The 56509-nt window shown below is 64.1% G+C and carries 55 protein-coding genes and 1 tRNA gene (1 of these 56 cut by a window edge); 31 read left to right on the top strand and 25 right to left on the bottom strand.

From position 1 onward, the window contains the following. Positions 1-179: 179 nt before the first annotated feature. The 9 genes from rpmH to EBBID32_RS13850 all read left to right on the top strand — a co-directional run bounded on the left by rpmH (position 180) and on the right by EBBID32_RS13850 (position 6615). The gene (gene rpmH / locus EBBID32_RS13810; RefSeq protein ID WP_006959075.1) at positions 180-314 is read left to right on the top strand and encodes a 50S ribosomal protein L34; all 135 of its coding nucleotides are present in this window, start codon (positions 180-182) and stop codon (positions 312-314) included. 32 nt (positions 315-346) lie between these two features. After that, positions 347-742, top strand: coding sequence for a ribonuclease P protein component (gene rnpA, locus EBBID32_RS13815; RefSeq protein ID WP_006959077.1), 396 nt, complete (start codon positions 347-349; stop codon positions 740-742). Further along, positions 739-951, top strand: coding sequence for a membrane protein insertion efficiency factor YidD (gene yidD / locus EBBID32_RS13820; RefSeq protein ID WP_006959078.1), 213 nt, complete (start codon positions 739-741; stop codon positions 949-951). The genes rnpA and yidD overlap by 4 nt, the downstream gene beginning before the upstream one ends. A gap of 30 nt (positions 952-981) precedes the next feature. Next, a complete protein-coding gene (yidC, locus tag EBBID32_RS13825) occupies positions 982-2685 on the top strand; it encodes a membrane protein insertase YidC (RefSeq protein WP_006959080.1) in 1704 nt (567 codons plus the stop codon). Between the two features lie 137 nt (positions 2686-2822). Next, positions 2823-3461, top strand: coding sequence for a ribosome biogenesis GTP-binding protein YihA/YsxC (gene yihA, locus EBBID32_RS13830; protein ID WP_081628095.1), 639 nt, complete (start codon positions 2823-2825; stop codon positions 3459-3461). A gap of 149 nt (positions 3462-3610) precedes the next feature. Then, a complete protein-coding gene (locus tag EBBID32_RS13835) occupies positions 3611-3913 on the top strand; it encodes an alkylphosphonate utilization protein (RefSeq protein ID WP_006959083.1) in 303 nt (100 codons plus the stop codon). Continuing rightward, entirely contained in the window at positions 3910-4314 is a 405-nt protein-coding gene (locus EBBID32_RS13840) for a DoxX family protein (protein ID WP_156022577.1), read from the top strand. The genes EBBID32_RS13835 and EBBID32_RS13840 overlap by 4 nt, the downstream gene beginning before the upstream one ends. A gap of 70 nt (positions 4315-4384) precedes the next feature. Beyond that, entirely contained in the window at positions 4385-6433 is a 2049-nt protein-coding gene (locus tag EBBID32_RS13845) for a carbon starvation CstA family protein (protein ID WP_037490829.1), read from the top strand. Beyond that, on the top strand, positions 6430-6615 hold the full coding sequence (locus tag EBBID32_RS13850) for a YbdD/YjiX family protein (protein WP_006959089.1): 186 nt from the start codon (positions 6430-6432) through the stop codon (positions 6613-6615). Before EBBID32_RS13845 ends, EBBID32_RS13850 begins: the two co-directional genes overlap by 4 nt. 171 nt (positions 6616-6786) lie before the next feature. On the opposite strand, the gene EBBID32_RS13855 is transcribed toward EBBID32_RS13850, so the two are convergent. Continuing rightward, positions 6787-7704, bottom strand: coding sequence for an XdhC family protein (locus EBBID32_RS13855; RefSeq protein ID WP_006959091.1), 918 nt, complete (start codon positions 7702-7704; stop codon positions 6787-6789). 112 nt (positions 7705-7816) lie between these two features. Continuing rightward, positions 7817-8485, bottom strand: a complete 669-nt coding sequence (locus tag EBBID32_RS13860) for a S24 family peptidase (RefSeq protein ID WP_006959093.1) — start codon at positions 8483-8485, stop codon at positions 7817-7819. Positions 8486-8782: 297 nt separating this feature from the next. Here EBBID32_RS13860 and EBBID32_RS13865 point away from each other — a divergent pair, with 297 nt between their 5' ends. Then, entirely contained in the window at positions 8783-9154 is a 372-nt protein-coding gene (locus EBBID32_RS13865) for a hypothetical protein (protein ID WP_037490816.1), read from the top strand. Between the two features lie 4 nt (positions 9155-9158). Here EBBID32_RS13865 and EBBID32_RS13870 read toward each other — a convergent pair whose 3' ends face one another. Both EBBID32_RS13870 and EBBID32_RS13875 read right to left on the bottom strand, forming a co-directional pair. Then, on the bottom strand, positions 9159-10007 hold the full coding sequence (locus tag EBBID32_RS13870) for a hypothetical protein (RefSeq protein WP_006959099.1): 849 nt from the start codon (positions 10005-10007) through the stop codon (positions 9159-9161). A 58-nt stretch (positions 10008-10065) separates the two neighbouring features. Continuing rightward, positions 10066-11292, bottom strand: a complete 1227-nt coding sequence (locus EBBID32_RS13875; protein ID WP_006959101.1) for a TIGR04063 family PEP-CTERM/XrtA system glycosyltransferase — start codon at positions 11290-11292, stop codon at positions 10066-10068. Positions 11293-11382: 90 nt separating this feature from the next. Between EBBID32_RS13875 and EBBID32_RS25125 the strand changes: the two genes are divergently transcribed. The 3 genes from EBBID32_RS25125 to EBBID32_RS13885 are packed head-to-tail and all read left to right on the top strand — an operon-like array spanning position 11383 to position 13542. After that, on the top strand, positions 11383-11505 hold the full coding sequence (locus EBBID32_RS25125) for a hypothetical protein (RefSeq protein ID WP_006959104.1): 123 nt from the start codon (positions 11383-11385) through the stop codon (positions 11503-11505). Further along, on the top strand, positions 11498-12865 hold the full coding sequence (locus tag EBBID32_RS13880) for a putative O-glycosylation ligase, exosortase A system-associated (protein WP_006959106.1): 1368 nt from the start codon (positions 11498-11500) through the stop codon (positions 12863-12865). The genes EBBID32_RS25125 and EBBID32_RS13880 overlap by 8 nt, the downstream gene beginning before the upstream one ends. Beyond that, positions 12862-13542 (top strand): hypothetical protein, encoded by a 681-nt coding sequence (locus EBBID32_RS13885; RefSeq protein WP_006959107.1) that lies wholly within the window; start codon positions 12862-12864, stop codon positions 13540-13542. Before EBBID32_RS13880 ends, EBBID32_RS13885 begins: the two co-directional genes overlap by 4 nt. Here the strand turns inward: EBBID32_RS13885 and EBBID32_RS13890 are convergent. Further along, positions 13532-14086 (bottom strand): type 1 glutamine amidotransferase domain-containing protein, encoded by a 555-nt coding sequence (locus EBBID32_RS13890; protein WP_006959109.1) that lies wholly within the window; start codon positions 14084-14086, stop codon positions 13532-13534. The two genes, EBBID32_RS13885 and EBBID32_RS13890, sit on opposite strands and share 11 nt — an antisense overlap. A gap of 105 nt (positions 14087-14191) precedes the next feature. Here EBBID32_RS13890 and EBBID32_RS13895 point away from each other — a divergent pair, with 105 nt between their 5' ends. Further along, complete coding sequence (locus tag EBBID32_RS13895; protein WP_006959111.1) at positions 14192-15172, top strand: DNA topoisomerase IB; 981 nt, start codon at positions 14192-14194, stop codon at positions 15170-15172. 20 nt (positions 15173-15192) lie between these two features. Further along, complete coding sequence (locus tag EBBID32_RS13900) at positions 15193-16347, top strand: mechanosensitive ion channel family protein (protein WP_006959113.1); 1155 nt, start codon at positions 15193-15195, stop codon at positions 16345-16347. 6 nt (positions 16348-16353) lie between these two features. On the opposite strand, the gene dgcA is transcribed toward EBBID32_RS13900, so the two are convergent. Next, positions 16354-17331, bottom strand: a complete 978-nt coding sequence (dgcA, locus tag EBBID32_RS13905) for an N-acetyl-D-Glu racemase DgcA (protein ID WP_006959115.1) — start codon at positions 17329-17331, stop codon at positions 16354-16356. A 108-nt stretch (positions 17332-17439) separates the two neighbouring features. On the opposite strand from dgcA, the gene EBBID32_RS13910 reads away from it, so the two are divergent. Continuing rightward, the gene (locus tag EBBID32_RS13910) at positions 17440-19227 is read left to right on the top strand and encodes an ABC transporter transmembrane domain-containing protein (RefSeq protein ID WP_006959118.1); all 1788 of its coding nucleotides are present in this window, start codon (positions 17440-17442) and stop codon (positions 19225-19227) included. Between the two features lie 17 nt (positions 19228-19244). Here EBBID32_RS13910 and EBBID32_RS13915 read toward each other — a convergent pair whose 3' ends face one another. The 5 genes from EBBID32_RS13915 to EBBID32_RS13935 all read right to left on the bottom strand — a co-directional run bounded on the left by EBBID32_RS13915 (position 19245) and on the right by EBBID32_RS13935 (position 22355). Next, on the bottom strand, positions 19245-19574 hold the full coding sequence (locus tag EBBID32_RS13915; protein WP_006959120.1) for a PilZ domain-containing protein: 330 nt from the start codon (positions 19572-19574) through the stop codon (positions 19245-19247). Positions 19575-19816: 242 nt separating this feature from the next. Then, a complete protein-coding gene (locus EBBID32_RS13920; RefSeq protein ID WP_006959125.1) occupies positions 19817-20239 on the bottom strand; it encodes an ExbD/TolR family protein in 423 nt (140 codons plus the stop codon). 24 nt (positions 20240-20263) lie between these two features. After that, on the bottom strand, positions 20264-20752 hold the full coding sequence (locus EBBID32_RS13925; RefSeq protein WP_006959126.1) for an ExbD/TolR family protein: 489 nt from the start codon (positions 20750-20752) through the stop codon (positions 20264-20266). Between the two features lie 115 nt (positions 20753-20867). Further along, complete coding sequence (locus tag EBBID32_RS13930) at positions 20868-21623, bottom strand: MotA/TolQ/ExbB proton channel family protein (protein ID WP_006959129.1); 756 nt, start codon at positions 21621-21623, stop codon at positions 20868-20870. 72 nt (positions 21624-21695) lie between these two features. Then, positions 21696-22355, bottom strand: a complete 660-nt coding sequence (locus EBBID32_RS13935) for an energy transducer TonB (RefSeq protein WP_006959131.1) — start codon at positions 22353-22355, stop codon at positions 21696-21698. Between the two features lie 253 nt (positions 22356-22608). Between EBBID32_RS13935 and EBBID32_RS13940 the strand changes: the two genes are divergently transcribed. After that, entirely contained in the window at positions 22609-23481 is an 873-nt protein-coding gene (locus tag EBBID32_RS13940; RefSeq protein WP_006959134.1) for a hypothetical protein, read from the top strand. An 84-nt stretch (positions 23482-23565) separates the two neighbouring features. Beyond that, the gene (locus EBBID32_RS13945) at positions 23566-24870 is read left to right on the top strand and encodes a homoserine dehydrogenase (RefSeq protein ID WP_006959136.1); all 1305 of its coding nucleotides are present in this window, start codon (positions 23566-23568) and stop codon (positions 24868-24870) included. Positions 24871-24876: 6 nt separating this feature from the next. On the opposite strand, the gene EBBID32_RS13950 is transcribed toward EBBID32_RS13945, so the two are convergent. Further along, complete coding sequence (locus EBBID32_RS13950; RefSeq protein WP_231382202.1) at positions 24877-25236, bottom strand: hypothetical protein; 360 nt, start codon at positions 25234-25236, stop codon at positions 24877-24879. Positions 25237-25420: 184 nt separating this feature from the next. On the opposite strand from EBBID32_RS13950, the gene glpX reads away from it, so the two are divergent. Beyond that, positions 25421-26404 (top strand): class II fructose-bisphosphatase, encoded by a 984-nt coding sequence (gene glpX, locus EBBID32_RS13955; protein WP_037490835.1) that lies wholly within the window; start codon positions 25421-25423, stop codon positions 26402-26404. Positions 26405-26461: 57 nt separating this feature from the next. Here glpX and EBBID32_RS13960 read toward each other — a convergent pair whose 3' ends face one another. From EBBID32_RS13960 to EBBID32_RS13985, 6 genes are all read right to left on the bottom strand, one after another. After that, positions 26462-26839, bottom strand: coding sequence for a MerC domain-containing protein (locus EBBID32_RS13960; protein WP_006959143.1), 378 nt, complete (start codon positions 26837-26839; stop codon positions 26462-26464). A gap of 89 nt (positions 26840-26928) precedes the next feature. Then, a complete protein-coding gene (locus EBBID32_RS13965; protein WP_006959146.1) occupies positions 26929-28716 on the bottom strand; it encodes a sensor domain-containing diguanylate cyclase in 1788 nt (595 codons plus the stop codon). Between the two features lie 128 nt (positions 28717-28844). Further along, positions 28845-30344, bottom strand: a complete 1500-nt coding sequence (locus EBBID32_RS13970) for a catalase (protein WP_006959148.1) — start codon at positions 30342-30344, stop codon at positions 28845-28847. 115 nt (positions 30345-30459) lie between these two features. Further along, positions 30460-30867 (bottom strand): ATP-dependent Clp protease adapter ClpS, encoded by a 408-nt coding sequence (clpS, locus tag EBBID32_RS13975; protein ID WP_006959150.1) that lies wholly within the window; start codon positions 30865-30867, stop codon positions 30460-30462. A gap of 111 nt (positions 30868-30978) precedes the next feature. Further along, complete coding sequence (locus EBBID32_RS13980; protein WP_006959151.1) at positions 30979-31860, bottom strand: phasin family protein; 882 nt, start codon at positions 31858-31860, stop codon at positions 30979-30981. A gap of 128 nt (positions 31861-31988) precedes the next feature. After that, the gene (locus EBBID32_RS13985) at positions 31989-33728 is read right to left on the bottom strand and encodes a PHA/PHB synthase family protein (protein WP_006959153.1); all 1740 of its coding nucleotides are present in this window, start codon (positions 33726-33728) and stop codon (positions 31989-31991) included. Between the two features lie 143 nt (positions 33729-33871). Between EBBID32_RS13985 and EBBID32_RS13990 the strand changes: the two genes are divergently transcribed. The 4 genes from EBBID32_RS13990 (at position 33872) to EBBID32_RS14000 (ending at position 36361) form a co-directional block, all read left to right on the top strand. After that, positions 33872-35080: an LL-diaminopimelate aminotransferase gene (locus tag EBBID32_RS13990; protein ID WP_006959154.1), complete on the top strand. Its 1209-nt coding sequence runs from the start codon at positions 33872-33874 to the stop codon at positions 35078-35080. A gap of 65 nt (positions 35081-35145) precedes the next feature. Continuing rightward, on the top strand, positions 35146-35313 hold the full coding sequence (locus tag EBBID32_RS24170; RefSeq protein ID WP_156022578.1) for a hypothetical protein: 168 nt from the start codon (positions 35146-35148) through the stop codon (positions 35311-35313). A gap of 2 nt (positions 35314-35315) precedes the next feature. After that, positions 35316-35795 carry a DUF2721 domain-containing protein gene (locus EBBID32_RS13995; RefSeq protein WP_006959156.1) on the top strand — a complete coding sequence of 160 codons (480 nt, stop codon included), beginning with the start codon at positions 35316-35318 and terminating at the stop codon, positions 35793-35795. Further along, on the top strand, positions 35792-36361 hold the full coding sequence (locus EBBID32_RS14000) for a (2Fe-2S)-binding protein (RefSeq protein WP_006959158.1): 570 nt from the start codon (positions 35792-35794) through the stop codon (positions 36359-36361). Before EBBID32_RS13995 ends, EBBID32_RS14000 begins: the two co-directional genes overlap by 4 nt. On the opposite strand, the gene EBBID32_RS14005 is transcribed toward EBBID32_RS14000, so the two are convergent. From EBBID32_RS14005 to EBBID32_RS14015, 3 genes are all read right to left on the bottom strand, one after another. Then, positions 36346-37155 carry a DODA-type extradiol aromatic ring-opening family dioxygenase gene (locus tag EBBID32_RS14005; protein WP_006959160.1) on the bottom strand — a complete coding sequence of 270 codons (810 nt, stop codon included), beginning with the start codon at positions 37153-37155 and terminating at the stop codon, positions 36346-36348. The genes EBBID32_RS14000 and EBBID32_RS14005 overlap by 16 nt on opposite strands. Before the next feature lie 162 nt (positions 37156-37317). After that, the gene (locus EBBID32_RS14010) at positions 37318-39879 is read right to left on the bottom strand and encodes an HWE histidine kinase domain-containing protein (RefSeq protein ID WP_006959163.1); all 2562 of its coding nucleotides are present in this window, start codon (positions 39877-39879) and stop codon (positions 37318-37320) included. Then, on the bottom strand, positions 39872-40411 hold the full coding sequence (locus EBBID32_RS14015) for a biliverdin-producing heme oxygenase (protein ID WP_006959165.1): 540 nt from the start codon (positions 40409-40411) through the stop codon (positions 39872-39874). The genes EBBID32_RS14010 and EBBID32_RS14015 overlap by 8 nt, the downstream gene beginning before the upstream one ends. A gap of 243 nt (positions 40412-40654) precedes the next feature. Here EBBID32_RS14015 and EBBID32_RS14020 point away from each other — a divergent pair, with 243 nt between their 5' ends. From EBBID32_RS14020 to EBBID32_RS14030, 3 genes are all read left to right on the top strand, one after another. Next, positions 40655-41515: an RcnB family protein gene (locus EBBID32_RS14020; protein ID WP_037490822.1), complete on the top strand. Its 861-nt coding sequence runs from the start codon at positions 40655-40657 to the stop codon at positions 41513-41515. Between the two features lie 96 nt (positions 41516-41611). After that, complete coding sequence (locus tag EBBID32_RS14025; protein WP_006959170.1) at positions 41612-42295, top strand: prolyl hydroxylase family protein; 684 nt, start codon at positions 41612-41614, stop codon at positions 42293-42295. A 154-nt stretch (positions 42296-42449) separates the two neighbouring features. Further along, positions 42450-42920, top strand: coding sequence for an RcnB family protein (locus EBBID32_RS14030; protein WP_006959172.1), 471 nt, complete (start codon positions 42450-42452; stop codon positions 42918-42920). Positions 42921-43130: 210 nt separating this feature from the next. On the opposite strand, the gene EBBID32_RS14035 is transcribed toward EBBID32_RS14030, so the two are convergent. Further along, the gene (locus EBBID32_RS14035; protein ID WP_006959174.1) at positions 43131-44711 is read right to left on the bottom strand and encodes a lysine--tRNA ligase; all 1581 of its coding nucleotides are present in this window, start codon (positions 44709-44711) and stop codon (positions 43131-43133) included. 128 nt (positions 44712-44839) lie between these two features. Between EBBID32_RS14035 and EBBID32_RS14040 the strand changes: the two genes are divergently transcribed. The 3 genes from EBBID32_RS14040 to EBBID32_RS14050 are packed head-to-tail and all read left to right on the top strand — an operon-like array spanning position 44840 to position 48536. Beyond that, the gene (locus EBBID32_RS14040) at positions 44840-45202 is read left to right on the top strand and encodes a PilZ domain-containing protein (RefSeq protein WP_006959176.1); all 363 of its coding nucleotides are present in this window, start codon (positions 44840-44842) and stop codon (positions 45200-45202) included. A gap of 41 nt (positions 45203-45243) precedes the next feature. Beyond that, positions 45244-47997: an ATP-dependent DNA helicase gene (locus EBBID32_RS14045; RefSeq protein ID WP_006959178.1), complete on the top strand. Its 2754-nt coding sequence runs from the start codon at positions 45244-45246 to the stop codon at positions 47995-47997. After that, complete coding sequence (locus tag EBBID32_RS14050; protein ID WP_006959179.1) at positions 47994-48536, top strand: SixA phosphatase family protein; 543 nt, start codon at positions 47994-47996, stop codon at positions 48534-48536. The genes EBBID32_RS14045 and EBBID32_RS14050 overlap by 4 nt, the downstream gene beginning before the upstream one ends. 6 nt (positions 48537-48542) lie before the next feature. Here EBBID32_RS14050 and EBBID32_RS14055 read toward each other — a convergent pair whose 3' ends face one another. From EBBID32_RS14055 to recJ, 3 genes are all read right to left on the bottom strand, one after another. Continuing rightward, complete coding sequence (locus tag EBBID32_RS14055) at positions 48543-48881, bottom strand: MerR family transcriptional regulator (RefSeq protein WP_006959182.1); 339 nt, start codon at positions 48879-48881, stop codon at positions 48543-48545. 117 nt (positions 48882-48998) lie between these two features. Beyond that, positions 48999-49073 (bottom strand) — tRNA-Glu (locus EBBID32_RS14060). Between the two features lie 100 nt (positions 49074-49173). Continuing rightward, positions 49174-50940 carry a single-stranded-DNA-specific exonuclease RecJ gene (gene recJ, locus EBBID32_RS14065; RefSeq protein WP_006959183.1) on the bottom strand — a complete coding sequence of 589 codons (1767 nt, stop codon included), beginning with the start codon at positions 50938-50940 and terminating at the stop codon, positions 49174-49176. Positions 50941-51089: 149 nt separating this feature from the next. Here recJ and EBBID32_RS14070 point away from each other — a divergent pair, with 149 nt between their 5' ends. Together EBBID32_RS14070 and EBBID32_RS14075 are read left to right on the top strand one after the other, a co-directional pair. Next, complete coding sequence (locus EBBID32_RS14070; RefSeq protein WP_006959185.1) at positions 51090-53177, top strand: autotransporter assembly complex protein TamA; 2088 nt, start codon at positions 51090-51092, stop codon at positions 53175-53177. Then, positions 53177-56509, top strand: the 5' portion of a protein-coding gene (locus EBBID32_RS14075) for a translocation/assembly module TamB domain-containing protein (RefSeq protein ID WP_006959186.1). The gene runs 870 nt beyond the window's last position; only the first 3333 of its 4203 coding nucleotides appear in the window; its start codon is at positions 53177-53179; the stop codon falls past the right edge of the window. The genes EBBID32_RS14070 and EBBID32_RS14075 overlap by 1 nt, the downstream gene beginning before the upstream one ends.

Raw genomic sequence — 56509 nt, forward strand, 5'->3', positions numbered from 1 at the left:
CGCGAACGGTCCCCCTCCCCCGCTGGGGGAGGAACCCATTTAGGCAATATCTCACCACCCTCCGCCATTGACTTCCCCCCCCCATTTGCCTATCGGACGCCCCCTGAACATGCGGCCGCTGCTTTGGCGGCCCTTTTTTGTCACGCCCGATTCTCTAGTTGTTTTTTGAGGAATGAACGATGAAGCGCACTTTTCAGCCGAGCAATCTGGTTCGGAAGCGCCGTCACGGTTATCGCGCCCGCATGGCGACCCCCGGCGGCCGCAACATCATCCGCGCCCGTCGTGCGCGCGGCCGCAAGAGCCTGAGCGCCTGATCGAAGGGCCGCCTTCGGCCGCGCCTGCCATTATGGGCAAGCGGGCCGATTTCCTGGCGGCCAATCGCGGCAAGCGCGCACCCATGCCGGGATTCGTCCTGCTGGTGCGTGACCGCGAAGATGGCGATCCGGCGATGCGATTCGGCATCACGGTCACGAAAAAGATTGGCGGCGCCGTCATCCGTAACCGGATGAAGCGCCGCTTTCGCGTTCTCGCGCGCGAATTGCTGCCGCTGCATGGCTATGCCGGTGCCGATCATGTGCTGATCGGCCGTGACGGCGGCAAGGAACGCGACTTCGCCCTGCTGCGGACCGAGCTGGAAAAGGCGCTACGCAAGATTGCGCGCGCCCCCCAACCCGGCGACGCGCCGCCGCGCAACCACGCGCGGGCCGGTCATGGCCGGGGCAAAGGGACTGGCGGCACATGATCGCCCGCATCCTCATCCTCATCGCGCGCTTCTGGCAGATCGGCCCTTCGCGCATCCTGCCCCCTTCCTGCCGCTATGCCCCGTCCTGTTCGGAATATGCGATCCAGGCGGTGCGCAAATATGGCGCGATCAAGGGTAGCTGGTTGGCAGGGAAGCGGCTAATGCGATGCCATCCATGGGGCGGTTCGGGCTATGACCCGGTTCCCTGACACAGATATAAGACGGCGGAGCCGAACAAAGTGGACGACAAGAAGAATATCATTCTGGCGGTGCTGCTGACCGCAGCGATCCTGTTCGGCTGGCCCTATGTTTCGACCTATTTCTTCCCGGCGGCCAATCCGCCCGCGACGAAGATAGAGGGTGGCAAGACCACGCCGGTCGCCAACCCCGCAGCGGACCCTGCCGCCGACAGCGTGACCGCGATTCGCGACCGCGCGCTGGTGCTGAAGGAAAGCCCGCGCATCCCGATCCGCACGCCCAAGCTGGACGGGTCGATCAACCTGAAGGGCGCGCGCATCGATGACATCGTGCTGCCGACCTATAGCGAGACGATCGCCAAGGATTCGCCCGCCGTGCGGCTCTATAGCCCCGCTGGCACGCAGGACGCCTATTTTGCCGGTTTCGGCTGGCAGGGCGAAGGGCTGAAAACGCCGGGCAAGGATACGGTCTGGACCGCGCAGGGCAGCGCACTGACCCCGACCAGCCCCGTTACGCTGACATGGAATAATGGCGCGGGCCAGACGTTCGAGATCCGCCTGTCGGTCGATGAAAATTACATGATTTCCGCCGCGCAGAAGGTGTCGAACAGCGGCACCGGCACGGTCGGCGTAAAGCCCTATGGCTATATCAGCCGCAGCAGCGTGCCCAAGGACCCCGATACCTGGACCATCCATATCGGCCCGATGGGCGTGTTCAACAACGCGGCCAATTATGACGTGAATTATGCGGATCTGGATGAAGGTCCGTCCACCCGCGATTTCCAGTCCAAGGGCGGCTGGATCGGCTTCACCGACAAATATTGGCTGTCGGCGCTGGTGCCGGGCAAGGATGCCGATGTCGCGGCGCAGTTCCGCAAAGGCGCTGGCACGCAATATCAGGCCGATGTCGCGCTGGCGTCCACCATGTTGGCACCGGGCAAGGCCGTCACGCAGACGCAGCGGCTGTTCGTCGGGGCCAAGGAGGTCAAGACGCTTCAGGCCTATGAACGCGATGGTGTGAAGCTGTTCGACCGCGCGATCGACTGGGGCTGGTTCTACTGGTTCGAGCAGCCGATCTTTGCGCTGCTGCACTGGCTGTTCGAGACGCTGGGCAATTTCGGCGTGGCGATCATCTGCCTGACCTTCGTGGTGCGCGGCCTGATGTTCCCGGTCGCCCAGCGCCAGTTCGCCAGCATGGCGGCGATGCGCGCGGTGCAGCCCAAGATGAAGGCGCTGCAGGAGAAATATAAGGACGACAAGCCCAAGCTCCAGCAGGAGATGATGGCGCTGTACAAGACGGAGAAGGTCAATCCGCTGGCCGGATGCCTGCCGATCTTCATCCAGATCCCGATCTTCTTCGCGCTCTACAAGGTGCTGATGCTGACGATCGAAATGCGGCATCAGCCGTTCGTGCTGTGGATCAAGGATCTGTCCGCGCCCGATCCGCTGCATATCCTGAACCTGTTTGGCCTGCTGCCCTTCACCCCGCCCGCCTTCCTGGCGATCGGCGTGCTGGCGGTGCTGCTGGGCATTTCGATGTGGTTGCAGTTCAAGCTGAACCCCGCGCAGATGGACCCGATGCAGCAGCAGATTTTCGCGATCATGCCGTGGATGATGATGTTCATCATGGCGCCGTTCGCGGCGGGCCTGCTGGTTTACTGGATCACCAACAACTGCCTGTCGATGGCGCAGCAATGGTGGCTGTACCGGCGCCACCCCGTGCTGAGCACGGCGGTCGCGAAGTAGGTATCATCCCCCCCTGCAAGGGGAGTTGAAGGCCAGACGGAGGGGTATCGCGCTATCTAGAGGGCGAGACCCCTCCACCACGCCCTTCGGGCGCGGTCCCCCTCCCCCGGTGGGGGAGGATTTGAAAGGTGAACGACATGGACTCCCCTGACCTGACCGAAGAAGCGCGCAAGGTTTTTTCCGGGCCGATCACCTTCCTCAAATCCGCGCCGACGCTGGAATATCTGCCCGACATGGCGGTCAATGAAGTCGCCTTTGCGGGACGCTCCAATGTCGGCAAATCATCGCTGCTCAATGCGCTGACCAACCGCAACAATCTGGCGCGCACGTCCAACACGCCGGGGCGGACGCAGGAGCTGAACTTCTTTGAAGTGGGGGAACCGCTCCGCTTCCGCCTCGTCGACATGCCCGGCTATGGCTATGCCAAGGCACCCAAGGATGTGGTGCGCAAATGGAAATTCCTGGTGAACGACTATCTGCGCGGGCGCGCGGCATTGAAGCGCGCACTGGTGCTGATCGACAGCCGCCATGGCATCAAGGAGGTCGACACCGACATGCTGGACATGCTGGACGGCGCGGCGGTCAGCTATCGCATCATCCTGACCAAGGCGGACAAGATCAAGGCAAGCGAACTGGCAGCCGTGACCGAACAGACCGCGCTGGCGATCCGCAAGCGTCCCGCAGCCCACCCCGACATCATCGCCACGTCGAGCGAGAAGGGCATGGGCCTGCCCGAACTGCGGACGGCAGTGCTGGAAGCGGTGACGATCGGTTGAAAATCCTCCCCTTTAAGGGAAGGTGGATGGCCCCAGGCCAGACGGAGGGGTGTCGTGCTATCGAGAGGGTGATACCCCTCCGTCAGGGCTACGCCCTGCCACCTCCCCCCACAGGGGGAGGAACCATATTGTGCGTTGAGGAACCGACCATGGCTGACGACGATTATGTCTATGACGAAGCGACCGGCGAATGGATCAGCGCTGCCGACGCCACCGCCAACAGCGCTGCTACCGACACGGTCGAAGTGCGCGATTCGGTGGGTAACCTGCTGGCCGATGGCGACCAGGTAACGCTGATCAAGGATCTGACGGTCAAGGGCGCGGGCCAGACGTTGAAGCGCGGGACGCTGATCAAGTCGATCCGGCTGACCGGTGACGCGCAGGAAATCGACTGCAAGTTTGACGGGATCAAGGGACTGGTGCTGCGCGCCGAGTTCGTCCGCAAGCGGTGATCGAGAGCCACACCCGGCGGGTCGCGCGGTGGGTGCTGGCACTGGCTTATCTGGCTGCGGGGGTGGCGCATCTGCGATCGCCCGGCGGCTTCATTGCGATCACGCCGGGCTGGGTTCCCTTCCCTGCCACGGTGATTTTCCTGACGGGTCTGGCGGAGATAGCCGGCGCGGCCGGGCTGATGGTGCCGCGCCTGCGCAAGGCGGCGGGTGTTGGACTTGCGCTCTATGCTCTGTGCGTGTGGCCTGCCAATATCAACCATTCTTTCAATGACATAGCGATTGGCGGTACCCATCTGGGCTGGACCTATCATGGCCCGCGTCTGGCGTTGCAGCCGGTTATCATCTGGTGGGCCTTATGGGCGGCCCATGTCATCGACTGGCCCTTTGCCCGACGGCATTAGCCAGAGATTGTCTTTCCGGTCCAGCGCCCTACTGTACGCCCTTTCCTACAGATGAGCGTGAGAGAGCATGATGACCCGGCATCTTCCCTGGATAGCGATCGCTATGATCGGCGCTGTGGCGCTGGGCGTTGTCGCGGTGTCGCGGGGCGAGGCGGTCAATGCGCTGTGGATCGTGGTGGCGGCGGTCAGCTGCTTTCTGGTCGCCTATCGCTATTATGCCCTGTTCATCGCGACCAGGGTGATGCGGCTCGACCCGTCGCGGCCAACCCCGGCGCTGCGCCGCGCCGATGGGCTGGACTATGTCGCGACCGACCGGACCGTGCTGTTCGGCCATCATTTCGCCGCCATTGCGGGCGCGGGGCCGCTGGTCGGCCCGGTGCTGGCGGCGCAGATGGGCTATCTGCCCGGCACATTGTGGATCATCGTCGGCGTCGTGCTGGCGGGCGCGGTGCAGGATTTCATGATCCTGTTCATTTCCATGCGCCGCGACGGCAAGTCGCTGGGCGAACTGATCCGCATGGAAATGGGGCAATGGGCCGGGACCATCGCGCTGTTCGGTGCCTTCATGATCATGGTCATCATCCTTGCCGTACTGGCGCTGATCGTGGTCAAGGCGCTGGCCGAAAGTCCCTGGGGCATGTTCACGGTCGCCGCGACCGTGCCGCTGGCGATGATCATGGGAGCGTACACCCGCTGGATCAGGCCGGGGCGGATTGGCGAAGTGTCCTTGCTGGGGCTGGTCGGCTTGCTGGCTGCGATCGTCTATGGGCAGGCGGTGGCGGCATCGCCCTTCTGGGGACCGCTATTCACCTTCACACCGCTCACCCTGTGCTGGATATTGATCGGCTATGGCGCTGTGGCTTCGGTGCTGCCGGTGTGGCTGCTGCTGGCCCCGCGCGACTATTTGTCGACCTTCCTCAAGATCGGGGCGATCGCGGCGCTGGCAGTCGGCATCGTCATCATGGCGCCGCCGCTCAAAATGCCAGCGCTGACCCAGTTCGTCGATGGCGGCGGGCCGGTATGGGCCGGTGGACTGTTCCCGTTCCTGTTCATCACCATCGCCTGCGGCGCGGTGTCGGGTTTCCATGCGCTGATTTCGAGCGGCACCACGCCCAAGCTGATCGCCAGCGAAGCCCATGCCCCGGTGATCGGCTATGGCGCGATGCTGATGGAAGCGTTCGTGGCGATCATGGCGCTGGTCGGCGCGTCGATCCTCGACCCCGGCATCTATTTCACGATGAACAGCCCCGCCGCGCTGATCGGCACCGATGCGGCCAGCGCGTCCGCCGCCGTCACCGCCATGGGCTTTCCGATTTCGCCAGACCTCATCACCCAGACCGCCAAGGATGTAGGCGAACATAGCATCATCAGCCGCGCGGGCGGCGCACCGACGCTGGCGGTGGCGATGGCGGAGATATTCAGCCATGTCGTCGGCGGCCCGGCGATGAAGGCCTTCTGGTATCATTTCGCGATATTGTTCGAGGCTTTGTTCATCCTGACGGCGGTGGACGCAGGGACGCGCGCCGGGCGCTTCATGTTGCAGGATCTGATCGCACTGGCCGTGCCAAGCTTCAAGGAGAGCAAGAGCCATATGCCGGGCATCGTCGCCACCGCGCTGACGGTCGCGGCCTGGGGCTTTTTCCTGCATCAGGGGGTCACCGATCCGCTCGGCGGGGTGAATACGCTGTGGCCGGTGTTCGGCATTTCCAACCAGATGCTGGCCGCGATCGCGCTGATGCTGGGGACAGCGGTGTTGTTCCGCATGAAGCGCGACCGCTATGCGTGGGTTACGATGATCCCGACCGCCTGGCTGCTGGTCTGCACCTTGTCGGCGGGGTGGCTCAAACTGTTTTCGGCCGATGCCAAGCTTGGTTTCCTGGCCCATGCCGCGAAATTCAGCGCTGCGGCAGACGCGGGCACTGTGCTGGCCCCGGCCAAGTCCATGGCGGAAATGGAGCGCATCATCTTCAACGACCGGGTCGATGCAGCGCTGGTCGCGCTGTTCCTGTCGGTAGTGCTGGCCCTGCTGGTCTTTACCATCCGCACCTGCATCGCCGCCCGGAGAATCGCAGCGCCGACGGCGCGCGAAATTCCGGCGCAACTGGTGCCTGCCGAATGAGCGGGTTTCTGGCGACGTTGCGGCAGACCGCACGGCTGATGGTCGGGATGCCCGACTATGACGCCTATTTGCGGCATATGCTGCTCCATCATCCCGACCAGCCCGCGATGGACCGGACGCAGTTTTTTCGTGATCGGCAGGAAGCGCGCTATGGCGGCAAAAATGGCGGAAAATGCTGCTGATGCGGGTAATATTGCAGCTGTAAAATATCAATTTGGGACAGAAAATTACGGATTTGTCGCATAACGGGATTGATCTGTGCGGTCATCTTGGTAGTGGGCAGCGTCCTTTTTGCCCGACAGCGTGAGGGATGTGCCCCCTGCCCCATCCCTTGCGGCAGGGGACAGTTCATTTCAGCGCCTGGCGTTGAACCCTGCGACCATCCCTGCCGTAATCGACAGCGCGATTTCCGCCGCGCCGATCGCGCCGATATCCAGCCCCGCCGGGCCGTCGATTCGCGCCAGATCGTCGGCATCGAAGCCCTTCGCCGCCAATCGCTCCAATCGCGCGGCATGGCTCTTGCGTGATCCCAGCGCAGCAACATAGCCGGTCGGGGCGCGCAGCGCGGCCTCCAGCGCCGGATCGTCAATCTTTATGTCATGGCTGAGCGTCACGATGGCGGTCGATTCGCCGGGGAAGCGCGCGGCGATCGCTTCATCGGGCCAGCGATCGTCCAGTTCGACGCCAGGGAAGCGTTCGGCGGTCAGAAATCGCCCGCGCGGGTCGATCACCACCGGGGTCACGCCGATCGCCTGCGCCAGCGGGACCAGCGACTGGGCGATCTGGACTGCGCCGACGATCAGCAGGCGGCGCGGCGGGTCATAGCGGTTGAGGAAATCGCCCGCCTCCGCCTGTTCGCGCGTGATCCCGCTGGTCAGGTCGGTCGCCAGCGTCAGCGCCCGTCCCCGCGCGCTGGCTGCCTCGATGCGGTCGAACAGGTCCGGGGCAAAACCACCCTCCCCCACCGGCTGGACGAGGACGGCGATTTCCCCGCCGCAGGGCAGGCCGACCTCCCACGCATCGCCATCGGCCACGCCATAGGTGGCGACATGCGCCTCCCGCCCCGCAATCACTTCGGCTGCGCGATGCAGCACATCGCTTTCGACGCAGCCGCCCGAAATACTGCCTTCAAAGCGCCCGTCCTGATGTACGATCATATGGCTGCCGCGCGGGCGCGGGGCTGAACCCCAGGTCGATACCACCGTCGCCAGCGCCAGCTTTGCGCCACGCCACTCCACAGCCTTGCGGATCACCGCGCCATTATCGTTCAAATCGGGACTCCTTTGGCGCCTAGTGGATTGATTTTGACATTTGCATCCCCTGGCGGCTGGGATGGGTCTGCAAATGTCAAAATCGGACCACTAGATAGGAACGCCCCTCGCGTTAGACCAGACGCCTGCCGGTCCAGACGACCCGGCCAACAATATCCACCAACGTCGGATCAATATCGGTCCAGTCGGGATAGTGCAGGTTATCGCTGACCACGCTGAAGCGCCCCCGCAATGGTCCCATCGCGATCCGCTTGACCATCAGCACTCCGTCGAGCCGCAACACATAGACGCCGTCGCGCAACCGGGTGGCGTCATCGTCATGATCGACCATGATGTCGTCACCGTCGCTGAGCGTCGGCGCCATTGATTCGCCATCGACCCGGATGATCGAGACGCGCTGCGGCCGCACCCCCAGATGCCGCAGCCAATGGGCGTCGAACGCCATCACCCCGGCGGCGCGCTCATCATCGTCCAGCGTGCCGACGCCCGCCGATGCGCCCAGCGCCAGGCGGGGCACCGCCACGACGGCGGGCATACCGCGCGTGCGGGCGGGGATTGCCATGGGCGCGGCGCTCCCCCCCAGCATCTGTTCAGCCACGCCGAAATAGCGGGCCAGCACATGACGGTCCGCCTCATCCAGCTTGCGTGGCGTGCCGCGTTTGATGAACTGCTGGATGTAAGCGGGGTTGCGGCCGATCAGCCGGGACAGATCGGCATAATTTTCCCCCCGTTCGGCAATCAGCCGATCCAGCGCGATCCGGGCGTTCTGCGATTCATCCATATCCAGTCCATAATGATAGGAATTTTCCTAGACAAGTAGGATATTGGCTTAGAGATAGGAATATGCCTATCGACTTGCAGCGGGTGAGTCGGACCAACAAGGGAGAAAATTGCCGATGCTGTTGCAAGCGATCGAACGATTCCTTCGCCAATATGACATGCCGCCAACTACCTTCGGCCGCGCCAGCACGCGCGATCCACGGCTGGTTTTCGACCTGCGCCAAGGGCGCGAGCCGGGGGACCGCGTAAGGAGACGAATAGAACATTTCATGAACACATATCGCAGGAGCATCAGCCAATGACAAGCATGCATCATGGATTCAGGCCTGAAAATCTGGTCCAAAACAAACCGATAGGAAAAACCCAGCGCGACCCGCTGCCCCGCTTGCTGGAGCAGTTGCTCAAGCGGGCGGGCGCACCCGCGATGATCGAGCGCGCGGTGAGTCGCCCCTGGGCGAGCGCCCTGTTCGAGGGACGTCGCCATGTCATCGCGCTGCGCTTGTCCGGCGCGCGTCTGGCGACGCGCTTCTGCGACTTTGCCGAAGATATCGGGAGCGCCGAATGGTCGCTGCCGGGCCACTTCGTCGCCGACATCATCATCGACAATGTGCGGGACGAAGGGACCGAATTCTGGCTGGAACTGTCCGCGCTGACGATCGAGGACTGGTAAGAGGTTAGCGCCCCCGGCCAGCCATGTTGCGGAGCGCGCCCAGGGCCGCGCGCAGGGCGTCGTCGGCGTCCTGCGCCACCATGTCGCGCACCGGCACGGCGGGTGTGACCGGCATGTCGGCGATGACCCGCACTGTGCCAGCATCCGCCGCGGGGGCGCGGCTGCGCTGGGCAAGGCCGCGCTCCAGCCGCTGGGTCAATTCGGTGATCGACAGACCCTGAGTCGGGATGGGATCGAGCGGCGCGACTGGGGCCGCTGCTTCCTGCCCTGCTTCCGGTTCAGCAACAGGGGCGGCCGGGCGCAGGAAGGTCGGCTGGGGCAATTCTTCCTCTGCGATCGGCAAGGGCGCGCTGGGCATGACCAGGCCGGCGGACGGGACGATGGCGTCCTGCTCCGGTTCGGGATGGATCGCCAGCGGCCTGCGTATTGCGTCAGGGCGGGCAAAAATGTCGAGACCGTTGAAATCGCGGCTGGCAAAGATAGGCGCGCGCGCGGGTGCATCGGGATGCGCGTCAGCGCGGCGCAGCGATGGAATGGCATCATCGACAGGGGCAGCACGTCCCCGCGCCAGCGCGGTCAGTTTTGAAAAAGCGAAACCCATTTTTCTTGCTCCCTGGACGCGCAACCTGCGTCCCTCTTGTTCATCTGCCTGGTCCTGCCGGCGCGTCAGCCCCATCAGTCCCACCGCCATCAGCGCGACGAAGCCCGCCAGCAACAGCCGGGCTTTCAACCCCAGCGGCGGGGCAGCGGCAGGCAAACTCTCCGACAGGCCACTCGACGCCACGACCATTTCGATCAGCCCGACCGGAATCCACAATATCAGCAACGCTGCGGCCAGGCCGCCCAGCGCCATGATGGCGATCCCTCTTGTCTGTGCTGCCTTGATGGCCACTTTGCCTGTCCAACCTTGCTCAGGCGGCCGCGCGCGTGCCGGTAGGACGCGCCAGCAGCCGCTGGTAAACGGGTTCGTAACGCAAAATGTTTGACGACCAGTTACGCTCCCGCTCGACAAAGGCGCGGGCGACGGCGCGCCGTTCGTCCCAGATGCTGCGATCGGCGAACAGGCCCGCCAGCGCGGCGGCCATGCCTGCCGGATCGTCGGGCGGGAAAAGCGTGCCGGTGACGCCATCCTCGATCAACTCGCGATGGCCGCCGACACTGGACGCGGCAACCAGTTGCCCCTGCGCCATCGCTTCGAGCGGCTTTAGCGGGGTGACCAGATCGGTCAGTCGCATCGCCTTGCGCGGATAGGCCAATATGTCGATCTGGGCATAATAATGTTCGACCTGGTCGTGCGGCACCCGGCCGACAAAGACGATATGGTCGGCGAAAGGAGACGCAAGCGCCTGATCGCGCAACGCCTGCTCACGCGGGCCGCCACCGACCAGCAGCAGCTTTGCCTTGGGCCGGGCGCGGACGAGTCGCGGCATGGCGGCGATCAGATCGTCCAGCCCTTCATAATCATAGAAGCTGCCGATGAAGCCGACGACATCGGCCCCTTCAAGGCCGAGTTTCGCGGTCAGCGCAGGATCGCGTGGCACGGGGCTGCCGAACTGGTCCATATCGACGCCATTGGGCGACACGATGATCTTGGCCGGGTCGATGCCGCGCGCGGCAAGATCAGCGCGCAGACCTTCGCAGATGACGGCGACCGCATCGGCATTGCGCACCGCATGGGTTTCGAGCTGCCGGGTCAGCCAGTAGCGCGGGCTGCCCTCCGTGCCCGTGCCGTTGCCGACCGCTGCATCTTCCCAGAAGGCGCGGATTTCATAGACGATCGGTATGCCGTGCCGTTTGGCCACGCGCTGCGCGGCGATGGCGTTCAGCACCGGCGAATGGGCGTGGATGATGTCGGGCCGCCACTGCTGCACCAGCGCCTCGATCGCGTCGGCATGGGCGGAAATGTCGCGCCATTCGCGCAGCACCGGATTGCCGGTCGCGGGCGTACCGGGGGTGCGGTGGAAATGGAGACCGTCGACCAGTTCCTCCAGCGGTCCCTGCGCGCTGTGGCGGTGCCCGGTGATCCCGCGCACCTCCCAGCCCCTGGCCATCTGCGCGCGCAATATGGCGCGGGTGCGGAAGGTGTAGCCGCTGTGCAATGGCAGGCTGTGATCCAGCACATGAAGAATATGGGTCATAGCCCATGGACTTAGCCAAAAAGGTTTAACGGCCCGTCAACTGTGTCGCGTTAGGGAGGAGCGGTTAGCCAGTGGAACCACCAAGACGCAATGATCGACACCCTGTCCCTGCTGATCAGCCATGGCGTGATCCTGATCGCCGCCTGGCGGCTGTTGCCGCGCGCCGATCTGGATCGCGATCCGCCGGCAGAGGAGAGCGCGCGCGATGCGTGACCTGTTCTTCCTCGCCTTCCTGGGCGTCTTTTTCCTGATGGGGCTGCGGCGGCCGTTCCTGCTGGTCGCGGTCTATGCCTATATCGACATCGTTTCGCCCCAGCGACTGTCCTATTTCCTGCTCAATAGCATCCCCATTTCCGCCATCGCCTTTGCCGCCATGGTGGGCACCTGGCTGGTCATCGACGACAAGAAGGATTGCCGTTTTTCCTCGCGGCAGGCGCTGCTACTGATCCTGCTGGTCTGGTGCGGCTATACCACCGCGACAGCCGATTTCCCCGCCGAGGCGCTGACCAAATGGAACTGGGTGTGGAAAGCGATCATCGCGGGCATCTTCCTGCCGCTGACGCTGCGCACCCGGTTGCGAATCGAGGCGATGACGGTTTTCATGATCCTGTGCGCCAGCACGATCATCATCAATGGCGGCATGAAAACCGCGCTGTCGGGCGGCGGCTATGGCGTGCTGAACCTGATGGTGGACAATAATAGCGGCCTGTATGAAGGGTCGATCATCAGCTGCGTCGCCATTTCGCTGATCCCGCTGATCCTGTGGCTGTCGAAACATGGCACCATCTTCGCGCCGGACGACTGGCGGGTGAAGGCCTTTTGCTACTGTCTGTGCCTCGCCTGCCTGCTGATGCCGATCGGCACCGAAGCGCGCACGGGCCTGGTCTGCATCGTCATCCTGGCCGGGCTGATGCTGGTGCGGTCGCCGCGCCGTTTCGTCTATGGGCCGCTGATGCTGGTGGCGGCGCTCGTCTCCATCCCCTTCCTGCCCGCCAGCTTCACCCAGCGGATGCAGACGATCGAGAATCATCAGGGCGACGAAAGCGCCTCCACCCGCGTGGCGGTGTGGATGTGGACGCTGGACTATGTGAAAACCCATCCGGGCGGCGGCGGCTTCGACAATTATCTCCAGAACAGCTTTACCTATTTCGCCCAGAGCGAAGTGGGCGACGGCGATACCAAGCGAATTGAGCGGCGGCTGGTGACCGACAAGGGCCGCGCCTATCACAGCGCCTATTTCGAGATGCTGGGCGAACAGGGCTATTTCGGTTTCCTGCTATGGGCGCTGATCCACGGCATCTGCTTCATCCGCACCGAAATGATCCGCCGCCTGTATCGCAAACGGGCGGGACCGGACGAAGCGTGGGTCGCGCCCTTCGCGCTGGCGCTGCAACAGGGCCATATCATCTATATGATCGGATCATTGTTCGTGGGCATCGCCTATCAGCCCTTCATCTTCATGATGCTGGCGCTCCAGATCGGCCTGGACACCTATCTGACGCGGCGGCGCAAGGCGGCGGCACGGCTTGACCTGAATGCGGCGATGAGCCGGCCGCGCGGGGTGCTGGCATGAGCGGCGAGTTGCGCGCGCTGGGGCTGGTCCATGGCCTGCTGCTGGGACTGCTGCTGGCGTCACCGCTGATCGCACCCGGCCTGCTGCCCTGGGGAGTGGAGGCGCTGTTCATCATCGGCGCTTTCCAGTTGCGGCTGGCCGACCGGCGATGGGACATGCGCGATGGCTGGCGCAGCTGGATCAGCCATATCCGCATGGCCCCGCTGCGCTTGATCCCCTGGGGAGCGGCGGCGACCGTGGCGCTGATCGCTGGCAATAGCGCGCGGGCGCAGGCGATTCTGATCGCCGCATCGCTATGCGAATTGCTGGTCTATCCTGTGTGCACCCATGTCCTGGCGCGGATGTCGCGGCGGGTTGTGGCCGTTGTGCTGCTGCTGTTGATCCTGATCGGCGTGAGCGCCGTGGGTGAGGCGATCCGTTACATCATAGGCTTCATGACCGGGATGAGCGCCTGCCTGTTCTGGCTACGCGGTCCCGATGGCGAAGCCCATGCACTGGGGCTGGCGCTGGCCGGGCTGGTCGTGGCCGCCATCGCGCCGCTGCTGCTCCCCGCCGCGCTGCCCGTTGCCTTCCCGGCTGCGATCGTCTGCGGGACGCTGGCGCTGGCGCATGTCTCTACATTGCGCCGCCGCCCGGTCCCATGGCGGGCGGGCGGCGGCACACAGATCAAGCCGTAACCGTTCCGGTTTGCACCACGGCCTTGCTAAAGGCATCGATGAAGGCCGGGATGTCGTCGGGCTTGCGGCTAGTAATGATGTTACCGTCCACGGCGACGGCTTGATCCACCACTTTGGCACCAGCATTGCGAAGGTCCGTGCGGACCGAAGGCCAGCCAGTGACCGTCCGGCCATCCACGACGTCAGCCTCCACCAATAGCCATGGGCCATGGCAGATCGCCGCGACCGGCTTTCCCGTGGTCACGAAGGCGCGCACCAGCGACACAGCAGTGGCATTGGTGCGCAGCGTATCGGGATTGGCGACGCCGCCCGGCAGGATCAGGCCATCATATCCTTCGATCCTGACGGCATCGAGCGGCATGTCCGGGGTGATCGTGTCGCCTTTCTCATCATGTTTCATCCCTTGGATCGGTTTGACGTCGGGCGAAGCGAGCGTCACTTTGGCACCGGCCTCGATCAGGGCTTCACGCGGGTCGAACAGTTCTGACTGCTCGAATCCGTCGGTCGCGATGATGAGGATGCGGCTGTTGTTAAGGGCGGGCATCGGGCTTCTCCTTGCGGCTGTTCGGAGACAGGCCAACGGACCACCGCCTGACCCGTTGCGGAACGAAGCGATGAAAGGTGGGTTTTTGGCCATGAGAAGGAAAATATGGCCACCCAACCCCTCATCCATGTGGATGACAGCATCCCCGGCATTTCGCGACGCGCGCTCAAGAGCGGCTGGGGCTATTACCAGCCCGATGGCGGACGCATTGCCGACCGGGACGAGATTGGTCGGCTGAACGCCATCGCCCTGCCACCCGCCTATCGGGACTGCTGGTTCTGCCCGATGCCCCACGGCCACATATTGGCGACTGGGCATGACGAGCGGGGCCGCAAACAATATCGTTACCACCCCGATTTCCGTGCCGGGCGGGAGGCGCAGAAATATGAAGGCTGTGCCGGGTTTGGGCGCGCCCTGCCGAAATTGCGCGCGCAGTTGGAAGCGGATCTGTCACGGCGCGGACTGCGCAAGGAACGGACGATCGCGGCTGTCGTGCGGCTGCTGGATCTGGGCCGGTTGCGCATAGGCAATGAACATTATGCCACGACCAACAAGAGTTTCGGCGCGACGACGCTGCGCCGCCGCCATATGGACCTGAACGGCAAGGCGCTGACGCTGCGCTATCGCGCGAAGTCGGGCCAGCAGCATCAGGTGACGCTGACCGACAAACGGCTGCTGCGTTTCGTGCGGCAGGTGCAGGATTTGCCGGGCCAGCATCTGTTCCAATATCTGGACGAGGATGGCGACGCGCGGCCAATCACGTCGAGCGATGTGAACGCCTATATCGCGCAGGCCATGGGCGGCCCCTTCACTGCCAAGCATTTCCGCACCTGGGGCGCATCGACCATCGCCTTCGCCACGCTGGCGGCGGGTCATGTGTCGATGAAGGACATGTTGGAGCCGGTGGCGGCTGCGCTGGGCAATACGCCCGCGATCAGCCGCAAAAGCTATATCCACCCTGCCCTCATCACCCTGTGCAAGGATGGGCAGGACGCATGGCGCGCGGGGCTTCGCCTGCCGCGCCGGACACGCTATCTGTCCCGCGAGGAACGCGGACTCATCGCATTTCTCGACACTCTCGCCTGATACAGGCTAACGGGACCAGCATGGCCAACAAGACTGAACCTGCCGCAACCGCCGCAACAGTGCGCGCCCCCGATTTCGTCGAGATGTGGCGATCGACCAGCGAATGGCTGGCGGTCCATTATGTCCAGATCGCTGTCGCCATCGGCGCAGGCGTTCTGATCTACCTCGCCCTGGCGGCGCTGCGTTCCTTCGGCAAAAGGTGGCGCGGCGCCTATGGCGATCCGCTGGGCTATGCCAATGTGCTGGGCCGGGCGGTCGCCCGAACGTCCCATTTTTTCATGGTTATGGTCGCGGCCAAACTGGTCGCGGGCTATGCCGATCCGCCTGCTGCGCTGTTCAAGACCATCGCCTTTCTCTTCACCATTGCCGCCGTGTTGCAGGGCGCGATCTGGGCGCGGGAGATCATCCTGGGGCTGATCGAGCGCAAGACGCTTGCCGAAGATGGCCAGGGCGAGACGCTGGCCAACGCCATGGGCCTGATCCGCATATTGGTGACCTTTGCCCTGTTCGCGATTGCCACCATCGTCGTGCTGGACAATCTGGGCGTCAACGTCACCGGCCTGGTCGCGGGTCTGGGGATTGGCGGCATCGCCATTGGTCTGGCCGCGCAGGGGATATTTTCCGACCTGTTCGCCGCGCTCTCCATCATCTTCGACAAGCCGTTCCGGCGGGGCGAGATCATCACCTATGACCAGACGACGGCGCGGGTCGAGAAGATCGGCCTCAAAAGCACGCGGCTGCGCGCGATGAGCGGGGAGAAAAAGGTCATCTCCAACGCCAATCTCCTGCAGAAGGAAATTACCAGCCTGCAAACGCTGATCCAGCGTCGCGTGACCTTCGCCATCGGCATCATATACCAGACGCCGGAGGAGAAAGCCGAAGCGATACCGGAAATGCTGCAGGAGATTGTCGAGGCGGAAGGCTTCATCTTCGTCAATGCGGGCCTTGTTCGTTTCGGCGCAAGTTCGCTGGACTATGAGGTCAATTTCGACGTGCCGGACCCGGACAAGCACGACTATTTCCTGGCGCGGCACCGCATGGGGCTGGCGATCTGGAAACGGTTCAATGCCGAAGGAATCGAGTTCGCCTATCCGACCCAGACCAGCTTCACCGCTGCGCCGGATGGGCGCACAATCATGCCCTACCCCGATGTGCAGCCGGTGCGCCAGGCCTGACGCCGCTCATTCGCCCATGCCCCACAGGTTGCCGGGCTGGAGCAGCCCATCGTCCAGCGCCAGAGCGCCGTCGCGATCCCGCGCCAGCAGGAGCGCGCCGTCAAGGTCGATCCAGTCGGCACCCTGCGCCACCAGCGCGGCCGGGGCGATGCCCAGCGAGGTGCCGAGCATACAGCCGACCATGACCCGGAACCCCCGCTCCCGCGCTGCCTGACGCAGTACCAGCGCCTCGGTCAGGCCGCCTGCCTTGTCCAGCTTGATGTTCACCGCATCAAAGTCACCAAGCCGATCAAGGTCCGCGCTGGTGTGGCAGCTTTCGTCGGCACAAAGCGGCAGCGGCGCGCGCACCCCGGCCAGCGCCGCCTCCCGGCCATGGATAACCGGTTGCTCGACCATTTCGACACCAAGGTCCGCCAGCGCCTGCGCCTCTGCCGCAATATCCAGATCATGCCAGCTTTCATTGGCATCGACGATCAGTCGCGCGTCGGGCGCACCCGCGCGCACGGCGGCGATGCGCGCCCGGTCACCCTCCCCGGTCAGTTTGCATTTGAGCAGGGCAAAACCGCGCCCGGCCGCCGTACGGGCGGCCGCCTCCATGGTCGCGGGATCGCCCAGGCTGATGGTGAAGGCAGTGGGCAACGGCGCGGGCGCACTCAGCCCGGCGAGTTGCCAGACCGGCACGTCTGCGCGCTTCGCCTCCAGATCCCAGAGCGCACAGTCGAGCGCATTGCGCGCCGCGCCGCGCGGCATCTGCGTCAGCAGCGCCTGCCGGTCGAGCGGCCCGGCATAGGCGCGGATCGCCGCCGCGCAGCCTTCCGCCGTCTCGCCCTCATAATAGATCGCCGTCCCCTCGCCCCGGCCGACATGGGTGCCATCGCCCACGGTGCAGACCACCACGTCCACGTCCGTCTTGGCCCCGCGACTGATGATGAACGCGCCGGCAACCGGCCAGCGTTCGACGGTTGCGGACAGAAGATGGATCATCACTGGCTCCAATGGCGTGAAACGATCGACCGCCTATGCGCGAAAGTCGCGCGTGCCACCAGTCCCCGCCCCATTGAGGCTTGGCGGGCAGCCTGCTAAGCGCCGCGCATGGAGGACAACCCCACCCCGTCGCCGCGCGCCAGCGCCCGTCCCGCGCTTGGCAGCCTCGCCATGTTGTGGATGTTCGCCAAACGCTATCCGGGGCGGATCGCGGGCGCGCTGGCCGCGCTGATCGTGTCGTCGATGGCGACGCTGGGCATCCCCAGCGGCTTCCGGCTGGTGATCGACCGGGGCTTCATGGGCGGGGGCGATATCAGCCGCTGGTTTGAATATCTGCTGCTGATCGTCATCATATTGGCGATCGCGAGTGCGCTGCGCTTTTACTTCGTATCCTGGCTGGGCGAGCGGGTCGTTGCCGATATTCGCAGCGCGACCCAGGCCAATCTGCTGCGGCAGGCGCCCCGTTTCTTCGAGGAAAACCGCCCGTCCGAGATCGCGTCGCGGATGACCGCCGATACCGCTGTGGTCGAACAGGTGGTCGGATCGACCGTGTCGATCGCGCTGCGCAATCTGGTGACCGGGGTTGGTGGCCTCATCTATCTCTTTGCGCTGGCCCCCAAGCTGGCGGCGATGCTGCTGCTGGGCATCCCGATCATCCTGCTGGTGCTGGTCAGCCTGGGCCGCAAGGTGCGCAGCCTGTCGCGCGCGAGTCAGGACCGGCTCGCCGATGTCGGCAGCGTCACCAACGAAGTGCTGGCGGCGATGAAGATCGTCCAGGCGTTCGGGCAGGAAGCGCGGGAGGCGGCGCGCTTCGACGCGACGGTCGAAAGCGGGTTCGGCACCGCGCGGCGGCGCATCCGGCTGCGCGCGATCATGACGGCGGTGGTGATATCACTGGTGTTCGGATCGATCACCGCGGTGATGTGGCAGGGCGCGCTCGATGTAGCGGCAGGCGAGCTGTCGGGGGGGAGCATTGCGGCGTTCGTGCTGACCGGCGGGCTGGTTGCGGGGGCATTCGGGTCGCTCTCCGAAAGCTGGGGCGATCTGCTGCGCGGCGCAGGCGCGGCAAGCCGTTTGCAAGAGTTGATGACGGCCACGCCGGATATTTTGCCGCCCGTCAGTCCCAAGGTCATTCCGCCCGCGGCGCATGGCGCGCGGCTGACATTTGAGGATGTGCATTTTCATTACCCAACGCGGCCCGATCAGGCCGCGCTCAATGGCGTGTCGATCGACGTTGCGCCGGGTGAGACGGTTGCGGTCGTCGGGCCTTCGGGCGCGGGCAAATCGACGCTGATCCAGCTGGCGTTGCGATTCTACGATCCCGCATCGGGCACGATCCGGCTGAACGGTGTGCCCTTGCCGCAGGCGGATCCGGCCGCTTTGCGCGCGATGATGGCGATGGTGCCGCAGGACAGTGTGATCTTCGCCGCGTCGGCTCGCGACAATCTGCGCTATGGCCGGTGGGACGCGACCGACGATCAGATTTGGGACGCGGCCCGTGCCGCCAATGCCGAAGCTTTTCTGCGCGCCCTGCCGCAGGGGTTGGACAGTCCGATGGGGGAAGCGGGAACGCGCCTGTCGGGCGGACAACGGCAAAGGCTCTCGATCGCACGGGCGCTGTTACGCGATGCGCCGATCCTGCTGCTGGATGAGGCGACATCGGCGCTCGACGCGGAATCTGAACGGCTGGTGCAGGATGCGCTTGGCCGACTGATGCAGGGGCGCACCACAATCGTCATCGCCCACCGGCTGGCGACGGTGCGCGCCGCAGGCCGGATCATCGTGCTGGACGAAGGGCGGATCGTGGAACAGGGCGATCATGCCGCCCTGGTCGCGCAGGGTGGTCTCTATGCTCGCCTGGCAAGCCTGCAATTTCAGGACGCGCCGCTAGCCTGACCTTTGGGCATTGCCGCTCAGACGAACGCCGATCCGCTGCTCAGCTTGATGATATGATCAAGAATCGCGGGATGGAGCGGGCGCTCGAAGGCGCAGCCTGCCTCATGCGCGCGCGACCACAGGACGCGGGCGCGACGCCCCTCGAAGCCGGGGAGCATGACCCATAATTCACTGCCGCTGGTCAGCTTCATGAAGCTCTGAAGGCGAAAGCCGGTGACCGACACGTCGGCGATGCGGCTGTTGAACCAGGTTTCGCCGGGACGACGCACACGCACGCTGATCTGCACATAGCTGCGCTCGGCGAGCCGTGCCTTTCGATCCAAATCAGTCTGTCGTTCGGCGCTCATCGCTCGCTATCGCCCGTCCTTCATTGGCAATATCGGCGATCGACGTAAGCAAAGGGTTAAGAGTCCTTCTCGAAATGCAAGAATGTGCGGATTTCAGTTGCCGCACCAGCGGCGCGGACAAAAAAAGGGCCGCCCGAAGGCGACCCTGGAAAAATCGGCAATATCGAAATTCCGATCCCGCCCTGCCCGCCTGAAAAAACGGGAAGTCCTGACACAAACCGGCAGGCGCGGGCAATCAGCGTTTAGAAATTGCCATATTGTTCGTTGCCGACGAAGCCCAGCTTCGTCACGCCCGCACGCTTGATCTCCGCCAGCACCTCATCAACGGTGACATAACGGGTCTGCGCGTTCGGCTGGAACTGAAGTTCCGGCTCGACCGGCAGACGCAGCGACTGCTGCAGATATTGACGCAGGGTCAGCAGATCGATTGCCGAACCGTTCCAGGTGATGATCCCGGCCTGGTCGATGGCAACCTTGTTCTTCACCGGATCGATCGGGCTATCCGTCGGCGGTGCGCTCTGCGGCAGGTCGATCTTGACCGCGTGGGTCTGGATCGGAATCGTGATGATGAACATGATGAGGAGAACGAGCATGACGTCGATCAACGGCGTCGTGTTCATTTCCATCATCGGTTCGCCTTCATCGGAACCCATGCTCATGGCCATAGCGAAATCTCCTTAATCAGCCGGTCAGAGGCGCTGCGTCGTCGAGCCGGGTTCCGGCTCGGAGATGAAGCCCACCTTGGGGAAACCGGCGCGCTGCATCGTGTAGATCGTACCACCGATGCACCGGTAGGGGGTGTTGATGTCGCCACGGATATGCACTTCGGGCATGTCTTCCGGCGTCATATTCTCGACACCGCCTGCCTTTTTGATATCCGCTTCCAGCTTCGCAACGGCCCGGTTGAGCAGATCGCTGGAATCGACCTGGGTCATGTTCCAGAAAACAGCGCAGCTGCCATCCGACCCGGTCGTGACCGAGAGAGAGACATTTTCGGGCTTCGTCGTGGTCGGCTCGAACGCCACCTTGGGAAGTTGCAGATCGACCGTCTGGACGACGACCGGGACCGCGATGAGAAAGATGATGAGCAACACCAGCATGACGTCGACGAGCGGCGTCGTGTTGATGTCGGACAACGGTTTGTCGTCACCGCCGCCGGGGCCAACACTCATTGCCATTGATAATATCCTAACATTGGTGTCGATGGCGCCTCAGCATCGCGAGGCCCATGGTCGGCGGGGAACCGGGAGGTCGCAGCGGCCACCCGGTTCCCGCGCCGGCATCTCAAGACAATCAGGCCTTGGTCGGCGCAGCAACCGGCTTGGCAGCAGGTGCGGCGGGAGCCGAAGCAACGCTGGGCTTAACCGCGCCGTTCGACACCAGATAGGCCAGCAGATCGACCGTGAAGCCGTTAAGCTGTTCGGCGATCGACTTGTTGCGGCGCTGAAGGAAGTTGTAGGCGAGCACTGCGGGAACGGCCACGGCCAGACCCAGGGCGGTCATGATGAGCGCTTCACCGACGGGACCGGCGACCGCGTCGATCGAAGCCTGACCGGCTGCACCGATCTTGATCAGCGCGCGATAGATGCCGATAACCGTACCGAACAGACCGATGAACGGCGAGGTCGAACCCACGGTTGCGAGGAAAGCGAGACCACCGCCGAGCGACGAGTTGATCGCAGCTTCCGAACGGCCCAGCGAACCGTGCAGCCAGTCATGCGCTTCGACCGGATCGGTCAGCTTGGTATGTTCTTCCTGCGCCTTGATGCCGTCATCGACGATCTGCTTGTAGGCGGAGTTCTTTTCCAGCTTGGCCGCGCCTTCCTTGATGTTGGCAGCGCGCCAGAAGGTCGCACGGACCTTTTTACCCTGGTTGATCACCTTCTGCTGTTCGATCAGCTTGGTGAACAGGACATAGAAAGTGCCGACCGACATGCCGCACAGGATGAGGAACACGGTCCAGGCGATCGTGCCGCCCTGTTCCAGAGCTTCCATAAGGCCATAGGGGTTTTCCGGCTTCGGCGCCGCAGCTGCGAGATACATCAACATGTTCAAGACTTCCCTCTCAATGAGATCAAGCTAGAGCAAGGCGGCGCCGGGCGCGCACCTTGCCCGTTTGGATTATTCCGGCAGACGCCAGGTGATACGGCCATTGTAGGTATCGGGCATTTCCGCACCATCAGAACCCTTGGCCGGCTTGAACCGCGCACGGCGCGGCAGCAGGCGGCAGGTCGCCTCATCGAGATCCGAGTGACCGGTCGAGGAGGTGATGGTGCAGTCGGTCACCCGACCATCGGCACCGATTTGCAGGCGGAACCCTGCCGTACCAGAACGTTCTTCACGCTGGGCGCGGCTCGGATAATCCGCGTCGCTGAGCCAGCTGCCAGGCGAACTGCGCGGGGTAGCGCGGCTTGCGGCGACAGGCGGCGGCGGTGGGGCCGGGGGCGGCGGCGGAGCAGCGACCGGAACCGGGTTGAACACCGGAGGTGGCGTCCGAACAACGGTCATGGTCGGCGCAGGCGCCGGGGTCTGCACGATCGGCGGCGGGGCAACGACCGGTGGCGGCTCGACCGGCTGGTCTGGCGGCGGCGGTGGCGGCTCCTCGTCCGGTGGTGGTGGCTCTTCCTTCACGTCGATCACGTTCAGCTGTTCTGCCGCCTTTTTGACATATTTCATGCCAAGACCGGTGACGAAGGCATAGCCGAGAACAGCGTGAATCAGGGCGACGATGATGATCGAGACAGTCCGACTCGATCCTTGCGAGTGGTCAGCATAGGCCATTCGGCAACGACACTCCTTAACTCATCTTACCAGTGGTTTATACAAATCAGCCAAAAACGACCCAAGCCGACCGGGCTACCCCGGCCACCTTCGGCCCCTGTCCGTCCAATTGCTACCGTGCAAACTCCTATCGCGGCACATCGTGGCACGCAAACGCTTTATCGATATGTTCATTTGCGGTTACCATTTCATAGCGGAATGACTTGCCTGTGACATCCTTGCCACGAGCCGAAAACATAGGACGAAGCTGATCATGAAATCCACCACCCTGCTGCAACGGCTCGCACTGCCATGCCTCATTTCAGCCGCAAATATCCCGGTTTTCCCTGCTTTAGCGCAACAATCGCCCGTGGCAGCGCAATCGCGGGCCGCGACTGCGGGCCTGTCCTATGCCGACATTGTCGACCTAGCGGACAATGCGCCGCTCGTGGCCCATGTGCGAATCCGCAACATCATTGTTTTGAAGCCCGAACAGGCCGGGGACGTCCCGACTGGCCATAAACGGCTGTTTCTGGAGGGCGATGTGACGGGGCTGATTCGCGGAGACGCGGGCATCAGCCCCCTTGTCAGCTGGCTGTACGACGCCCCGATCGATGCGCGCGGCAAATTGCCCAAGCTAAAGAAAGCACAGCTCATCCTGTTCGCGCGGCCCGGCAGCCGCCCTGGCCAGATCCAGCTGGTAGCCCGCGACGCGCAAATCCCCGCCACAGCTATCGAAATTGACAGGGTGAAGGGGATATTGTCCGCTCTGGTCGCGCGCGACGCCCCGCCGCGCATCCTGGGGCTGGGCGATGCCTTCCATGTCGCGGGCACGGTGGCGGGCGAAGGGGAGACGCAGATTTTTCTGCGGACGGAGAATGGCGATCCGGTGTCGCTCTCGATTCTCCGGCGACCGGGCCAGGCACCCCGCTGGGCGGTGGCACTGGGCGAAATCGTCGATGAAGCGGCGCGTCCGCCCGTTCCGGGCAGCCTTTTATGGTATCGCCTTGCCTGCACGCTGCCCCCTGCCCTGCCCGCCCGCGCGGTGCGCACGCTATCGGTACAAGATGCCGAAGCCGCACGCGCCGACTATCGGGTGGTGATCGATGCACTGGGACCGTGCGGTCGGACGCGGACGCCCGCCTGATACAGCTTTTGCTTGGACGGGGGCGCACCTGTCGCTATCAGCGCGGGCTTCATCATCTGCGCCGATTATAGAGAAAGACGTCCCATGACCAATCTGCACCGCCATGCCCCGCTGCGCGTCGCGCTCGTCGGCCTCGGCACGGTGGGCGGGGGCGTCATCCGACTGCTCAACACCAATGGCGACCTGATCGCCCGACGCGCGGGTTGCCCGATCCAGGTCGTCGCCATTTCCGCGCGCGACCGGAACAAGGATCGCGGTGTCGATCTGTCCCCCTATGAATGGGTGGATGATATGAACAGCCTGGCCACCCGCGACGACATTGACGTGGTGGTCGAACTGATCGGCGGATCGGACGGCCCGGCGCTGACGCTGGCGCGGCAATGCCTGAATGCTGGCAAGCCCTTCGTCACCGCGAACAAGGCGATGCTGGCCCATCATGGCCTCGACCTTGCCCGCCTGGCCGAAAAGGGCGGCATCGCGCTCAAATATGAAGCCGCCGTCGCGGGCGGCATCCCCGTGATCAAGGGGATGCGCGAAGGCGCCGCCGCCAACGAGATTTCGCGCGTCTATGGCATCCTCAACGGCACCTGCAATTACATCCTGACGACGATGGAGAAGGAAGGCCGGGGCTTTGACGAAGTGCTGAAGGAAGCACAGGAGCTGGGCTATGCCGAGGCCGATCCGAGTTTCGACATTGACGGCGTGGATGCAGCCCACAAGCTGACCATTCTTGCAAGCCTTGCGTTCGGCACCGAACTGGATTTCGCCGCAGTCGCGACCACCGGCATCCGCCACGTCATCGCTGCCGACATTGCCGAGGCAGCCGCGCTGGGTTTCCGCATCCGGCTGGTCGGCATGGCGCAAAATAGCGCGGATGGGCTGTTCCAGCGGGTCCACCCGATGCTGGTGCCGCTCGACCACCCCCTCGCCCATGTCGATGGATCGCTGAACGCCGTCGTGGCGGAAGGCAATTTCGTCGGCCGCCTCTTCTTCCAGGGGCGCGGTGCAGGTGATGGCCCGACGGCTTCGGCGGTGGTCGCCGACCTGATCGACGTGGCGCGTGACGAATATGGCGACGCCTTCGCGATGCCGGTCGCGGCGCTGACGCCGCAGAACACCGCCGACGCGGGCGCGCGGGTGGGCCGCACCTATCTGCGCTTCATGGTGCAGGACCGCCCCGGCGTGCTGGCCGAGATCGCCGCTGCCACCCGCGACGCGGGCGTATCGATCGAAAGCATGATCCAGCGCGGCGCGCATCAGGAGGATGGCGTGCTGGTCGCGATTGTCACCCATGCAGGGGAGGAGCGCTGCATCCGCGACACGCTGGAGCGACTCGCCGGATCGGAAAGCCTGCTTGGCACGCCTATGGTGATGCATATTCTGGATTGAGCGGCGCTAATGCTGCCCAGCGGCCTGAAAGCGATCGGGCAGCGGCGGTGGCGGGGCAAGGTCGGCGTCGGGATCGATGATCGCGGTCACGCTCTTGCCCACAACATCCGCCACCTTGAACACGGACAGGCCGCCGACGCACCCTGTCCCCTGCCCGCCAATCACGCCGCAACTGCCCTGCCGTACTGCCGCCGCCGAAGCGCGCGGCGCATCCCCCCGCACGATCCCGTTGTTTTGCGCCGGGTCGCGCGGCAAGGGTAGGCGTTCGCGGGCATTGCGTTCGGCCCGATTGCCGCACACGACAATCGCATTGCCGCTGCGGTCGCACGGTTTAACCACCTGCGTCTTGGCACGATAGGCAGTCATCAGTTCATCTTCGGCGGCGCGCGCTGTTCCAGGCAGTAGCAGGAGGAGGCTGGCCAAGGCTTTCATTGCTTTGCCTATCCATCATGCAATCATGGCTGCATGATGACCAACGACCTTCCCCGCTCGACAAGGACGGGGCAACGGCCTATCCGCTCTGCCCATAAGAAAAGGCAGAGGAATGAAGATGGTACAGGCAAGTTCGACGCTGGATCGCGTGTTGGTGCTGGAAATGGTCCGCGTCACGGAAGCGGCGGCCATTGCGGCGTCGAAGCTGATCGGCCGGGGCGATGAAAAGGCCGCCGACGCCGCCGCTGTCGAGGCGATGCGGCTGGCCTTTAACGATCTCTATATGGATGGCACCGTCGTCATCGGTGAGGGCGAGCGCGACGAGGCGCCGATGCTCTATATCGGCGAGAAGGTCGGCAATGCGATTGGCACCGGGCCGAAGATCGACATCGCGCTCGACCCGCTGGAAGGCACCACCATCACTGCCAAGGCCGGGCCGAACGCGCTCGCCGTGCTGGCCATTTCCGAAGAAGGCGGACTGCTCAACGCACCCGACGTCTATATGGACAAGCTGGCGGTGGGACCGGGCTATCCCGACGGGGTGATCGACCTGAGCCGGTCAGCGAAGGAGAATGTCGAGGCCGTAGCTGCCGCCAAGGGGGTGGAGCCGTCCGACATCATCGTGTGCGTGCTGGACCGGCCGCGCCACGAGAAATTGATCGCGGAGTTGCGGGCGATTGGCTGCGGCATCATGCTGATCCCCGATGGCGATGTGGCGGGGGTGATCGCGACCACCGACCCCGAAACCACGATCGACATCTATATGGGATCGGGTGGCGCGCCCGAAGGCGTGCTGGCCTGCGCCGCGCTCCGCTGCGTCGGTGGGCAGTTCAAGGGACGCCTGCTGTTTCGCAACGAGGATGAGAAGCAGCGCGCCCGCAAATGGGGCATCACCGATCTCGACAAGATTTATGACCTGAAGGAGCTGGCCAAGGGTGACTGCATCTTCGCCGCCACCGGGGTCACTGACGGATCATTGCTCGACGGAGTCAAGCGGCTGCCGGGCGGCAAGCTGACGACCGAAAGCGTGGTGATGCGCGCCAGCACAGGCACGGTGCGCTGGGTGAAGGGCGAACATCGGCTGAGCCACAAGCCGCTTTGAGCGACAGCGAGCTGGACATAATGAAAGGGAGCCAACTGGCTCCCTTTTTTTGTGGGCCTAGCGCCCGGCGCGGTGGTTGAGATCATGCCCCAGCGCCAGGATGCCAACGCCGATCAGCGTATAGACGCTTTCCTGCCAGCCATGGTCCATGGTCAGTGCGCCCGCCATCACGCCCAGCCCCAGCGATCCGATCGCGGCCGGCATCATGAAGCGGTGGACCATCGCGCCATGGCCGAGCGCGATCGCGCCGAGCAGGATGGCCAGCACCAGTCCCGCCTCATGGAAGATCGGGCTTTCAAAGATGCCACCGGCTGTTGCCAGCAGACCCAGCACGACGGCGGTGACGAAGCAGTGCGCCAGACACAGGCCCGACAGCGCGATCGCAAAGCGATCGAGGCGGCCGGACAACAGAAAGTGGCGAAGGGACTGCGACATGCTGGCTGCTACATAGGCCAGCCGATCATAAGTTACAACATATCATGAGATGTTTTTGTGGACGGGCACCAACCTGCCCTCCATTGCGCCTAAGCCGCCAGACGCAGGCAGTTGCGGCCGCTATGCTTGGCGCGATAGAGCGCCTTGTCCGCCGCTTCGAGCATCGCCGATCGTGTCGATTCGCCGTCCAGTTTGACCAGACCCGCGCTGAACGTGACGGATATCGCTTCGCCCCCCGCCTCCCCCACCGGGATCGGATCGACCATGCGGGCGCGCAGCCGTTCGCAGATCATGCTGGCACGATCAATGTCGCTGTCGACGAGCAATATTGCAAATTCCTCGCCACCCAGGCGACCAATGCTGTCGATATTCCGCAGCCCCGGCCGCAACCGTTCGACAAAGGCGCTGAGCACCCGGTCGCCCGCGCCATGGCCGTACCGGTCGTTCACCGCCTTGAAATGGTCGATGTCGATCAAAAGCAGGCAGGACCGCGCGCCCTGACGCGCGCGCAGGATTTCTGCTTCCAACTTGTCGAGGAAGGCACGGCGACTGTCCGCGCCGGTCAGCGAATCGCGCGCGGCGACCTGTTGCAGCGCCTGCTGGCGCGCCTTGTGCCGTGACATGTCGCGAATCATGCTGACGACGCCGCTGGGAATGCCGCGTTCGTCCACCACGGCGCGGCTTACCATTTCGCACCATTGCAGGTCGCCATCGGACACAAGGGAGCGGAATTCCACGGTGTGACTTACACCGGGATGTGTCAGCGCGCGGCGGTGGGTGGCGATGACGAGCGCACGGTCCTGCGGATCGACCAGATTGGCGGCGGACTGGCCGATCAGCAGTTCCGGCGCGCAGCCAATCTGTTCGGCGGCCGAGGGTGAAGCATAATGGATGATACCGTCCACGCTGATGTTGAGGACCACATCGCCGCTATGTTCGGCAATGGCGCGATAGCGCGCCTCGCTATCCTGCAACATCAGGAACAGGCGGCGGCGGCTATTCAGTTCCGCCGCGACCAACATGCTCATCAGGAAGCTGAGGGCGAGGTAGAACTGAAAATATTGGACCCGCATACCCGTCGAGCCGGACAGCATGGTCATCGGGCCAACGCCTTGCAGGGTCGCCACCCCGCCGATGACCGCCAGAATGATGATGGAGGCCGCCGCCCCCATCTGCCCAGTGCGGAAAGCGATCAGGACCAGCGGCAAGAGCGACGCGAACAGCAACGGATAGCGCGCCCAGAAGAAGATATGGACGATAACCAGCGCGAACAGCGTCAGCAGCACGACCATCTCGACCTTCGCCCGCACCGGCGTATCGCGTAGCCAGCGGCCACATTCGCCCTGCAAGAACAGGATCAGGATCGGCGCGAAGGTCAGTCCGCCCAGCACATGGCCGCTATACCATTGCAGCCAGGACGAACCAAAGGGCACCGGCGTCAGGAACGACGCGACCGTCGCCGCCATGGCGCCGGCGATCACATTGGCAACGCCGCACAGGGCGATGATGAACACCACAAGCGGGCGAATCGCCCCGATGATCCGGCGATCCGGCACGAATCGGCGGCAGATGATCGCCACGATCAGCGATTCGACGATATTGATCGCAGCCATGGGGATGGCGGCGAGCGGCCCCATGCCGAACAAGGCGGTGGCCACAGCGCTGGCTATGGCGCAGGCGATGATGGCGCGCGGCCAGTCGCGGGTGCGTGACGTGAGTAGTTCAGCCATCAGGAAGGCGTTGGCGCACCAGATGAAGGCCAGTCCCCCTTCAAAGCGGGAGAGCAGCAGCGCCAGCGTCGCCACGACGAAGTAAACGCTGCCGGTGATGACCGGCGCGAATATCGAGGAGGAGTGACGAAGAGCGGACCGCTGCATGTTGGCAAGGATGCTAGCGCGGCATCCTTAATATTTGCTCACCATCCATCCGCAATGGATGGAAAAGTCATGCAAAAACCCCGGCGCCTGAACGCCGGGGTTAAGTCCCGCAAACCTTAGCCTAAACGTCAGGCCGAGGCGTCCGAGAGCAGTTGGTCGGTAGGCGCGGAGATGGATGGATTGCGATCCTTGACCGTCGCACGCGCGGCCCGCACGCCCGCGCCATAATCGGGATGGACCTGATCGAAGAGCTTGCACTGACGTTCCTCGATAAAGTCGGGAATATCGCCCATGGCCGCGGCGATATTGGCAAAAAGCCGCTGCCTTTCGCCAGGGTCGAACAGCTCGAACAGGGCGCGGGGCTGGCTGAAATCGTCATTACCCTCGCGATGGTTCCACCGGTCCGCATCGCCCGAAATTCTAAGAGGCGGCTCAAGGAACTTGTTGTCCTCTACCGGACCGCCAAAGCTGTTCGGTTCATAATAGGCCGCCGGGTTGGGATTGTTGGGGGTGAAGCGCATCGCCCCGTCCTTGTGATAATGGTGGACCGGGCATTTGGGGGCATTGACCGGCAGCGCTTCATAATGGGTGCCGATGCGGTGGCGGTGCGCGTCGGCATAGCTGAAGATGCGCGCCTGGAGCATCTTGTCGGGCGAAAAGCCGATGCCCGGCACGATGTTCGACGGCGACGTCGCCAATTGCTCGATCTCCGCGAAATAATTGTCGGCGTTGCGGTTCAACTCCATCACGCCGATGTCGATCGGCGGATAGTCTGCATGCGGCCACACCTTTGTCAGGTCGAAGGGATTGTAGGGCGTCTTGTCGGCTTCCAGCTCCGGCATGATCTGGACCTGCACCTTCCATTTGGGGAAGTCGCCCTGCTCGATTGCCTCGAACAGATCCTCCTGCGTCGATTCGCGGGTGCGGCCCACGACCTGTGCCGCTTCCTCGTTGGTCCAGTGCTTGTGACCCTGCATCGTCTTGAAGTGGAATTTGACCCAGAAACGCTCATTGGCGTCGTTGATCAGGCTGAACGTGTGACTGCCATAGCCGTTGATGTGGCGCACGTCGGTGGGCAGGCCGCGGTCGGACATCAGGATCGTCACCTGATGCAGCGATTCAGGGCTGAGCGACCAGAAGTCCCACATCGCCGTGGGCGAACGCAAATTGGTGCGCGGGTGGCGCTTTTGCGTGTGAATGAAATCGGGGAATTTCAGCGGATCGCGCACGAAAAAGACCGGGGTGTTGTTGCCGACCAGATCCCAATTGCCTTCGGGCGTGTAGAATTTCATGGCAAAGCCGCGCACGTCGCGTTCGGCATCGGCCGCGCCCGCTTCGCCAGCGACGGTGGAAAAGCGCAGGATCATCGGCGTCTGCGCGCCCGGTTGCAGTACCTTCGCCTTGGTATAGGCGCTGATATCGCCGGTGATGGTCAGCGTGCCATGCGCCCCCCAGCCCTTGGCATGGACGACGCGCTCCGGGATGCGTTCGCGATTCTGGTGGGCCAGCTTTTCGAGCAGCTGATAATCCTGCAACAGCAGCGGGCCGCGCGGGCCAGCGCTCAGGCTGTTCTGATTGTCAGCGATCGGTGCTCCGCCGCTGGTCGTCATTATCGGCTTATCAGCCATGATCATCCTCCTCGTCTTGCGAATGGAGAAAGGATAGGCCGCAATCTTGTTCCGGTGAAATTAATTAAAACATGCTGACTGATCGAATTTTACAGTCAGTCCGCCACTGTGATGGTCAAGCCTTTTCCAGCGTGCATTGTAGCGGATGCTGGTTTTGCCGGGCGAAATCCATCACCTGATTGACCTTGGTTTCCGCCACTTCATAACTGAAAATGCCACACACGCCCACGCCGCGCTGGTGGACGTGGAGCATCACGCGAGTCGCCTGCTCCATGTCCATGCGGAAGAATTGCTGGAGAACGTGCACGACGAATTCCATCGGCGTGTAATCGTCATTGAGCATCAGCACCTTGTAGAGCGACGGCTTTTTAGTGCGCGTGCGGGTGCGCGTGGCGATGCCGACGCTGGGACCGGTGCCATCGCCCGGATCGTCGCGATCCTCCCCCGTCATCGTCACGGGGATCATCGATGCTGTCAAAATGCTGGTCATGATGGTCGAGAATATGGCGATTTGTCGGCGCATGGCAAGGGGTCGGCCAAGGCTTGGTGCGTGGTAACCATCTATTTTGCGGACAGCAAAAGGGCGCGCCCTCCGATATGGAGAGCGCGCCCCTGATGCAGTGCGTCCGATCGCTCAGGCGGCGAGCGACTTCACCTTGTCGGTGACCAGGGTCACGCGGGCGGTCAGTGGGCTGGCGACGTCACCGGCCAGCTTCATCATCGCTTCGCTGCTCTTGGCGGCTTCCTTGGTGAAATCGTCGAAGCTGCTCGAAAACAGCTGGCTCTGCAGCTGGAAGAATTCGGTCGGCGTCTTGATGGTCGAGAAGGTCTTGAACGAGGCAGTCGCCTTCTCGAAGCTCTTGCGGCTGTAATCGACGGCTTCCTGACCCAGCGTTTCCATGCCCTTGGCCGCAATCTTGCCGGATTCGACGAGCGCTTCGACATTGCCCTTGGCCAGGTCGCTCAGCTCTTCGATCGCCTTGGTCGACTTTTCGACGCCGACCTTCGCCTTCTCGTTAAAGTCGGCATAGACGGTTTCCATCTTGGCCTTGGCGTCTTCAGCGAATTTTTTGCCGGTTTCGATCACGTCGTTCATCGTCTTGGTTCCTTCTATGGCGGACAGCGTCTTGATTGCGAACGATTCGGCCTGCTTGGGCAGGCTCTTTGTCATTTCGGGTTCGGGCGAAGATTCCTGTGGCGCAGCGGCGACAGGCTCCTCCACCATGGGCGCGGGCACCACGGGTTCGGGTGTCGTGACAGGCGCGACTTCGGCGACCGGTTCGGGCACCAGTTCAGGTTCCGGCGCGGCATCGACAGCGGTGGTGGCCGCAACGATCGCCGCCGGGTTCGCATCAATCGCCTTCACGCTTGATGCCGTCGCCTTGCGCGCGGTCGGTTTCTTGGCAGGCGGCGCGATCGCCGCTTCGGAAGCCTTGAGCACTTCACTGGCCGACAGGGTCGTCGACGCGCTTTTGGTGCGCGGTGCGCTGCGTCCGGTCTTGGGTGTAACGGCCATGGACTTTTCTCCATTTGTTGCACTGCACAATAATCATTTCGCAATCGGATTGCAAGACTTATTGTGCAGTGCAACAAAATCGTCACAGGGCCGGACGTGGAGAATCGCAAGGGCTAGAAAAGGCAGGATTAACGCCCCTTTACGTAGCGTCCTGGAGCATCTTCTATTGCCTTGAGCCGACCTTTGCCCGGCTGGCGCGCGCCCTTTGCCGGGACGGTGCGCGAATCGAGTCGCTCAATCCAGGCGCGCCAGTCCGGCCACCAGCTGCCCTTGGTTTCCTGCGCGGCGGCAAGGAAAGCGTCGAGCGTCGGCTGACTGTCGTCACAAGCCCAATATTGATATTTTTGCGCCGCCGGAGGATTGATGACCCCGGCGATATGCCCCGATCCTGCGAGCAGGAAGCGGATCGGCCCCGACAGATTTTCGGTCAGCTTCCACACGCTTTCCAGCGGGGCGATATGGTCCTCCCGCCCGGCCTGGACATAGGCGGGGGTCATGATCCTTTTGAGATCAATCGGCGTGCCATCGACCGTGATCGCGCCCGGCACCACCAGCAGATTGTCGCGATAGAGCTGGGTCAGATAATCCTTGTGCCAGCGCGCGGGCAGGTTGGTGGTGTCGCCATTCCAGTAAAGCAGGTCGAACGGCGGATAATCCTGTCCCAACAGGTAATTATTGACGACATAGCTCCAGATCAGGTCGCGGCCGCGCAACAGGTTGAAGGTCAGCGCCATGTAGCGCCCGTCCAGAAACCCCTTGGACGACAGCTGGTCGACCAGCTTCATCTGTTCATCGTCGATGAACAGGGTCAGGTCGCCCGCCTTGCTGAAATCGACCTGGGCGGTGAAGAAGGTCGCGCTCGCCACCTTGTCCGCCTGTCCCCGCGCCGCCAGCAGTGCCAGCGTCGCCGCCAGCGTGGTGCCCGCGACGCAATAGCCGATCGTGTGGACGCTCGGCACCTTGAGCAGATCGCGCACCGTGTCGATCGCGTCGATCTGCCCACGCAGGATATAATCGTCCCAGACCAGATCCTTCATCGTGGCGTCAGCCGACTTCCATGAGACCAGAAACACGCTGATTCCCTGATCCACCGCCCATTTGACGAAGCTTTTCTGCGGCGACAGGTCGAGGATGTAGAAGCGGTTGATCCATGGCGGAAAGATGATCAGCGGGGTCGCCAGCACATCGGGCGTCGATGGCGTATAATGGATCAGCTGGTAGAGCGGGGTTTCGTGAATCACCTTGCCCGGCGTCGCGGCGATGTTTCGCCCCAGCTCGAACTGGGTGCCGTCAGTATGGGTAAGCTGGCCCTTTTCCAGATCGGCCAGCATATGTTGCAAGCCCTTGACCAGATTTTCGCCACCGCTCTGGATCGTCTTTTCCATAACCGTCGGGTTGGTCAGCGGGAAGTTGGAGGGCGAGAGCGCATCGAGCATTCCGCTGGTCGCAAAGCGCAGCTTGGCCTTCTGCTTGGGGTCCACGCCATCGACCGCATCGGCCAGTTGCAGCATATAGTCCGAGACGAGCAGATAGGACTGCCGGATCAGGTCGTAAAAGGGGTGCTGGGTCCAGGCCGGATCGGCAAAGCGCCTGTCCTTGCGCGCAGCCGGGCTGTCAGCGGGGGCCGGTTCGGGATGATCGCGGAACATGCCGCCCGAATCGAGGAATCGCTGCCACATCGCCAGCCCTTCGTCGGCAAAGCCCGACTGGATGCGCGCCACCGCTTCGGGTGAGAAAGGCAAGGTCTGGCCCGCCGCGCCCGCCGCCTGCTCCAGCATCAGTTGCTGGGCCTGGCCTATCGCCTGCGTCCATTGCTGCATCTGTTCCAGCGTGGGCAGATGTGGCTCCATGATGTCGCTATTTTCCATGGCCACCCTGCTCCTCCTGGCATTGTTTCTATGCGCCGCTTTCTCTGGCGCGTCGCCATCGGGCCGGTTATAGCCAGATTGTGACGCGGTAACGGCGCGTCGCGCACTATTCCCTACCGCGAGCTTTCAGGAAAGCCCCGAAAATGTCTGAAGAATTCTACCGCATGAAACGCCTGCCCCCCTATGTCATCGCCGAAGTGAACGCGATGCGGGCGGCCGCGCGCGCGGCGGGAGAGGATATTATCGATCTGGGCATGGGCAATCCCGACCTGCCGCCGCCGCCGCATGTCATCGACAAGCTGGTCGAAGTGGCGCGCAAGCCCGACGCGCATGGCTATTCCCAGTCCAAGGGGATTCCCGGCCTTCGCAAGGCGCAGGCCAATTATTATGGCCGCCGTTTCGGCGTCGACGTCGACCCGGAAACCGAAGTCGTCGTGACCATGGGGTCCAAGGAAGGCCTGGCCAGCCTTGCCACCGCCATCACCGCGCCGGGCGATGTCGTTCTGGCGCCCAACCCCAGCTACCCGATCCATATGTTCGGCTTCATTCTGGCAGGCGCGACGATCCGGTCGGTGCCGACCACGCCCGACGACAATTATTTCCGCTCGCTCGACCGCGCCATGGCCTTCACCGTGCCGCGCCCGTCGATCCTGGTGGTCAATTATCCGTCCAACCCGACGGCCGAGACGGTCGATCTGGCCTTTTACGAGCGGCTGGTCGCCTGGGCGAAGGAGAATAAGGTCTGGGTTCTGTCCGACCTTGCCTATTCCGAGCTTTATTATGACGGCAACCCAACCCCCTCCATTTTGCAGGTGCCGGGCGCGAAGGATATTGCGATCGAGTTCACCTCGCTCAGCAAGACCTATTCGATGGCGGGCTGGCGGATCGGTTTTGCGGTCGGCAACAAGCAATTGATCGCGGCGATGAGCCGGGTGAAATCCTATCTGGATTATGGCGCGTTCACGCCGATTCAGGCGGCCGCCTGCGCCGCGCTCAACGGGCCGCAGGACATCGTCGCGAAGAACCGCGAACTGTATCACAAGCGCCGCGACGTGCTGGTGGAGAGTTTCGGCCGCGCTGGGTGGGACATTCCCGCCCCGCCCGCGTCCATGTTCGCCTGGGCACCGTTGCCGCCCGCGCTCAAGGAGATGGGCAGTCTGGAATTTTCCAAGCAATTGCTGACCCATGCCAAGGTCGCGGTCGCGCCGGGCGTGGGCTATGGCGAGGATGGCGAAGGCTATGTCCGCATCGCCATGGTGGAGAATGAGCAGCGATTGCGGCAGGCAGCCCGCAACGTGAAGAAATATCTCCAGTCGATGGGCGTCAATACGCCGGCCAAGGGTGCGGCCTGAGTTATCGACCGGATCAGGCGGGCGGGCGCTGGGGCTGTGTCGCAGCGCTGCCCGTAATTCTCTTGATGCTCGCGCTGTTCGTGGCTTTCGCCATCGGCGATTGTCATATTGATGCCAGCGACAGCCAGTGCGGCGCTGGCGAACGGCGTGCTTTCATTATACTCATCCTCACACCTTTCTCCGGCATCGCGGTTTTCTTTCTTGTAAACTGGTTGGTAAGAAGGCGGAAATGACCATGATACCGCTGCCGCAAGTCTCTCAGGTCGCGCAGACCATTCAGCTTGCCCTTGCGCCGGTGTTCCTGCTCGCGGGCATCGGCGCGTTCCTCAATGTCTGCGTCAGCCGTCTTGCCCGGATCATCGACCGGGCGCGGACGGTGGAGGCCGCGATCCTGACCACGCGGGGTCGCGAGCATGACCGGTTGGTGAACGAAATCCGCGTCCTCGACAAACGGATGAGCGTGGTCAACATCGCGATCTTCCTGTCGGTCGCGTCGGCCTGCGCCGTCTGTCTGGTCGTCATCCTGTTGTTTGCGGGCAATTTGTTCGGCGCGCATCTGGGGACGCCGATCGCCATATTGTTCAGCCTGGCGATGCTGTTGCAGGCGGGCGGCTTTGCGACCTTCATTCAGGAAATCCGGCTGGGATCGAAGATCATCCATATCCGCAACGAAGTTCTCTATCATCAGGCCGAGACGGAGGATGACGCGGCGTGACCCGCTTCACCGTCAACGACCGGCCGGTGCAATATCGGATGGACCCGGACACGCCCCTGCTATGGGCGTTACGCGATGCATCGAACCTGACCGGCACCAAATATGGCTGCGGCACCGGCGACTGCGGCGCCTGCACCGTGGACATAGACGGGGAAGCGGTGCGATCCTGCCAGGTGACGATCGGCAAGACCGAAGGGCGTTTCGTCACCACGATCGAGGCGCTGTCGCCCGATCGCGGCCATCCGGTGCAACAGGCGTTCGCCGCCGACAATGTGTCGCAATGCGGCTATTGCATCCCTGGCATGATCATGGCCGCGTCGGTGCTGCTGCGCCGGACCAATGATCCAAGCGATGGGGAGATTGACGCGGCGATCACCAATATCTGCCGCTGTGGCATCTATCCCCGGCTCCGCGGCGCGATCCGCCGGGCTGGCCGGATCATGCGCGGCGAGGATACGGGCATCGGCGAACAGGGGGCCGCCGCCCCGCCGCCGGGCATCACGCCGGAAGAGGCGGCGCGCACCGTCCCGGCACTCGGCCGACCTGCGCCTCAGCCGAAACGATAGCCCGACACCGCCCAGCCTATCACGTTGCTGTGATGGTCCCGCACCGCCGGGTCATCGCCGCCAGCCCCCAGCGCCACCATCAACGGCAGCAGATGCTCCTCACGCGGGTGGGCGAAATGAGCATGGGGCAGGCTGTCCCAGGCGATGACCCGGGCGGTACGGCGGACTGGATCGGGATCAGTCACCGCCGCCGTCAGCGCATCGTCCCACGCCTGCGACGGCGGTGTCGCCTGCGCCCCGCGCACGCGCAGATTGTGGAAACTCATGCCCGATCCGACGATCAGCACGCCTTCGTCGCGCAGCACGGCGAGCGCGCGCCCGGCCGCCACATGGGCGGCGGGGTCCAGATCCTGGCGCAATGACAGCTGGACCAGCGGGATGTCGGCATCGGGCAGCGCCACTTTCATCGGGATGAACACGCCATGGTCCCAGCCGCGCGAGTCCTCCTGCGCGGTCGCAAAGCCCGCCCCTGCCAGCAACGCCGCGACGCGCGCGGCCACATCCGGCGCGCCCGGCGCGTCCCAGCGCAGCGTATAAGTGTGCGGGGGGAAGCCATAATAGTCGAACAGCAAAGCGGGCCGATCGCCGACATGGACCGTGAAGGCCGCTTCCTCCCAATGGCCCGACACCAGCAGGATCGCGCGGGGGCGTTCGGGCAGGCTGGCGATCAACCCGGCCAGATAGTCCTGCATCGGTTGCCACATCGGGTCGCTGTGCGGATGCTGGGGATCGGCGGGGTCCATGAAGAAGCAGGGACCGCCGCCATGGGGGATGAAGAGGCTGGGCTGTGTCATGCGCCACACATTGGCGCAGAGGCGACCAATCGCAATCCGCCAGCGCGAAACAATGTGTTTCTAGAGCATCGTGCGGAAAAGTGGGGACCGGTTTTTCCACTAAAAACGATGCGAAAACAAAAAACTAGAGCGCGCGTCTTGCGTCCGATTAAACGCAGCGCTCTAGCCGTTCCGATCGACCAGCGGCGTCATCGCCTGCGCCAGCGTCGCGCCGGAATAGGGCTTTTTGACCAGTGTGACCCCGGCAAAGCGATCCGGCAGTTCCAGCCCGTCGCCATAGCCGGTGGCAAACAGGAAGGGGATGTCCTGTTCTGCCAACAGGTCCGCCACCGGCATACTGGTTTCCGCGCCCAGGTTGAAATCCAGCACCGCCAGGTCGATTGGATGGAGCAGGATCGCCTCCCGCGCCCGCGCGACGCTGGCGGCGGTGGTTACGTCCGCGCCCAGATCGCGCAGTGCATCCTCGCCATCCATGGCGATGATCATATTATCCTCGACCAGCAGGACATGGCGGCCTTTCAGCAGTTCGGGCGTCGGCGAAGCGACCGGCAGCGCGCGTTCCGTGCAGACGGCGTCGGGCAGCACCGACACGACATGCGCGGACGGAATGCAGAAATGCGCCACTATCCCCGCCAGCCGGTAATGAATTTCAGCATGACCGCCCAGATCATAGGGAATGGACCGTTCGACCACGGTAGAGCCGAAGCCCCGCCGCGTCGGCGCGACCACCGCAGGGCCGCCGCTTTCGGTCCAATCGATCATCAGGCTGCCATCCTGATCCACCCGCCAGTCGATCGCGACCGTGCCATTGTCCGACAGCGCGCCATATTTGGCGGCATTGGTCAGCATTTCGTGGATCACCAGCGCCATGACGGTGAAGCATCCCGGCGTCAGCAACACATTGGGACCGGACAGGCGCACCCGGTCGCGACGCTCGCCCAGATAAGCGCCAGCCTCCACTTCGATGAGGTCATAGAGCCGCGCAGGACTCCAGCGGTCGGCGGTGATCTGGTCATGGGCGCGGGCCAGCGCGTGGATGCGGCTTTCCAGCGTGCCGATAAACTCTTCGACCGTACCGGTGCTGCTGCGCGTCTGCGACAAAAGGCCACGGATCAGCGCCAATATGTTGCGCACCCGATGGTTGAGTTCCGCGATCAGCAATTCCTGCTTCTCATGCGCGCGCTGCCGTTCCGCATCCGCCGAATCGGACAGGCGCAGCACGACTTCCAGCAAGGCGGTGCGCAGCGCTTCGGCGACGCGCATTTGCGCGGGCGCGAACGGCAGTGCCGTGCCTTTCACCAGTTCCGACCATTCCTCAAAACTTTTGCGGGGGGTCAGGCGCGGGCCGTTGGGGCCATATTCGATATGCTTTTCCTGATTGCCCGCCCAGCGCACCGCGCGCAGCTGTTCGGCGCGGAACAGCACGACATAATCGCGCGGTCGGCGTGACAAAGGAATGGCGAGCAGCCCGGCGGCCCGATCGGCATAGGTCGCCGCTTCGGGCAGAACGCGGCTGAGCGTATCGGTGGTATAAACCTGGCTGGCGGCGACGCGGTTGAGCATCGAGACGATGCCGGCAAAGGCTGCCTCGTCAGGCGTCAGGCCCGAAAAGCTGATCTGCCCGTCAATATAGACGCCAACGCCATCGGCCGGAATCGTGTCGAAGATGATGTCGCCCAGCCAGCGCGCGTTGGACAGCAGATCATGGTCCTGCGCCACCGCCGACATAAGCCGGTCCGCCACCTGCCGCGCCTTGCCTTCATAGGCGGCGGTTTCGGCGCGCTCGCGGCTTTCCAGCATCATCGAGAAAATCTGGCCGAACAGTTCCGCCGCGCTGCGCTGGGCAAAGGTCGGCAGGCGCGGGGCATAATGGTGGCAGGCGAACAGCCCCCACAGCCGCCCTTCGACAATGATCGAGATGGAGAGCGACGCCCCCACCCCCATGTTGTGCAGATATTCGATATGGATCGGCGAGACGGCGCGGGTGAGACACAGCGACATGTCGAGCGCCGCCCCGGTCGGATCGAGCGTGGGGACGACCGGCACGGGCACCGCCTGCACATCGGCAATGACGCGGAATATGTTGCGCAGATAGAGCGCGCGCGCCTGCACCGGAATGTCGGACGCGGGATAGTGCAGCCCGAAAAAGCTGTCGATGCCGGGCCGCAGCGCTTCGGCGACCACCTCGCCATCGCCGCCATCGGCGAAGCGATAGACCATCACCCGATCGAACCCGGTCAGCGCCCGCACCTGCCGCGCGCCATCGCGCAGGAAGGCGGTCATGCCATCGGCCTGCGCCAGCCGCGCGACCATGGCACGGACGGTGCTGCTCGCTTCCATCTCGTCGGCGCTGGCCGGTTCGGCCTCGATCACGACAAGCTGGCCGGAAAAATGGACGGCGACGTCGAACGGCGTGCCGCCTGCCATCAGTGGCAGCGAGAAGATGCGCTCGACCGAATCGGGGCCACGCAACAGGGTGATGCGGTTGCGCAGCGTGTGGATGGCTTCGCCGTCAAACAGCGCGCTGACCGGCTTGCCCAGCATGTCGTCAGGGGACAGGCCAATGAACGCGGCGCTATTGTCCGACACGCGCGACACCAGCCAGTCGGCGGTCAGCGCAATCAGGAAGCCGAATGGCTGGACGGTGCCCAGCACATGGATCGGCTCGCGATCGCAATTGGTCAGGTTGACGGCGAAATCCGCGCCGCTGCCGCCGTCAGCCATGGGCGGCGACCTTTTCGGGCCGGGCTGCTGCGGCAAAAAGGGCGAAGGCAGCCTGTGCGCCCTGCACGGCGTCGTCCAGCCAGCCTTCGCCCCCGTCAGCAGCCGCCTGATCAAGCGCCTGCTGAAATGCGACCCAGCCGCCCTTGCCATGGACCGCCGACAGATAAGCGCGTGGCAGGCCGGGCGCGACTTGGCGCGCGAGCATCGCGCCGCCCAGGCGCGACCCCTCCAGCGCATAGAGCAGCCCCCAGCGATAGCCGTCCCGGTCGGGATCAACGAGCGACAAATGCGCTGGCATGGCCAGATCCATCGCCGCCAGATCCGCCGCGATCAACGGCAGCCGTGGCGATGCGGGACGCGCGACCGATTCGAGCGCGCCCAGCGCGCGGGCATGGGCGGTCAGGAAGGCGCCGTAATGGCTTTCTGAATCAAGTCGATAGCTCGAAAACAACGCATCCACACGGTGATGACTGTCGCTCGTCGCTTCGCGCAGAGCCACACGGACGCCGCTGACATTGGGAGATTTCTTCACTCGGCAGTCCTATAGAGAGGGCACGCATCCTGCACTGATCTGGATCAGCTTTTGATCCCGTTCGGGCCATTTTTAACAGGCAGAAGGATGCGAACATTAAATAACGCGCGAGGCCCAGATTGGGTTCATTACGCCCGCCGATTCTTTCAAATGGCTGACGGACGGGTTCAGAATTGCGACATCGCGCGCCGTCTAGAAGGGCGGCATGAGGGGACAGAAGGTTCCCGCAAGAAGAAAGTCACGATGATGTTCAGGAAGATGATGCTGACGGGACTGATGGCCGCAACGATCATGAGCGGCGTGGCACCAGCCTATGCCCAGAGCAATGAGAATGGTCGCGGCAATCGCGGTGAGCGCGCAGAACGTGGCGGGGCAGACCGCCAGTCCTATCAGTGGCGCGGTAATGGACAGCGTCCATTGGGCGGTGACAGGCAGCAGCAGGCGCAACGCTGGCAACAGCGGCAGGACCGCCCGGTCGCGCAGGCACCGGCGCAGCAACCGCGCGCCGATCGGCCACGGCCTAACCCCGCCATAGCCCCAGCACCCGCACGACAGGATTGGCGCAACGACAGGCGCGATGATCGCCGCAATGACCGGCAGGATTATCGCCAGGACCGGCGCACGGATCGGCAGGACTGGCGCAACGATCGTCGCGACGACCGGCAGGATTGGCGGCAGGACCGTCGTGACGACCGGCGTGACGATCGCCGCTGGAACGACAATCGCGGCTCGGTCGGCAACTGGAACAACGGCCGCCGCTATGATGACCGCACCCGCTGGAGCAACCAGCAGCGCTGGAATAATGGCTGGCGGCAGGACCGGCGCTATGATTGGCAGAGCTATCGCAACCGCTATGGCAACCAGTATCGCATGGGTCGCTATATGGCGCCGCGCGGCTGGGACTATGGCTATCGCCGTTTTTCGGTCGGGATCATGCTCAGCAGCATCCTTTATTCCAACAGCTATTGGCTGAACGATCCCTATGCCTATCGCCTGCCGCCCGCTTACGGCACGCTGCGCTGGGTCCGCTATTATGACGACGCCATGCTTGTGGACATTCGCGACGGCTATGTCGTCGACGTGATACACGATTTTTTCTGGTAACACGCCTCCCTGAAGTGGCCTTCAGGAATACTGGCCCCGGTGCGGTGGCGCGCCGGGGTCTTTTCATGACACCGGCCGCTGTGGCAGGAGGGCGGCATGACAGACTTGGACGACGACGGCGGTACCGCCTCCCCCGCCCGCGCGGCCATCGGCGCGCAGGTGCAGGCGCGGCTGGAACGCAACCCGATGGTCAGCCGGATCGACGCGCCAGACCTTGCCATCTATGGACGGCAGGATTTCCTCAATCCGCAAGAATGTGCCGACCTGCGCGCGATCATCGACGCGGGCGCGCAGCCATCGACATTGTTTTCCGGCAGCGCGAACGCCGATTATCGCACCAGCCATAGCTGCAATCTCGATCCGTTCGATCCGCTGATCAAGGCGGTGAGCGACCGCATCTGCGCGCTCACGGGCCTGCCTGCCGACCATGGCGAGACGTTGCAGGGGCAGCGCTATACCAGCGGCCAGGAATATCGGCTGCATTGCGATTATTTCCCGGTCACCGCCGACTATTGGCCCGCCATGCGCGTGACCGGCGGGCAGCGCAGCTGGACGACGATGGTCTATCTCTCCCCGGTCGAGGCGGGGGGCGAAACGCATTTTCCCCATTGCGAATTCATGGTGCCGCCGGTCGAGGGGATGATCCTGATCTGGAACAATATGACCGCTGACGGCACCCCCAACCGCTTCAGCCTGCACGCCGCCCGGCCGGTCGAGCAAGGCACCAAATATGTCGTCACCAAATGGTTTCGGGAGCGGCCTTGGACGCCCAGAGCGTAGAGCAAAGATACACTTTGCGACATAAATGACTGGAAACTGACAGCTTCATTCGCCGGTCGTTCAGGCGCGCTGCCCCATATCTCCCTGTGTTGGCGACAGGGAACCCGATCCAGCCGGACCGGGTTCAGCCGCCAGAGAGAATGGGAGATATGCTATGCGTAAACTGATCATCCTGGGCCTGCTGGCCGCAACGGTGGCGCCCAGTGTTGCGTCCGCCCAGTCCTATGGCGAGGCCCGCCGCAGCGAGCGCAACCTGCGCGAAGAGCAGCGCGATCTGCGTCAGGCCCAGCGCTATGGCGACCGGCGCGACGTGCGCGAGGAACGGCGCGAGGTGCGCGATGCCCGTCAGGAGGCCCGCGAGGACTGGCGCGATTATCGCCGCAGCCATCGCAACGTCTATCGCGGCGGCAACTGGCGCGCACCGTTTCGCTACAGCCAGTGGAACGCCGGGGTACAGCTTCGCCCGGCCTATTATAACTCGCGCTATTATATCGCCGACCCCTATCGCTATCGCCTGCCCCGTCCGGGCGTGAACCAGCGCTGGGTGCGCCATTATAACGACGTGCTGCTGGTCAATGTCCGCAACGGGCGCGTGATCCAGGTCCATCGTGGCTTCTTCTGGTAAGCGAGACACCCCGTAAAAAACGGCCCCGGACAGTCACTGTCCGGGGCCGTTTTCATGAATATGTCCCCCAACTTGGCCGCGCCGCCCGTTGCCGGGCGGGCGCGGCCGATGGCACGCAAAACGCACCATCAGTCCGAAAGGGGGGTGGACCGTTGCGCAGAACGCGCATCCGCCCGAAAAGTTCCCGTTTTCTGCCGAAAATTCGGCGATTCAGGCGGCCAGCGCCTGCGCGATCAAGGTACGGCTGTTATCAATGCCATAGAGGGCGATGAAGCTGCCCATGCGCGGTCCCTGATCCGCGCCCAGCAACGTCTGGTAGAGCGCCTTGAACCAGTCGCGCAGCTCGGCGAAACCGAACGCCTCATCCTTGCCGATGGCATAGACGATATTCTGGATATCCTCCGCCGTGGCGTCCACCGGCAGCGCGGCCAGTTCCGCGTCGAGCCTGCGCAAGGCTGCGGCCTCATTGGCATCGGGGGCGCGACGCTGGAGGGTGGGCGCGACGAAATCGCGATGATAGGCCAGCGCATGGCCGATCAGCGCGTCCAGTTCAGGATAGGTCTGCGGGGATGCATCGGCGACATAGTTGGTGAGATAGCCCCATACCTGATCGCGGCTGGCATCCCCCATCACCCCGACCAGATTGAGCAGTAGCCCAAAGGTCACCGGCAGCCGGCCTTCGGGCAGCTTGCCGTCATGGACATGGTGGACCGGATTGCCCAATTGCTGTTCGATCGCCTGGTTGGGGTAGTTGACCCGGAACTGCCAATATTCGTCCACCGCGCGCGGGATGACGCCCATGTGCAACTGCTTGGCCTTTTTCGGTTCGCGATAGGCGTAGAAGGCCAGACTTTCCTGTGGGCCATAGGTCAGCCATTGTTCGAGGCTGAGACCATTGCCCTTGGACTTGGAGATTTTCTCGCCCTTTTCGTCGAGGAACATCTCGTAATTAAAGCCTTCGGGCGGACGGGCGCCCAGCGCGCGGCAGATTTTCGACGACTGGGTCACCGAATCGATCAGATCCTTGCCCGCCATCTCATAATCGACGCCCAGCGCGACCCAGCGCATCGCCCAGTCGACCTTCCATTGCAGCTTGGCCCCGCCCGACAGGATCGACTGTTCGATCATCTCGCCCTCATCCTCGAAGCGGATCAGGCCAGCCTCGGCGTCGATCACCTCGACCGGCACCTGCAACACGATGCCGCTTTTGGGGCTGATCGGCAGGACGGGCGAATAGGTCGCCTGCCGTTCCTTGCGCAGGGTCGGCAGCATGATGTCGAGAATCGCCTGATTACAACGCAATACCTGCCGCAGCGCATCGTCGAAGGCGCCCGCCTGATAGCGTTCGGTCGCGGACACAAATTCATAATCGAAGCCGAAGCGGTCGAGAAATTCGCGCAGCATCGCATTATTGTGATGCGCGAAACTTTCAAACTTGCCGAACGGATCGGGCACCTGCGTCAATGGCTTGCCCAGATGCTCCGTCAACATCGCCTGATTGGGGACATTGTCGGGCACCTTGCGCAACCCGTCCATATCGTCGCTGAACGCCACCAGCCGCGTAGGGATATCCGACAGCGCATGATAGGCGTTGCGTACCATCGTCGTGCGCAGCACTTCGTTGAACGTGCCGATATGCGGCAGGCCTGATGGGCCATAGCCAGTCTCGAACAGGATATGGCCCTTGTCCGGCGCGCCATTGGGATAGCGCTTGAGCAGCTTGCGCGCTTCTTCATAGGGCCAGGCCTTGGCCGCCAGCGCGGCGGTGCGGATAATGTCGGTCGCGGTCATGGCTACGCCCCCTAACCTCTGCCCTGCCGAAAAGAAACGTCCTTTGGTGGCAAATCTGCGTTAAGAATCGTTCGCACATTAGGGTTTCATTAACCCTATCCGTCGATAATCAGGCTTCTGGAGGCACCATGCACAGCTTGCGTACCCGCGAACGCATCGTGGTCGAGATCGCTATTGTCGTCACGACCGTACTCGACAGCCTGGAAGGCACGATCGTCGACCTGAGCGAGGGCGGCGCACAAGTAGTCGGCTGTACCCTGCCGGCCGGATCGTCATGCCAGATCGATCTGGACGGCCATATCACTTTCGGCACGGTGCGCTGGTCGGAAGAGGATCGCATGGGCATCCGCTTCCCCTATGATCTGAACGAAGGCCCGCTCTACGATCAGCTCGATCTGGCCCGCGCTGCCCTGCGCACGCCTGTGGCGTTCCAGCCGCGCCTGCGCCCGACCACGATGGCCGGTGGCGGTTTTGGTCGCCGGACGAGCTGAAACAGGTTTTCCTTTTGTTCCCACTCGCTTAAACGGGGCGGGTGATTGACCCCGCTTCCCTGCCCGCCCTCCACGCCAGCCATGGCGGCATCTGGTTGCGCGAGGGCGGCCGGACCCAGGGTCTGGCGAAGGGGCAGGCGATCGGCCGGGCGGCGGAAACGCCGGTTCTGCTGCTCAATGCCCCGCTGACTGGCCAGCGGCTGGGCTATCCCGATCTCAACGGTCTCGACCTGCTCGAACTCTGGGCCTTCCTCCACCCTGCCCGTTTCCTCGTCCCCACGCCCAAGGGGCTGGCGCAGGCGCTTGGCCTGCCGGTGCCGAATGCGGAAGCAGACATTCCCGCCCTGCTCCAGAGCGCGGCGCAGGCGTTGCTCGACCGGCTGGAATCGCCTGATTGGCGCGAGCGGGAAGGCGGCTGGACGTCTGCACAGACATTGCACCGGCTGCGCTGGCCCTGGTCGCTGCTGGTCGCGCCGCGCATCGCCAAGCCCAAGGAAGCCGAGCGCTGGCTCTTTTCCAAGCTGCCCGAATGGGAGGAAGCGCAGCCCCGCCCCGCCCCGCGCACTGTGGTGCTGGATGAAGCACAAGTGCTGGCTCGGCTCGATACGCTGACCGGTGCCGGGGCAGAAGCCCGTCCCGGCCAGCGCGCCTATGCAACCGCCGCGATCAACGCTTTTCGCCCGCGCGCGCATCGCGACCAGCCCAATATGCTGCTGGCGGAAGCGGGCACCGGCATCGGCAAGACATTGGGCTATCTGGCTCCGGCCTCGCTCTGGGCCGGGGAAGCGCAGGGGACGGTATGGGTGTCCACCTATACCAAGGCGCTGCAACGCCAGCTCGACCGCGAATCGCTGCGTCTGTTCCCCGATCCGACGATCGCGGCGAAGCGGGTGGTGGTGCGCAAGGGGCGGGAAAATTATCTCTGCCTGCTCAATCTGGAGGATGCGTTGCAGGGCGGCTTTACCGGCCGCGCGGCGATATTGGCGCAACTGGTCGCCCGCTGGGCGGCGTTCAGCAAGGATGGCGACATGGTCGGCGGCGACCTGCCCGGCTGGCTGCCGACCCTGTTCCGCCGCAACGGCTCCACCGCGCTGACCGACCGGCGTGGCGAGTGCATCTATGCCGGCTGCCCCCATTATCGCAAATGTTTCATCGAACGGTCGGCCCGCGCGTCCGCCGACGCCGACATCGTCATCGCCAACCATGCGCTGGTGATGATCAACGCCGCGCGCGGCCGCGAGACCGGGCAGCGACCGCAACGTATCGTCTTTGACGAGGGCCATCATCTGTTCGACGCGGCCGATTCGACCTTCTCCGTCGCCCTGTCCGGGCAGGAGGCGATCGAACTGCGCCGCTGGATCATGGGACCGGAGGGTGGATCGCGCGGGCGGCGGCGCGGCCTGTCGGCGCGCCTGTCGGATCTGGCCAGTTATGACGTCGAAGGCGGAGAAGCGATCCGCGCCGCCGCCGACGCCGCGCTCGCTTTGCCCGCCGATGAATGGTTGAAGCGCGTCGTGACGGGCGAGCCGTTCGGGCCGCTCGAAGCGCTGTTCGGTGCGGTGCGCGGCACCGTCTTTGCCCGCGCCGCCGACACGGGCGAAGCGGATGCGGGCTATGGGCTGGAAACCGAACTGGCCGCGCCCGATGGTCCATTGGTGGAGGCGGCGCAGGAAGCTGCATTGGCGCTCGATGCGCTGCTGCGCCCGCTGACGCACCTGTCGCGGCGGCTGGAAGCGGTGATAGAGGATGCGCCCGACTGGCTGGACGGCGCGGCGCGGGCGCGGATCGAGGGGGCAGTGGCGTCGCTCGGCTGGCGGCGCGATCTGATCAGCGCCTGGCTGGCGCTGCTGGCGCGGATCGGCGGCCCCGCTGACCCGGACTATGTGGACTGGATGACGGTCGACCGGGTCGAGGGCCGCGAATATGATATCGGCATCCACCGCCACTGGCTCGACCCCAGCCGCCCGCTCGCCGAAACCGTCTTGAAGCCTGCGCAGGGGGTGATCGTCACCTCTGCAACGCTAAAAGGCGGCGGCGACTGGGGCAATGCGGAGAGCCGGAGCGGCGCGACCCACCTGCCCCATGGTGCAGGACGGTTCGAGGCGAACAGCCCGTTCGATTATGCCGCCCGTGCGGAAGTGCTGATCGTCACCGACATCAAGCGGGGTGATCTGGCGGCGCTGTCGGGTGCCTATGGCCGATTGATCGAGGCGGCGGGCGGCGGCACGCTGGGGCTGTTCACCGCCATCCGGCGATTGCGCGCGGTCCATGCCCGCATCGCCGACCGGCTGGCGCGGGCGGGCCTGCCGCTCTATGCGCAGCATGTCGATCCGATCGACACCGGCACATTGGTCGATATTTTCCGCGACGATCCGCGCGCATCGCTGCTGGGCACCGATGCGCTGCGCGACGGCGTGGACGTGCCGGGCCATTCACTGCGGCTGGTGGTGATGGAGGGGGTGCCATGGTCCAAGCCGACCGTGCTGCACGCCGCGCGGCGGCTGGCAAATGGCGGCAATGCCTATGACGACCGGCTGATCCGCGCGCGGCTGGCACAGGCGTTCGGCCGCCTCATCCGCCGCGCGGAGGACAAGGGCAGTTTCGTCATCCTGTCCGCCGCGATGCCGAGCCGCCTGCTCAGCGCCTTTCCGACCGGCACGCCGATCCGCCGGGTGACGCTGGACGAGGCGATCATTGCGGTCAGTGTCGCTTCACGGCGCGAAACTCTTGGCGAAAGTCCATCCTTAGGGCATCAGGGACACGAATCCGGCCACAGCCATCTGGAGAGAGAATGAAGCGGCTGACCCTGTTGCGCCACGCCAAGTCCGATTGGGACGATCCGGTGGCCCGCGACTTCGACCGGCCCCTGAACCATCGGGGCGAGAAGGCGGCGCTGTTGATGGGGCAATTTGCCGCCCGGCGGCAGATGCAGTTCGACATGCTCGTGGCATCGCCTGCGGTGCGGGTGGTGCAGACACTGGAGACGTTTTTTACAGGTTTTGGCGAAACGCTCGATGCGCGCTGGGACCGGCGCATCTACCTCGCTTCCTCTCCGACCCTGTTCGATGTCATCCGCGACCTGCCCGACAGTGCCGACAGCGCGCTGTTGACCGGGCATAATCCGGGGCTGGAAGAATTGATCCTCGATCTCGTCCCTGATGACGGGGCGAACCCGCTGCGCGAGGATGTGGAAGTCAAATTCCCGACCGCCAGCATCGCTGTGCTGGACCTGGCCATCGACCGGTGGGATCAGGCGCAGGAGAATATCGCTACGCTGGTCAGTTTCACCCGCCCGCGCGATCTGGACCCGGCGCTGGGGCCAGGGACGCGCTGACGCGGCCTATTCGCCGATCGCGCGAGCCAGCGTCGAACGGATTGCCTGCAACCGGCTCAGCACATTATCGGCCGGTTGGGCAGCTGCGTCAGGCACGGTCGCGCCAACGCCATCGACCAATATCTTTTGCGCACCCTTGACGGTGAAGCCTTCGACATTGAGCAGGTCGTGGATGCGTCGGGCCAGGGCCACGTCGGCGGGACGATAATAGCGGCGATTGCCGGAGCGCTGGAGCGGGCGCAGTTGCGGGAAGCGGGTTTCCCAATAGCGCAATATATGTTGGGGCAGACCCAGCTCATCCGCCAGTTCGCTGATGGTCAGCAATGCACCCTCTGCCTTTTTCATGACAGCGATGTTGCACCCTTAGACCCGCGCAGGTCAACCATGGTTAATCAGGACTTCTGGGGGAACAGGACCGGTGCCGACAATGCTTGCTGCACAAAGCGGCAGCGCTTCAGATTATGGTGATCCCAACGGGATTCGAACCCGTATCGCTGCCGTGAAAGGGCAGTGTCCTAACCGTTAGACGATGGGACCATATGCAACTGCCGACCAGCGGCGCTGCGAAGCGAAGGCGGCATTAGGAGGCGACTTGCCCCCGGTCAACCCCTTTTGCATCAGAAAATCGCGACGGGCCTCAATCGGCCCAGGCTGCGTCCTCCAGATGGAGTTCGGCGGCCGGACGGCTGCCCCAGTCGTCTATCTTGGCCCGGCCTGCGACCCACAAGCGCCGGTCGCGCGGCGCACCCAATATCGCCTGCCCCAGATCGGTTTGCGCCTGACGGAAAGCGATGGTCTTGAACGATCGACCATCCTCCCCGCCCATGATCGCGCGCAAATGGCCGTTGCCCACGATGTCAGCCTTGATGACGCGCATCGGCCCGGCGGCGATGCGCGGGGCAGGCCAGCCTGCGCCATAGGGACCGCCCGCTTCGATCGCGGCGATGAAGTCGGGATTGACGCCAGCGGGTGCCAGCACCGCGTCGATCAGCAAAGCCCGGTCGTCACGCGCCCGCGCCACGGCGGCGGACAGGCGATCGTCGAGGAAATCGGCCAGCGCTTCCACCCGGTCCGCCGCCACGGTCAGCCCCGCCGCCATCGCATGACCGCCGCCCGCGACCAGCAGGCCGCTATCCTTGGCCGCCATCACCGCCGCGCCCAGATCAACGCCGCTGATCGACCGGCCCGACCCCTTGCCCACGCCATCTTCGTCCAGCGCGATGACAATGGCGGGCCGTCCCGCCTTTTCCTTGATCCGTCCGGCGACGATGCCGATGACGCCGGGGTGCCAGCCCTGCCCGGCAATCACCGCGACGGCGCGATTGCCCTGCGCGGCGAGCAACGCCTCGGCCTGTTCCTGCACGCTCGATTCGATCGCGCGCCGTTCCTCATTATACTGGTTGAGCTGCTCGGCGATGCGCGCGGCCTCGGCGGGATCGTCGGTGGTCAGCAGCCGCACCCCCAGATCCGCCTGCCCGACGCGCCCGCCCGCATTGATGCGCGGTCCCAGCGCAAAGCCCAGATCATGGCATAGCGGCGCGCGAGTCAGGCGGCTGGCGTCGATCAGGGCCGCGAGGCCAATATTGCGGCGCTTCGCCATCACCTTCAATCCCTGCGCCACGAAGGCGCGGTTCAGCCCCTTCAATTGCGCGACATCGGCCACGGTCCCCAGCGCGACGATGTCGAGCAATTCCATCAGCGCCGGTTCGGCCCGCGTCGCAAACCATCTCCGCCCCCGCAACACCCGCACCAGCGCCGCGCCCAGCAGGAAGGCGACGCCGACCGCGGCGAGATGGCCGTGGGTCGCGGCCTCGTCCCCCTCGTCCAGCCGGTTGGGGTTGACCAGCGCCAGCGCCAACGGAAGCGCCGCGCTGCATTTATGATGATCGACCACAACGACATCGACCCCGGTTTCGCGCGCCATGGCCAGCGCCTCGAACGCCTGCGCGCCGCAATCGACCGTGACGATCAGGGTCGCGCCCTCGCCCGCCAGCCGCACCAGCGCCTCGCCCGACGGACCATAGCCTTCCATCAGCCGGTCGGGGATATAGGGCTTCGCCGCCAGCCCCAGATCGCGCAGCAGGCGGATGAGCAGCGCGGCGCTGGTCGCGCCATCGACGTCATAATCGCCAAAGATGCGCACATCCTCGCCGCGCTGCACCGCGTCGGCCAGCCGCTCGGCGGCGGCGTCCATGTCGCGGAACAGGCTGGGATCGGGCATGAAGGCACGGATAGTAGGGTTGCGGTGCGCCTCCAGCGCGTCGCGCGGACAGCCGCGCGCCAGCAGCAATTGCGTTACCAGATCGTCGGGCAGGTAGCCCGGTTCGCGCGCATCCGCCCCCTCCCCCCGCCATTTCCAGGGCTGGCCAGTGATGGAGCGGGATATGTTGAGCGCAAATGTCATGCGACCGCTCTAGACTCTGGAAAGCATGGAGGGAAGCGCAGGCCGGAGCGGCTAATCGCCCCTTGGACGGAACCTGCGCAACCCCTTGGGCGTATTGCAGGTTTGTCGGCCTCCTGTATGGCTGGCGACCAAAGGGGCATGACGGACATATGATCAGACGACAGGCGCATCATGTCCGGCACATGTTGGGCCTGCTTATCGCGACCGCATCCCCCCTGCCGCTGATGGCGCAGACCGCGACACCGCCCGCAGCCGAAGCGCCGATCCTGCCGGACGACCAGTTCGAGGCGCGCCTGCCCAAGGTAGAGGGAAGCGATCCCGCCGCGCCGCTACCCTCCATCGACAGCTGGATCGACCAGCAGATGCCGCAAAGTGGTGCGACGGCAGAGCTGCCCCCCGCCATCGAACCCGCGCAGGAACAGGAACTGGCGCAACCTTTGCCCTCGCTCGACAGCGTGACCGTGCCCGCCAATGTCGCGGCCGACACTGACCCGAACACACAGACGCCCGACATCCGCTATGCCACCCGGATCGAGGGTTTCGGCAAGACGGGACTTGAGGACGAATTTCGCGACGCATCCGCGCTGATCGACGGCGATGGCAGGGCGGAGACCGCCGCCATGGTGCAGGCGCGGGCGCAGGAGGATGAGAAGCTGGCGGTTCGGCTTTTCTATTCCGAGGGCTATTATGACGCGACCGCGCTCGCCAGCCTCGATCAGACCGGAGATGGCACGCTGACCGCCATCGTCTCGGTAACGCCCGGCCGGCGATACAGGCTGGGCGATATCGTGGTGACGGCCGGGGCGACGGTGCCGCCGGGGCTGGCGCGTGACAGCCTGCCGCTCAAAAGTGGGGACCATATCGTCGCCGCTACGGTCGAGGGGGCTGAAGCCAATATCGCGCTGCGGCTGCCCGAACAGGGCTATGCCTTTGCCAAGGTGGGCGAGCGCGATATATTGCTCGATCCCGCAACCGTGACGGGCGACTATACGCTTCCAGTGGACACCGGCCCGCGCGGCGCTTTCCGCAAGATCACCACCAGCGGCGACAAACAGGCGTTCGGTGCCGATCATATGGAGGTGATCCGCCGCTACAAGCCAGGCGAGATTTACGACAGCCGCAAGGTGGACGATCTTCGCAAGGCACTGGTCGCGACCGGGCTGTTTTCCAGCGTCGCGGTCGATCCCGTCCGGACCAATGAGGCCGGGCCGGATGGCACCGAATATGTCGACCTTCATGTCGAGCAGGAGGCAGGGCCACCGCGCACGCTGGCGGGCGAACTGGGCTATGGCACAGGGCAAGGTTTCCGGGCGGAGGGGACATGGACCCACCGCAACCTCTTCCCGCCCGAAGGCGCGCTGATCGCGGGTGTGGTCGCGGGTACGCAGGAACAGGGCGTATCGGGCACGTTCCGCCGCTCCAACGCGGGCAGGCGCGACAAGACGTTTCAGGCCGGCGCGCTGATCAACCACCAGAAATATGACGCCTATGAAGCCTTTACGGCGGGCCTGAACATCAGCTGGGCGCGGCAATCCACGCCGATCTTCCAGAAGCGCTGGACTTACAGCTATGGCGCGGAAATATTGCTGTCGAACGAACAGACAACGATCGACCCGGTCACGGCGCAGAACAAGCGGCTGACCTATTTCATCGGCGCATTGCCGGTGCAGGTCGGCTATGACCGGTCCAACGATCTGCTGAACCCCACCAAAGGCTTCCGCGCCAGCGTGCGCGTGTCGCCCGAAGCCTCGTTGCAGGGCAATGTATCGCCCTATGTGCGCGGGACGTTCGACCTGACGGGCTATTATCCGGTGTCGGATTCGCTGGTCATCGCCGCACGCACCCGGCTTGGCACCATCAGCGGCGTGTCACGCGACGATGTCGCGCCGTCGCGACGCATCTATGCGGGCGGGGGCGGATCGGTGCGGGGCTATGGCTATCAGGAGCTTGGCCCCAAGGACGCGAACAACGATCCCGTCGGTGGCCGGTCGGTCAATGAATTTGCGGTCGAGGGCCGCTATCGCTTCGGCAATTATGGCGCAGTCGCCTTTGTCGATGCGGGTCAGGTCTATAACAGTGCCATCCCCAAATTTTCCGACATGCGCTATGGCGTGGGCATTGGCGGACGCTTCTATACCAATTTCGGTCCGTTCCGCGCCGACATTGCGATGCCGATCAACCGGCAGCCGGGCGAATCCAAATTCGCCCTCTATATCGGCATCGGGCAGGCTTTCTAATGGCGCAGGATGACACCCCTACCGACACGATCGTGATCCGCGAGGGTCGCCCGCTGTGGCAGAAGATCGCGATCGGGGTCGTCAGCCTGCTCGTCGCGCTGGTCGTGCTGGCGGCGGGGTTGCTGCTGGGTCTCAATACCCAGCCGGGCAAGAAATTCCTGATCCAGCAGATTGCTGCGCTGAAACTGGAATCGGGCATGGCGATCGAGGTCGGGCGGATCGACGGGTCGATCTATAGCGACATGGTGATTCACGATCTGATCCTGCGCGATCCCAAGGGCGTGTTCGCGGTGTCGCCGCGCGTTCATATGGTGTGGAAGCCGTTTCGCTATGTGAACAACCATATCTCGGTCAGCCTGCTCGAAACGCCGCTGGTCGTGCTGGCGCGCAGTCCGCAGTTCAACGTCACCCCGACCGATCCCAACGCGCCCATCCTGCCCGACCTGGACATTGACGTCGACCGGATGAAGATCGCCAAGTTCATCCTCGCAAAGCCGGTGATCGGCCAGAAGCGCGAGATCGCGATCGACGGCGTGACCCATATCGCCGATGGCCGCGCGATCCTGTCCGCCGACGCCATTGTGGACAGCGGCGACCGGTTGCAGGCGAAGCTGGATGCGGTTCCGGCGCAAAATCGCCTGGCGATGAGCGGCACGCTGACCGCGCCCAAGGGCGGCGTGATTGCGTCCATGTCCGGCCTGACCGACGGGATGACCGCGACGCTGGACGGCAAGGGAACGTGGCAGGCGTGGGACGGGCGCATTATCGCCATCAGTCCCAAGGGGCAGCTCGCCAATATCGCGATCGCCGCGCGTGACGGTGCGTTCACCGCCAAGGGGCCGGTTCGCCCCGGCCTGATCATGGCAGGCACGGTCGATCGCCTGACCGGGCCGCAGCTGGACGTCGATCTGTTTGCCGGTCTCAACGAACGGCGGGTGAACCTGAAAGGGACTGTGCGGTCGCCAGCGCTGTCCGCCGATGCTCAGGGCATCATCGACCTTGGCACCAGCCGGTTCAGCGCGCTGAAAATCAACGCCGCGCTGCTGACCCCCGGCGCAATCATGGAGAAGGTGAAGGGCCGCGATGTGCGCGCCGCGATCATCCTCGACGGGCCGATGGCGACGCCGTTCATCGACTATGACATCAGCGCCAAATATCTGGCGTTCGACGCAACCGGCATCGAGAATCTGAAAGCCAGCGGTCGCGCGGTGATCGACAGCGACCGCATCCGCATTCCGGTCAACGCTACCGCCAGCCGTGTGACTGGCCTTAACGCCGCGGCGGGTGGGCTGATGAACAATCTGCGGGTGAAGGGCGATTTCGCCTATGCGGGCGGCAAGCTGATCAGCGACAATCTCAAGATCGACAGCGATCGGGTCGATGCGACCGCCATCATCCTCGCCGATCTCGACAACGCCCTCTATCGCGGCGCGCTCAAAGGCCGGGTCAATGATTATCGGATCGACGGCGTCGGCATCGTCAACCTGAACACCGATGTCGAGCTGGTCCCCGGCCCCAAAGGCGGCTTTGGCCTGTCGGGTCGCTTTGGCGTGCGGACGGCGCGCTGGGACAATGCGTCCGTGCGCGATTTTCTGGGCGGCAATGCGGTTGCCACCGGGCGCATCGGCATGACGCCGGAGGGCAAATTCACGCTGGCAGGGCTGAAGGGTGCCGCGCCCAATTTCACCATCCAGTCGGGATCGGGCAGCTATGACACGGACGGTCAGATCGCCTTCGACGTGACGGCTTCCTCGCGCCAATATGGCCCGCTGGCGCTGACCGTGCGCGGGACGATGGAGCGGCCGCAGGCGGTGCTGCGCGCGGCCCGGCCCAATGTCGGCGTGCAATTGTCCGATGTTGTGGCGAAGCTGAATGGCGAGGCGGCAGGCTATCGGCTCGAAGCGACCGGCGGATCGCCCTATGGTCCCTTCTTCGCCAATGTGCTGATACGCACCGCCAAGGGGCCATTGACGATCGACATTGCCAAGGCCCGCTTTGCCGGGGTCGATATGGCCGGGACGGTGCAGCAGAGCGCAGCCGGTCCGTTCGCCGGGCGACTCAGCATGAACGGGTCGGGCATCACCGGCGCGGTGCGGCTGGCCGCGGCCGGCAAGGCGCAAGGGGTGGACGTCAACGCCACCGCCAGCAACGCCAAGCTGCCGGGCGACGCGGAGGTCATGATCGGCCGCGCGATCGTGACCGCCTCCATGGTCCTGACCGACCAGCCGCGCATCGTCGCCGACGTGCAAATCGCCAACGCCGCCTATGGCGATTATGTCGTGCGTACCGGCCGGGCGAAGATCGACTATCAGGGCGGGCGCGGCAAGGCTCAGCTGGTGGCCGACGGCTCCAGCGGCGTGCCCTTCTCCATAGCCGCCAACGCGGCATTGCGGCCCAACCTCTATGCCGTGGCGTTGCAGGGGAAGGCGAGCAACATCCCCTTCCGCCTCGCCAACCCGGCGATCATCCGCACCGAACCGGCAGGCTATCGGCTGGAACCAGCGACGCTGGTGCTGCCGCAGGGCAAGGTCGATCTGGCCGGGCGTTTCGGCGACAGCACAGCGATGCAGGCGCGGTTCAAGGATTTTGACCTGGCCATCATCAACATCGCTGCGCCGGGGCTGGGCATTGGCGGCAAGGCGACCGGGACGCTCGATTTCGCGCAGACCGGCAACGCCTTCCCGACCGCGAGCACCCGCCTTTCCATTGCGAATTTCCGCCGCTCCAGCCTGACCGCCGTGTCCGATCCGGTGTCGATGAGCATGGAGGGCAAGCTGTCGGGCGCGGGGGGCGACCTGCGCGGGCTGATCCGGCGCGGCACATCCACGCTGGGGCGGTTCGTCGCCACCCTTGCCCCGCCGGGACCGGGGACCAGCTGGAGCGAACAATTGCAGGCGGCACCCTTGGGCGGTGGCATCCGCTATGCCGGGCCTGCCGATGTTCTTTTCTCCTTCGCGGGGTTGGCTGATCAGCAATTGACCGGCGGCCTCGCCCTCGCGGCGGATTTCAGCGGGCGGCTGACCGACCCGCGCGTCAACGGGATCGTCCGCGCCAATGCGCTGACCTATGAGAATGAGACGTTCGGCACCCGCGTCACCCAGATGAAGCTCGATGGCCGCTTCACCAACGACCGACTGGAGATACGCGATTTCTCCGGACGGGCGGGTGACGGTACCGTCAAGGCGTCGGGTACCGTTGGCCTTGCCGCCGACAGCGGTTTCCCGATGAATATCGCCATTGCGCTGGACCGCGCGCGCCTTGCCCGCAGCGAAGCGATCACGAGCGTGGTCAGCGGCACGATGGCGATCACCAACAGCCCGGCCAGTGGCGGC

It is taken from the genome of Sphingobium indicum BiD32 (assembly GCF_000382885.1).
In the GTDB taxonomy this organism is placed as follows: Bacteria; Pseudomonadota; Alphaproteobacteria; order Sphingomonadales; family Sphingomonadaceae; genus Sphingobium; species Sphingobium japonicum_C.

Excerpts from the sequence above, each read along its gene's own strand:
- EBBID32_RS14035 (WP_006959174.1), bottom strand. The coding sequence starts at position 44,711 with ATGACCGCGACCGACATTATCCGCACCGCCGCGCTGGCGGCCAAGGCC.
- EBBID32_RS13890 (WP_006959109.1), bottom strand. The coding sequence starts at position 14,086 with ATGCCCGCCCTTAACAACAGCCGCATCCTCATCATCGCGACCGACGGA.
- EBBID32_RS24170 (WP_156022578.1), top strand. The coding sequence starts at position 35,146 with ATGCTCGCGCTGTTCGTGGCTTTCGCCATCGGCGATTGTCATATTGAT.
- recJ (WP_006959183.1), bottom strand. The coding sequence starts at position 50,940 with ATGACATTTGCGCTCAACATATCCCGCTCCATCACTGGCCAGCCCTGG.
- EBBID32_RS13880 (WP_006959106.1), top strand. The coding sequence starts at position 11,498 with ATGCGTGACCTGTTCTTCCTCGCCTTCCTGGGCGTCTTTTTCCTGATG.
- EBBID32_RS14020 (WP_037490822.1), top strand. The coding sequence starts at position 40,655 with ATGATGTTCAGGAAGATGATGCTGACGGGACTGATGGCCGCAACGATC.
- EBBID32_RS13870 (WP_006959099.1), bottom strand. The coding sequence starts at position 10,007 with ATGGCGCTGGGCGGCCTGGCCGCAGCGTTGCTGATATTGTGGATTCCG.
- EBBID32_RS13835 (WP_006959083.1), top strand. The coding sequence starts at position 3,611 with ATGGCTGACGACGATTATGTCTATGACGAAGCGACCGGCGAATGGATC.
- EBBID32_RS13845 (WP_037490829.1), top strand. The coding sequence starts at position 4,385 with ATGACCCGGCATCTTCCCTGGATAGCGATCGCTATGATCGGCGCTGTG.
- EBBID32_RS13960 (WP_006959143.1), bottom strand. The coding sequence starts at position 26,839 with ATGTCGCAGTCCCTTCGCCACTTTCTGTTGTCCGGCCGCCTCGATCGC.
- EBBID32_RS13850 (WP_006959089.1), top strand. The coding sequence starts at position 6,430 with ATGAGCGGGTTTCTGGCGACGTTGCGGCAGACCGCACGGCTGATGGTC.
- EBBID32_RS13920 (WP_006959125.1), bottom strand. The coding sequence starts at position 20,239 with ATGGCCATGAGCATGGGTTCCGATGAAGGCGAACCGATGATGGAAATG.
- EBBID32_RS13895 (WP_006959111.1), top strand. The coding sequence starts at position 14,192 with ATGGCCACCCAACCCCTCATCCATGTGGATGACAGCATCCCCGGCATT.
- EBBID32_RS14040 (WP_006959176.1), top strand. The coding sequence starts at position 44,840 with ATGCACAGCTTGCGTACCCGCGAACGCATCGTGGTCGAGATCGCTATT.
- EBBID32_RS13995 (WP_006959156.1), top strand. The coding sequence starts at position 35,316 with ATGATACCGCTGCCGCAAGTCTCTCAGGTCGCGCAGACCATTCAGCTT.
- EBBID32_RS13990 (WP_006959154.1), top strand. The coding sequence starts at position 33,872 with ATGTCTGAAGAATTCTACCGCATGAAACGCCTGCCCCCCTATGTCATC.
- EBBID32_RS13930 (WP_006959129.1), bottom strand. The coding sequence starts at position 21,623 with ATGTTGATGTATCTCGCAGCTGCGGCGCCGAAGCCGGAAAACCCCTAT.
- EBBID32_RS14055 (WP_006959182.1), bottom strand. The coding sequence starts at position 48,881 with ATGAAAAAGGCAGAGGGTGCATTGCTGACCATCAGCGAACTGGCGGAT.
- dgcA (WP_006959115.1), bottom strand. The coding sequence starts at position 17,331 with ATGATCCATCTTCTGTCCGCAACCGTCGAACGCTGGCCGGTTGCCGGC.
- EBBID32_RS13985 (WP_006959153.1), bottom strand. The coding sequence starts at position 33,728 with ATGGAAAATAGCGACATCATGGAGCCACATCTGCCCACGCTGGAACAG.
- rpmH (WP_006959075.1), top strand. The coding sequence starts at position 180 with ATGAAGCGCACTTTTCAGCCGAGCAATCTGGTTCGGAAGCGCCGTCAC.
- EBBID32_RS14005 (WP_006959160.1), bottom strand. The coding sequence starts at position 37,155 with ATGACACAGCCCAGCCTCTTCATCCCCCATGGCGGCGGTCCCTGCTTC.
- EBBID32_RS14070 (WP_006959185.1), top strand. The coding sequence starts at position 51,090 with ATGATCAGACGACAGGCGCATCATGTCCGGCACATGTTGGGCCTGCTT.
- EBBID32_RS14050 (WP_006959179.1), top strand. The coding sequence starts at position 47,994 with ATGAAGCGGCTGACCCTGTTGCGCCACGCCAAGTCCGATTGGGACGAT.
- EBBID32_RS13925 (WP_006959126.1), bottom strand. The coding sequence starts at position 20,752 with ATGGCAATGAGTGTTGGCCCCGGCGGCGGTGACGACAAACCGTTGTCC.
- EBBID32_RS13950 (WP_231382202.1), bottom strand. The coding sequence starts at position 25,236 with ATGACTGCCTATCGTGCCAAGACGCAGGTGGTTAAACCGTGCGACCGC.
- EBBID32_RS13935 (WP_006959131.1), bottom strand. The coding sequence starts at position 22,355 with ATGGCCTATGCTGACCACTCGCAAGGATCGAGTCGGACTGTCTCGATC.
- yidD (WP_006959078.1), top strand. The coding sequence starts at position 739 with ATGATCGCCCGCATCCTCATCCTCATCGCGCGCTTCTGGCAGATCGGC.
- EBBID32_RS13875 (WP_006959101.1), bottom strand. The coding sequence starts at position 11,292 with ATGACCCATATTCTTCATGTGCTGGATCACAGCCTGCCATTGCACAGC.
- EBBID32_RS14025 (WP_006959170.1), top strand. The coding sequence starts at position 41,612 with ATGACAGACTTGGACGACGACGGCGGTACCGCCTCCCCCGCCCGCGCG.
- EBBID32_RS13945 (WP_006959136.1), top strand. The coding sequence starts at position 23,566 with ATGACCAATCTGCACCGCCATGCCCCGCTGCGCGTCGCGCTCGTCGGC.
- glpX (WP_037490835.1), top strand. The coding sequence starts at position 25,421 with ATGGTACAGGCAAGTTCGACGCTGGATCGCGTGTTGGTGCTGGAAATG.
- EBBID32_RS13865 (WP_037490816.1), top strand. The coding sequence starts at position 8,783 with ATGACAAGCATGCATCATGGATTCAGGCCTGAAAATCTGGTCCAAAAC.
- EBBID32_RS13910 (WP_006959118.1), top strand. The coding sequence starts at position 17,440 with ATGGAGGACAACCCCACCCCGTCGCCGCGCGCCAGCGCCCGTCCCGCG.
- EBBID32_RS13970 (WP_006959148.1), bottom strand. The coding sequence starts at position 30,344 with ATGGCTGATAAGCCGATAATGACGACCAGCGGCGGAGCACCGATCGCT.
- EBBID32_RS13860 (WP_006959093.1), bottom strand. The coding sequence starts at position 8,485 with ATGGATGAATCGCAGAACGCCCGGATCGCGCTGGATCGGCTGATTGCC.
- EBBID32_RS13900 (WP_006959113.1), top strand. The coding sequence starts at position 15,193 with ATGGCCAACAAGACTGAACCTGCCGCAACCGCCGCAACAGTGCGCGCC.
- rnpA (WP_006959077.1), top strand. The coding sequence starts at position 347 with ATGGGCAAGCGGGCCGATTTCCTGGCGGCCAATCGCGGCAAGCGCGCA.
- EBBID32_RS14010 (WP_006959163.1), bottom strand. The coding sequence starts at position 39,879 with ATGGCTGACGGCGGCAGCGGCGCGGATTTCGCCGTCAACCTGACCAAT.
- clpS (WP_006959150.1), bottom strand. The coding sequence starts at position 30,867 with ATGCGCCGACAAATCGCCATATTCTCGACCATCATGACCAGCATTTTG.
- EBBID32_RS13885 (WP_006959107.1), top strand. The coding sequence starts at position 12,862 with ATGAGCGGCGAGTTGCGCGCGCTGGGGCTGGTCCATGGCCTGCTGCTG.
- EBBID32_RS13915 (WP_006959120.1), bottom strand. The coding sequence starts at position 19,574 with ATGAGCGCCGAACGACAGACTGATTTGGATCGAAAGGCACGGCTCGCC.
- EBBID32_RS13980 (WP_006959151.1), bottom strand. The coding sequence starts at position 31,860 with ATGGCCGTTACACCCAAGACCGGACGCAGCGCACCGCGCACCAAAAGC.
- EBBID32_RS13965 (WP_006959146.1), bottom strand. The coding sequence starts at position 28,716 with ATGCAGCGGTCCGCTCTTCGTCACTCCTCCTCGATATTCGCGCCGGTC.
- EBBID32_RS25125 (WP_006959104.1), top strand. The coding sequence starts at position 11,383 with ATGATCGACACCCTGTCCCTGCTGATCAGCCATGGCGTGATCCTGATC.
- yihA (WP_081628095.1), top strand. The coding sequence starts at position 2,823 with ATGGACTCCCCTGACCTGACCGAAGAAGCGCGCAAGGTTTTTTCCGGG.
- EBBID32_RS14030 (WP_006959172.1), top strand. The coding sequence starts at position 42,450 with ATGCGTAAACTGATCATCCTGGGCCTGCTGGCCGCAACGGTGGCGCCC.
- EBBID32_RS13940 (WP_006959134.1), top strand. The coding sequence starts at position 22,609 with ATGAAATCCACCACCCTGCTGCAACGGCTCGCACTGCCATGCCTCATT.